This window comes from Yoonia tamlensis (genome assembly GCF_900115105.1).
GTDB lineage: Bacteria > Pseudomonadota > Alphaproteobacteria > Rhodobacterales > Rhodobacteraceae > Yoonia > Yoonia tamlensis.
The window spans coordinates 515,293-571,379 of sequence record NZ_FOYP01000002.1; the positions used below are offsets into that span (position 1 = coordinate 515,293).

The 56,087-nt window shown below is 57.5% G+C and carries 60 protein-coding genes (2 of these 60 only partly in view); 36 read left to right on the forward strand and 24 right to left on the reverse strand.

Annotation, left to right across the window (positions count from 1 at the left end):
• The 4 genes from BM320_RS14365 to BM320_RS14380 all read right to left on the reverse strand — a co-directional run.
• Positions 1–100, reverse strand: partial view of a bifunctional riboflavin kinase/FAD synthetase gene (locus tag BM320_RS14365; protein ID WP_090201410.1) — the beginning only. It extends 842 nt beyond the left edge of the window; only the first 100 of its 942 coding nucleotides appear in the window; it begins with the start codon at positions 98–100; its stop codon lies beyond the left edge, outside the window.
• A gap of 36 nt (positions 101–136) precedes the next feature.
• Entirely contained in the window at positions 137–580 is a 444-nt protein-coding gene (locus BM320_RS14370) for a MaoC family dehydratase (protein WP_090201585.1), read from the reverse strand.
• An 86-nt stretch (positions 581–666) separates the two neighbouring features.
• A complete protein-coding gene (locus tag BM320_RS14375; protein WP_090201412.1) occupies positions 667–1,542 on the reverse strand; it encodes a TIGR01459 family HAD-type hydrolase in 876 nt (291 codons plus the stop codon).
• A 24-nt stretch (positions 1,543–1,566) separates the two neighbouring features.
• The gene (locus BM320_RS14380; protein WP_090201415.1) at positions 1,567–2,484 is read right to left on the reverse strand and encodes a manganese-dependent inorganic pyrophosphatase; all 918 of its coding nucleotides are present in this window, start codon (positions 2,482–2,484) and stop codon (positions 1,567–1,569) included.
• Between the two features lie 117 nt (positions 2,485–2,601).
• Here BM320_RS14380 and BM320_RS14385 point away from each other — a divergent pair, with 117 nt between their 5' ends.
• Positions 2,602–3,249 (forward strand): DUF2161 domain-containing phosphodiesterase, encoded by a 648-nt coding sequence (locus BM320_RS14385; RefSeq protein ID WP_090201417.1) that lies wholly within the window; start codon positions 2,602–2,604, stop codon positions 3,247–3,249.
• Here the strand turns inward: BM320_RS14385 and BM320_RS14390 are convergent.
• From BM320_RS14390 to BM320_RS14400, 3 genes are all read right to left on the reverse strand, one after another.
• The gene (locus tag BM320_RS14390) at positions 3,246–4,238 is read right to left on the reverse strand and encodes a TraB/GumN family protein (RefSeq protein ID WP_090201586.1); all 993 of its coding nucleotides are present in this window, start codon (positions 4,236–4,238) and stop codon (positions 3,246–3,248) included. The two genes, BM320_RS14385 and BM320_RS14390, sit on opposite strands and share 4 nt — an antisense overlap.
• 229 nt (positions 4,239–4,467) lie before the next feature.
• Positions 4,468–5,148 (reverse strand): Crp/Fnr family transcriptional regulator, encoded by a 681-nt coding sequence (locus BM320_RS14395; protein ID WP_090201418.1) that lies wholly within the window; start codon positions 5,146–5,148, stop codon positions 4,468–4,470.
• A gap of 234 nt (positions 5,149–5,382) precedes the next feature.
• The gene (locus tag BM320_RS14400; RefSeq protein WP_131802429.1) at positions 5,383–6,264 is read right to left on the reverse strand and encodes a hypothetical protein; all 882 of its coding nucleotides are present in this window, start codon (positions 6,262–6,264) and stop codon (positions 5,383–5,385) included.
• 495 nt (positions 6,265–6,759) lie between these two features.
• On the opposite strand from BM320_RS14400, the gene BM320_RS14405 reads away from it, so the two are divergent.
• Positions 6,760–6,939 carry a hypothetical protein gene (locus BM320_RS14405; protein ID WP_090201421.1) on the forward strand — a complete coding sequence of 60 codons (180 nt, stop codon included), beginning with the start codon at positions 6,760–6,762 and terminating at the stop codon, positions 6,937–6,939.
• Between the two features lie 62 nt (positions 6,940–7,001).
• Positions 7,002–7,994, forward strand: a complete 993-nt coding sequence (locus tag BM320_RS14410) for a DUF2125 domain-containing protein (RefSeq protein ID WP_090201423.1) — start codon at positions 7,002–7,004, stop codon at positions 7,992–7,994.
• A gap of 1 nt (position 7,995) precedes the next feature.
• On the opposite strand, the gene BM320_RS14415 is transcribed toward BM320_RS14410, so the two are convergent.
• The 3 genes from BM320_RS14415 to BM320_RS14425 are packed head-to-tail and all read right to left on the reverse strand — an operon-like array spanning position 7,996 to position 10,825.
• The gene (locus BM320_RS14415; protein ID WP_090201424.1) at positions 7,996–8,985 is read right to left on the reverse strand and encodes a YcjF family protein; all 990 of its coding nucleotides are present in this window, start codon (positions 8,983–8,985) and stop codon (positions 7,996–7,998) included.
• On the reverse strand, positions 8,982–9,416 hold the full coding sequence (locus BM320_RS14420; protein WP_090201425.1) for a GNAT family N-acetyltransferase: 435 nt from the start codon (positions 9,414–9,416) through the stop codon (positions 8,982–8,984). Before BM320_RS14420 ends, BM320_RS14415 begins: the two co-directional genes overlap by 4 nt.
• Complete coding sequence (locus BM320_RS14425) at positions 9,413–10,825, reverse strand: YcjX family GTP-binding protein (RefSeq protein WP_375342077.1); 1,413 nt, start codon at positions 10,823–10,825, stop codon at positions 9,413–9,415. The genes BM320_RS14420 and BM320_RS14425 overlap by 4 nt, the downstream gene beginning before the upstream one ends.
• A gap of 94 nt (positions 10,826–10,919) precedes the next feature.
• On the opposite strand from BM320_RS14425, the gene truA reads away from it, so the two are divergent.
• The 3 genes from truA (at position 10,920) to BM320_RS14440 (ending at position 17,793) form a co-directional block, all read left to right on the forward strand.
• Entirely contained in the window at positions 10,920–11,687 is a 768-nt protein-coding gene (gene truA, locus BM320_RS14430; RefSeq protein ID WP_090201428.1) for a tRNA pseudouridine(38-40) synthase TruA, read from the forward strand.
• Positions 11,688–11,767: 80 nt separating this feature from the next.
• Complete coding sequence (locus tag BM320_RS14435) at positions 11,768–13,543, forward strand: autotransporter assembly complex protein TamA (RefSeq protein ID WP_242651066.1); 1,776 nt, start codon at positions 11,768–11,770, stop codon at positions 13,541–13,543.
• The gene (locus BM320_RS14440) at positions 13,540–17,793 is read left to right on the forward strand and encodes a translocation/assembly module TamB domain-containing protein (RefSeq protein ID WP_242651067.1); all 4,254 of its coding nucleotides are present in this window, start codon (positions 13,540–13,542) and stop codon (positions 17,791–17,793) included. Before BM320_RS14435 ends, BM320_RS14440 begins: the two co-directional genes overlap by 4 nt.
• Positions 17,794–17,848: 55 nt before the next feature.
• Here BM320_RS14440 and BM320_RS14445 read toward each other — a convergent pair whose 3' ends face one another.
• Together BM320_RS14445 and BM320_RS14450 are read right to left on the reverse strand one after the other, a co-directional pair.
• Positions 17,849–19,039, reverse strand: a complete 1,191-nt coding sequence (locus BM320_RS14445; RefSeq protein WP_090201430.1) for a leucine-rich repeat domain-containing protein — start codon at positions 19,037–19,039, stop codon at positions 17,849–17,851.
• A gap of 447 nt (positions 19,040–19,486) precedes the next feature.
• Entirely contained in the window at positions 19,487–20,572 is a 1,086-nt protein-coding gene (locus BM320_RS14450) for an NAD(P)/FAD-dependent oxidoreductase (RefSeq protein ID WP_090201432.1), read from the reverse strand.
• Between the two features lie 106 nt (positions 20,573–20,678).
• Here BM320_RS14450 and BM320_RS14455 point away from each other — a divergent pair, with 106 nt between their 5' ends.
• A complete protein-coding gene (locus BM320_RS14455; protein ID WP_090201434.1) occupies positions 20,679–21,041 on the forward strand; it encodes a MerR family transcriptional regulator in 363 nt (120 codons plus the stop codon).
• A 94-nt stretch (positions 21,042–21,135) separates the two neighbouring features.
• Here BM320_RS14455 and dapB read toward each other — a convergent pair whose 3' ends face one another.
• Positions 21,136–21,945 carry a 4-hydroxy-tetrahydrodipicolinate reductase gene (gene dapB, locus BM320_RS14460; protein WP_090201436.1) on the reverse strand — a complete coding sequence of 270 codons (810 nt, stop codon included), beginning with the start codon at positions 21,943–21,945 and terminating at the stop codon, positions 21,136–21,138.
• Positions 21,946–22,041: 96 nt separating this feature from the next.
• Between dapB and rbfA the strand changes: the two genes are divergently transcribed.
• Both rbfA and BM320_RS14470 read left to right on the forward strand, forming a co-directional pair.
• Positions 22,042–22,437, forward strand: coding sequence for a 30S ribosome-binding factor RbfA (gene rbfA / locus BM320_RS14465; RefSeq protein WP_090201590.1), 396 nt, complete (start codon positions 22,042–22,044; stop codon positions 22,435–22,437).
• Positions 22,437–23,153 (forward strand): phosphodiester glycosidase family protein, encoded by a 717-nt coding sequence (locus BM320_RS14470; protein ID WP_090201438.1) that lies wholly within the window; start codon positions 22,437–22,439, stop codon positions 23,151–23,153. Before rbfA ends, BM320_RS14470 begins: the two co-directional genes overlap by 1 nt.
• Here BM320_RS14470 and BM320_RS14475 read toward each other — a convergent pair.
• Both BM320_RS14475 and BM320_RS14480 read right to left on the reverse strand, forming a co-directional pair.
• Positions 23,120–23,554, reverse strand: coding sequence for an NUDIX hydrolase (locus tag BM320_RS14475; protein WP_090201440.1), 435 nt, complete (start codon positions 23,552–23,554; stop codon positions 23,120–23,122). The genes BM320_RS14470 and BM320_RS14475 overlap by 34 nt on opposite strands.
• A complete protein-coding gene (locus BM320_RS14480) occupies positions 23,551–24,180 on the reverse strand; it encodes a GDSL-type esterase/lipase family protein (RefSeq protein ID WP_090201441.1) in 630 nt (209 codons plus the stop codon). The genes BM320_RS14475 and BM320_RS14480 overlap by 4 nt, the downstream gene beginning before the upstream one ends.
• A gap of 106 nt (positions 24,181–24,286) precedes the next feature.
• On the opposite strand from BM320_RS14480, the gene BM320_RS14485 reads away from it, so the two are divergent.
• Genes BM320_RS14485 through BM320_RS14495 form a run of 3 tightly spaced genes read left to right on the forward strand, consistent with a single transcriptional unit; the run spans position 24,287 to position 26,043 of the window.
• Positions 24,287–25,198 carry a thioredoxin family protein gene (locus BM320_RS14485; RefSeq protein ID WP_090201443.1) on the forward strand — a complete coding sequence of 304 codons (912 nt, stop codon included), beginning with the start codon at positions 24,287–24,289 and terminating at the stop codon, positions 25,196–25,198.
• Positions 25,199–25,225: 27 nt separating this feature from the next.
• Complete coding sequence (locus BM320_RS14490; protein ID WP_090201444.1) at positions 25,226–25,867, forward strand: LON peptidase substrate-binding domain-containing protein; 642 nt, start codon at positions 25,226–25,228, stop codon at positions 25,865–25,867.
• Positions 25,864–26,043, forward strand: a complete 180-nt coding sequence (locus BM320_RS14495) for a Trm112 family protein (RefSeq protein ID WP_090201446.1) — start codon at positions 25,864–25,866, stop codon at positions 26,041–26,043. Before BM320_RS14490 ends, BM320_RS14495 begins: the two co-directional genes overlap by 4 nt.
• A gap of 8 nt (positions 26,044–26,051) precedes the next feature.
• On the opposite strand, the gene map is transcribed toward BM320_RS14495, so the two are convergent.
• The gene (gene map / locus BM320_RS14500; protein WP_090201448.1) at positions 26,052–26,801 is read right to left on the reverse strand and encodes a type I methionyl aminopeptidase; all 750 of its coding nucleotides are present in this window, start codon (positions 26,799–26,801) and stop codon (positions 26,052–26,054) included.
• Positions 26,802–26,804: 3 nt separating this feature from the next.
• Positions 26,805–28,055, reverse strand: coding sequence for a UbiH/UbiF/VisC/COQ6 family ubiquinone biosynthesis hydroxylase (locus tag BM320_RS14505; protein ID WP_090201591.1), 1,251 nt, complete (start codon positions 28,053–28,055; stop codon positions 26,805–26,807).
• A gap of 330 nt (positions 28,056–28,385) precedes the next feature.
• Between BM320_RS14505 and BM320_RS14515 the strand changes: the two genes are divergently transcribed.
• From BM320_RS14515 to BM320_RS14560, 10 genes are all read left to right on the forward strand, one after another.
• Positions 28,386–29,714, forward strand: coding sequence for an amidase (locus BM320_RS14515; protein ID WP_090201451.1), 1,329 nt, complete (start codon positions 28,386–28,388; stop codon positions 29,712–29,714).
• Positions 29,715–29,779: 65 nt separating this feature from the next.
• Positions 29,780–29,983, forward strand: a complete 204-nt coding sequence (locus BM320_RS14520) for a hypothetical protein (RefSeq protein ID WP_090201453.1) — start codon at positions 29,780–29,782, stop codon at positions 29,981–29,983.
• Between the two features lie 370 nt (positions 29,984–30,353).
• Positions 30,354–31,445, forward strand: a complete 1,092-nt coding sequence (locus BM320_RS14525; RefSeq protein ID WP_090201454.1) for a LacI family DNA-binding transcriptional regulator — start codon at positions 30,354–30,356, stop codon at positions 31,443–31,445.
• On the forward strand, positions 31,442–32,701 hold the full coding sequence (locus tag BM320_RS14530) for an extracellular solute-binding protein (protein ID WP_090201456.1): 1,260 nt from the start codon (positions 31,442–31,444) through the stop codon (positions 32,699–32,701). Before BM320_RS14525 ends, BM320_RS14530 begins: the two co-directional genes overlap by 4 nt.
• Positions 32,702–32,763: 62 nt before the next feature.
• Positions 32,764–33,834 carry a carbohydrate ABC transporter permease gene (locus tag BM320_RS14535; RefSeq protein ID WP_090201458.1) on the forward strand — a complete coding sequence of 357 codons (1,071 nt, stop codon included), beginning with the start codon at positions 32,764–32,766 and terminating at the stop codon, positions 33,832–33,834.
• Between the two features lies 1 nt (position 33,835).
• Positions 33,836–34,714: a carbohydrate ABC transporter permease gene (locus BM320_RS14540; protein WP_090201460.1), complete on the forward strand. Its 879-nt coding sequence runs from the start codon at positions 33,836–33,838 to the stop codon at positions 34,712–34,714.
• 3 nt (positions 34,715–34,717) lie between these two features.
• Positions 34,718–35,704, forward strand: coding sequence for a glycoside hydrolase family protein (locus BM320_RS14545; protein ID WP_090201461.1), 987 nt, complete (start codon positions 34,718–34,720; stop codon positions 35,702–35,704).
• Positions 35,704–36,774 (forward strand): ABC transporter ATP-binding protein, encoded by a 1,071-nt coding sequence (locus BM320_RS14550; RefSeq protein ID WP_090201463.1) that lies wholly within the window; start codon positions 35,704–35,706, stop codon positions 36,772–36,774. The genes BM320_RS14545 and BM320_RS14550 overlap by 1 nt, the downstream gene beginning before the upstream one ends.
• Positions 36,775–37,139: 365 nt before the next feature.
• Positions 37,140–38,315 (forward strand): aminotransferase class I/II-fold pyridoxal phosphate-dependent enzyme, encoded by a 1,176-nt coding sequence (locus BM320_RS14555; protein WP_090201466.1) that lies wholly within the window; start codon positions 37,140–37,142, stop codon positions 38,313–38,315.
• An 11-nt stretch (positions 38,316–38,326) separates the two neighbouring features.
• Positions 38,327–41,332, forward strand: coding sequence for a DNA translocase FtsK (locus tag BM320_RS14560; protein WP_090201467.1), 3,006 nt, complete (start codon positions 38,327–38,329; stop codon positions 41,330–41,332).
• 138 nt (positions 41,333–41,470) lie between these two features.
• Here the strand turns inward: BM320_RS14560 and rpsU are convergent, their stop codons facing one another.
• The gene (gene rpsU / locus BM320_RS14565) at positions 41,471–41,677 is read right to left on the reverse strand and encodes a 30S ribosomal protein S21 (RefSeq protein ID WP_090201469.1); all 207 of its coding nucleotides are present in this window, start codon (positions 41,675–41,677) and stop codon (positions 41,471–41,473) included.
• A 108-nt stretch (positions 41,678–41,785) separates the two neighbouring features.
• Between rpsU and BM320_RS14570 the strand changes: the two genes are divergently transcribed.
• Positions 41,786–42,478 (forward strand): COQ9 family protein, encoded by a 693-nt coding sequence (locus BM320_RS14570; protein ID WP_090201470.1) that lies wholly within the window; start codon positions 41,786–41,788, stop codon positions 42,476–42,478.
• Positions 42,475–43,449, forward strand: a complete 975-nt coding sequence (locus tag BM320_RS14575; RefSeq protein WP_090201472.1) for an NAD(P)H-quinone oxidoreductase — start codon at positions 42,475–42,477, stop codon at positions 43,447–43,449. The genes BM320_RS14570 and BM320_RS14575 overlap by 4 nt, the downstream gene beginning before the upstream one ends.
• Here the strand turns inward: BM320_RS14575 and BM320_RS14580 are convergent.
• The 6 genes from BM320_RS14580 to BM320_RS14605 all read right to left on the reverse strand — a co-directional run bounded on the left by BM320_RS14580 (position 43,446) and on the right by BM320_RS14605 (position 47,339).
• The gene (locus tag BM320_RS14580) at positions 43,446–44,072 is read right to left on the reverse strand and encodes a trimeric intracellular cation channel family protein (protein ID WP_090201474.1); all 627 of its coding nucleotides are present in this window, start codon (positions 44,070–44,072) and stop codon (positions 43,446–43,448) included. The genes BM320_RS14575 and BM320_RS14580 overlap by 4 nt on opposite strands.
• Positions 44,069–44,518 carry a ribonuclease HI gene (gene rnhA / locus BM320_RS14585; RefSeq protein ID WP_090201476.1) on the reverse strand — a complete coding sequence of 150 codons (450 nt, stop codon included), beginning with the start codon at positions 44,516–44,518 and terminating at the stop codon, positions 44,069–44,071. The genes BM320_RS14580 and rnhA overlap by 4 nt, the downstream gene beginning before the upstream one ends.
• Positions 44,518–45,114, reverse strand: a complete 597-nt coding sequence (locus BM320_RS14590; RefSeq protein ID WP_090201477.1) for a class I SAM-dependent DNA methyltransferase — start codon at positions 45,112–45,114, stop codon at positions 44,518–44,520. Before BM320_RS14590 ends, rnhA begins: the two co-directional genes overlap by 1 nt.
• Positions 45,111–45,722 carry a LysE family translocator gene (locus BM320_RS14595; RefSeq protein WP_090201479.1) on the reverse strand — a complete coding sequence of 204 codons (612 nt, stop codon included), beginning with the start codon at positions 45,720–45,722 and terminating at the stop codon, positions 45,111–45,113. Before BM320_RS14595 ends, BM320_RS14590 begins: the two co-directional genes overlap by 4 nt.
• The gene (gene ispH, locus BM320_RS14600) at positions 45,722–46,672 is read right to left on the reverse strand and encodes a 4-hydroxy-3-methylbut-2-enyl diphosphate reductase (RefSeq protein WP_090201481.1); all 951 of its coding nucleotides are present in this window, start codon (positions 46,670–46,672) and stop codon (positions 45,722–45,724) included. Before ispH ends, BM320_RS14595 begins: the two co-directional genes overlap by 1 nt.
• 91 nt (positions 46,673–46,763) lie before the next feature.
• Positions 46,764–47,339: a LabA-like NYN domain-containing protein gene (locus BM320_RS14605; protein ID WP_090201483.1), complete on the reverse strand. Its 576-nt coding sequence runs from the start codon at positions 47,337–47,339 to the stop codon at positions 46,764–46,766.
• 127 nt (positions 47,340–47,466) lie between these two features.
• Here BM320_RS14605 and folK point away from each other — a divergent pair, with 127 nt between their 5' ends.
• From folK to recO, 12 genes are all read left to right on the forward strand, one after another.
• Entirely contained in the window at positions 47,467–48,030 is a 564-nt protein-coding gene (gene folK / locus BM320_RS14610) for a 2-amino-4-hydroxy-6-hydroxymethyldihydropteridine diphosphokinase (RefSeq protein WP_311135506.1), read from the forward strand.
• Between the two features lie 96 nt (positions 48,031–48,126).
• Positions 48,127–48,480, forward strand: a complete 354-nt coding sequence (rpoZ, locus tag BM320_RS14615) for a DNA-directed RNA polymerase subunit omega (protein ID WP_090201487.1) — start codon at positions 48,127–48,129, stop codon at positions 48,478–48,480.
• A gap of 39 nt (positions 48,481–48,519) precedes the next feature.
• Positions 48,520–50,652, forward strand: coding sequence for a RelA/SpoT family protein (locus BM320_RS14620; protein WP_090201489.1), 2,133 nt, complete (start codon positions 48,520–48,522; stop codon positions 50,650–50,652).
• A gap of 24 nt (positions 50,653–50,676) precedes the next feature.
• Positions 50,677–51,354, forward strand: coding sequence for a DUF2062 domain-containing protein (locus tag BM320_RS14625; RefSeq protein ID WP_090201491.1), 678 nt, complete (start codon positions 50,677–50,679; stop codon positions 51,352–51,354).
• A gap of 29 nt (positions 51,355–51,383) precedes the next feature.
• Entirely contained in the window at positions 51,384–52,136 is a 753-nt protein-coding gene (locus BM320_RS14630) for a pyridoxine 5'-phosphate synthase (RefSeq protein ID WP_207496948.1), read from the forward strand.
• Between the two features lies 1 nt (position 52,137).
• Positions 52,138–52,575: an ABZJ_00895 family protein gene (locus BM320_RS14635; RefSeq protein WP_090201493.1), complete on the forward strand. Its 438-nt coding sequence runs from the start codon at positions 52,138–52,140 to the stop codon at positions 52,573–52,575.
• Between the two features lie 13 nt (positions 52,576–52,588).
• Positions 52,589–52,990 carry a holo-ACP synthase gene (gene acpS / locus BM320_RS14640; protein ID WP_090201495.1) on the forward strand — a complete coding sequence of 134 codons (402 nt, stop codon included), beginning with the start codon at positions 52,589–52,591 and terminating at the stop codon, positions 52,988–52,990.
• Positions 52,991–53,042: 52 nt separating this feature from the next.
• Positions 53,043–53,876, forward strand: coding sequence for a signal peptidase I (lepB, locus tag BM320_RS14645; RefSeq protein ID WP_090201496.1), 834 nt, complete (start codon positions 53,043–53,045; stop codon positions 53,874–53,876).
• On the forward strand, positions 53,873–54,553 hold the full coding sequence (gene rnc, locus BM320_RS14650) for a ribonuclease III (protein WP_090201498.1): 681 nt from the start codon (positions 53,873–53,875) through the stop codon (positions 54,551–54,553). The genes lepB and rnc overlap by 4 nt, the downstream gene beginning before the upstream one ends.
• Positions 54,550–55,467 (forward strand): GTPase Era, encoded by a 918-nt coding sequence (gene era, locus BM320_RS14655; RefSeq protein WP_090201500.1) that lies wholly within the window; start codon positions 54,550–54,552, stop codon positions 55,465–55,467. Before rnc ends, era begins: the two co-directional genes overlap by 4 nt.
• 12 nt (positions 55,468–55,479) lie before the next feature.
• The gene (locus BM320_RS14660) at positions 55,480–55,806 is read left to right on the forward strand and encodes a DUF1491 family protein (RefSeq protein WP_090201502.1); all 327 of its coding nucleotides are present in this window, start codon (positions 55,480–55,482) and stop codon (positions 55,804–55,806) included.
• A 269-nt stretch (positions 55,807–56,075) separates the two neighbouring features.
• Positions 56,076–56,087 carry the 5' end (the start) of a DNA repair protein RecO gene (gene recO, locus BM320_RS14665; protein ID WP_090201593.1) on the forward strand. 714 nt of this gene lie beyond the right edge of the window, so 12 of the gene's 726 nt are visible here — the first part of the coding sequence; it begins with the start codon at positions 56,076–56,078; the stop codon falls past the right edge of the window.

Sequence of the window (56,087 nt, forward strand, 5' to 3'; positions counted from 1 at the left end):
CCGATTGATGCCCGATATGAACCCCGTCAAAATTCCCTATCGCCGCGGCGGCGCCGCGGTCGTTGGGGTCGATAAAAAGTGTGTCACGAATGATGCGCATAGCCTTGCGTAGCGCGGCCTGCGGGGCGCTGCAACCCTAGTCGAATTTGCGCGAGGGCGCCAAAACCGTGGCGTCGCCGACCAGCACCTTTTTGTCGTTCACCAGACAGCGGGTATTCATGGTGACCCGCCGTTTGGCGTGATCGATCTCGGTCACTTCAACCTCGGCCAGAACCATATCGCCGGGGCGCACGGGGGCCAGAAATTTCAGGCTTTGCCCCAGATAGACGGTGCCATGCCCGGGCAGCTGTTCGCCGATTACGGCGCTGATCAAACCGGCGGTCAGCATCCCATGCGCAATGCGCCCGCCAAAAATGGTTTCTTGCGCATAGTCTTCGTCAAGATGCACGGGGTTCCGGTCGGTGGATACTTCGGAAAACATTTCGATATCGCGGTCGGTCACGACCTTGCGCAAGGACCGCATCATGCCGATTTCGATATCTTCAATGCAGATGGTTCCACGAGGGGCATTATCAAGCATAGCGCGATCCATTAGGTAACAAAAATCCAATACGCCTTTCGGCTGCGAAACTTTATTACTTTGCGGATGCAGAAAAATCAAGCCCTTTAGCGTAAATGTCCAATCGCGTAAGTGGCGCTGGTTTGCTGAGCATCCAGATAATCGCGCAATGCGTCCGGATCGGGCTGGGTCACTGTTCTTGTCTCGGCGGCGGCAAGCCCGCCAGAAATGAACAGCACGTCCAGATCTTCCTGAACCGCGCCCAGCACATCGGTGTGCGGGCCGTCGCCAATGGCAATAATGGACGCGTCCGAAGGCACCTTGTTGAGCGCAGCCAGACGACGGCGGGCAAGGTCATAGATCGGCGGATGGGGTTTGCCGAAATACAGGCTTTCGCCGCCCATATCGGTGTAAAGCTGGGCCAAAGCCCCCGCACACCATTCGCGCACCTCGCCGCGATCCACGACAATATCAGGGTTCGCGCAAAGCAGTTTCAGCCCCTTTTGTTTCGCAAAAAGAAAATCCGCGCGGTTAACGTCAAGGTCCGCCATCGGATCAAACGGGCCACAGCAAACGATGCCATCGGCCTGATCAAGCGGCACGCGCTGGATATTGACGGGGTTTTCAAGCACGGCCAGCGGTTTGAAAAAATCGTCGTCGCGCGGGCTTTCGCCCATGAAATAGACCTTTTCACCGACAATCCCGCGATACATTGCCGACCGCGCGCTATCGCCTGACGTGGCAATCGCATCCCACGCATCATCCGGAATGCCGAAATCAAGGATCTGATGCGCGACCGATTCCCAAGGGCGCGGCGAATTGGTGACAAGCACCACAACCCCGCCATTTGCGCGGTAGGTCTGCATCGCTGCAACGGCATCAGGCAGCGCCTTGATTCCGTCGTGCATGCAACCCCAAAGGTCAACAAAGGCCGCGTCATACTGGCCCGAGATGTCTGCGAAATTTTCGATAATCCGGGTCATGGCGCGGCCTTTATATAGGGTGATTTATGCTTTGAGGTTCGGAATGATCTGCTTTTTGCGGCTCATAATGCCGGGCAGAACAACGCTGTCACCGTCGACCTTGGCGTCGAAGGATTTTTCAGCGACCGTTTTGACCACATCGTTGGGGATAAACATCGTCGCTTCTTCGTTCAGGATATCGACCACGAACAAAAGAACCTCGTCAACGCCGTCTTCTTTGGCGACTTTTGGCATGGTTTCCATGATGGACGCCTTGCGGTCCAGAATGATTTTTGGTGCGGTGGTCTCAAGGACAGAGACGCGGAATTTCTTGCCGTCGACGCCGTATTCCTTGCTGTCCATGCGCAAAAGTTCCGCGTCTGAGAATGCGGAAACGTCTGATTTTGCCTCGAACATCTCGGATGCGTAGGCCTCGAGGTCGATTTTCAGGTCTTTGGCCAATGCTTCGGCCAGATCTTTATCCATCGACGTGGTTGTGGGCGACCGGAAGGCCAAAGTGTCGGACAGGATGCAAGACAGCATCAGGCCTTTGATGCCTTCGGGCATGTCGGCGGCTTTGTCGCCCATCATCTGGTGCATGATGGTCGCGGTGCAGGCCAGCGGGCGGATGGTGATATTGATCGGGTTTTTGGTTTCCAGACCGCCTGCCAGTTTATGGTGGTCGATGATCGCCAGAACATCGGCGTTATTGATGTTCGCGGGCAGTTCGGCAGGGTTGTTGGTGTCAACGATCACGCAAGACTGGTCGTTTTCCACGTCGCTGATGATTTCGGGTAGATCAAAGCCCCAACGTTTGGCGACAAACGCAGCTTCGGTGTTGGGTGTGCCAAGAAGTGCGGCTTTGGCGTCGATCCCTGTGTGGTTCAGGAACCATTCCCAGATCAGGGGCGAACCGGTGCTGTCGGTGTCGGGGGCTTTGTGGCCAAAAACAAGAGTTGTCATGTGCGATGCTTTCCAAGGGAGAATTTGACCGCCTTATAAAACCCCACCAAGCGACTGTCACCCCATCGTCTTACTGGTGTAGGGTGGATCAAGATCCACCCTACGCGAAAGAAGCAATTGCGCGAATCCGACCTATACCCCCCCATAAAGGCGCATCTGCAACGCCAAGGCTATGACGTCAAAGGCGAGGTCGGTGCCGCTGATGTGGTTGGCCGGCGCGGCGATGATCTGATCGTGGTCGAGCTCAAGCGCGGGTTTTCGCTTGCGCTGTTTCACCAGGGGATCGAACGGCTGGCGCTGACGGATGATGTCTATATCGCCGTCCCCGCCGGTGGACGCGCTAAGGCATTGAAAGCAAACGTAAACCTTGCGCGGCGTGCGGGGCTTGGTGTGATGACGGTGCGCGCCCGCGACGGGTTTGTCGAGGTGCTCGCGGATCCCGGCCCCTATGCCGCGCGCAAGTCCAAGAAAAAGAAAACGCGGCTTTTGCGGGCGTTTGACCGGTTACAGGGCGACCCGAATGCGGGCGGGGCCACGCGCCACGGAATTGTGACGGGCTACCGCCAGGACGCCGTCCGTTGTGCGCGGTTTCTGGCGATTCACGGGCCGTCCAAGGGCGCGAAGGTCAAAGACTGGGCCGAAGTGCCGCAGGCAACCAAAATCATGGCCGATGACCACTATGGCTGGTTTGAACGAGTCGCACGCGGTGTCTACGGGCTGACGGAGGCGGGCAGACAAGGGCTGGCCGACTACGGCGAGGATTAATCCGCGCGCGTTACCGTCCAGCCTTCGTTTTGAAGCAAATTCAGGATGCCGTTTTCACCAATCAGATGGGCCGCACCCGCAGCAACGATCACGTTGTCATGTGTTTCGCTTGCCTGTGTGATAACCGGAATCCAGTTGCGATTGCGTTCGTCTAGAATGGCTTCTTGGGTTTGCGCAAACAGTTCATTGGCAGTTTGCACGTCCATTCCGGGCAAATCATTGAGCGTCAACCGCGACATTTCCCACAGGCCGGCGATGTCTTTGGTGAAATACTGGTCCAGCATTGCCACAAATATCGGGCGCTGCATGTCGGCACTAAGTAGCCCCATGCGCAAATAAGCGATCTGATCTTCAAGCGTTTCGCTCTGAAAGGCGGCAAAAAGCGTGGTGAATGCCTCGAGCGATTGCATCGGCACGCCTGCCTCATCCGCGACATTCATGATCATGTGATCCAGCCCAAGCCTGCCCGCAACGACATCAGCCATCGCGCAAGGCGGCATGGACAGCATCAGGGACGCATACCATGGCTGCATTTTTGCCATCATGAACCCAGGAATGCTGCGATCGGCGGCGGCCTGTGCAAGCAGATCCCATGTTTCTTCGTCAAGCAGATCGGGCAGGCCCGGTCCGGAGGTCAAAAACAACTGGCTCGGGTCCGTGATCATCAATTGTTGCAGGGCCGTTTGATCGTCCGGTGTGGCTTCGACAAGCAGCAAATCGGCAGAGGCGATGCTGGAAGTAAGGGTAATCATCAGCGCGTTCAGCCGATCATCGTAGATGTGCATCGTGCCGATAATCAGCAGGCTTTGATTGCCTTTTTGCGCGTCCCAGACCAACCCCTGCCCAAAGGGTACAGCAGCGGTTGCGGTCGCCAGTTGCTGCTGTTCAGACGGAGTGAGCTGGTCAAGATAGCTTTCGCCGTCACAGGCCGCAGCGGCGGGCAAGCTGAGGGTCGCAAATAAAGCAGTGAGGGTGGCGCGCAAAAACATCGGCATTCCTTTGGGTTGGCTAAGCACCAAGGTAGGGCCGATTTTCGGCGGGTCAATTGCACCAGCGCATTAACTTATCAGGTGCCGACACAAAAACCAGCTTGCACCAATAAACCCAACAATGCCTTCAGGACCCAATAAACTAAATAACCGCACAGAATTCATTCCCCTTTTGTGTGCTTTCAAACCGCGCACGGGCAAGGGATATCGGGCCATGGTTAAAACAGCGTTAAGATAGATCTTCGGAAAGCGCGGCGGGATCCAGAAATTCGATGCGTTGGCGGGCGGATTTGATCACCCCGCGTTTGGCCAGCTTGCTGATCGACCGGCTGACCATTTCACGGTTCGCCCCGATAGTCCCCGCAATTTCCGCATGGGTGGGTGCGTTTTCAATGACTGCGCCTACGCATAGCTTACCGTGTTCGGCGGCCAGTCGCAGCAGATAGGTATTAACCCTTTGTTCGACCGATAGGGTCGTCATTTCCATATTGCGTTCGGTCAGGGTGCGGATGCGCGCAACCAGTTGCCGTGTGATCCTGTCGCGGATCGGCGGCACCTCGTTAAACAGCCGCAAGAAACAATCCCGTTTCAGGATCAGCACTTTGGTTTCGGTTTTCGCAACGGCGGCCAATGACCGCGGGGTACCGTCCAATGCAGCAAGTTCGCCAAAATGCGCCCCGATCGCAAAGCGTGAAAACACGATCTCGCGCCCTTCGCTTGTCCAGTAAACAGCCAGCAACGACCCGTAGAGCAAGAAATACAGGTCATGGGAATCGTCATCCTGGTCAAATATCGTTTGCCACGCGCTGAATGTTTTCTCGGATACCGCGAGCGGAATGCCAGCCAGATCATCGGCGGTTACCCCCGCAAACAACGGCAGATTGAAATCCAGTAATTCTTGCGGGGTCATTTGAAAACCCGCCTGCGCGCGATGCGTGTTTTTCCCAATTGTGGCATGTTTCTCCCTTCGTCCCCGCAGGCGACTATAGGGGCGCAAGCCGCGTCTCCTAGTCTGAAATTGACTTTACCTGCCGTTTTCGGTTGCGACCCAAGGGTCGCGGTCTAAAAAATGTGCAGATATGGCGCCATTATGTTGCGTTATCGGGTCATGGTGCCCGCAAAACCGGCTTGGGCTCTGTGGCCCTTACACAACAAGCGCGACAGGATGGTCGGCCCCGATCCAAGGTGCGGCAAGATCAAAAGACACGACCTTATTGTCCGGCCCGTTGCCAGTAACCCAGATATTCCCGACGACGGCTGTTTCTGGAAATTCAGTTAGCTGGTGGTCAACAAGGCAGGGGTGCCGGCGAAAAACGATTTGCTTAAAGCTGTTTACCTGTCTGGCAAGCCGTGACTGCCCTGACAATACCGTAGCGGGGTCAATGGCAAAGGCGCGGTTGTGCGGGGCACCCATTTCATTGCGTGTCGATACCGGTTGCGCGCCCCCCAAAACGGCGGGCAGCGGTGTCGTGCTGTCGGGTTTGCAATAATATGTGATGCGCCTGCCCCGCGTGTCATAGGCAAGCATATAGGCCCCCTGACATGCACCCGGATCAATCTGGGAAAGCAAGGCGGACAGGTCGTGCGCCTCTGCCGGAAGCTCTGCATAAAGCGTAAATTGCAGTTGCTTGCCATCGTGGCGCAGGCCCAAACACGCGCCCCATGTCAGGGCAGATGCCCCTTGCGCGGCGCTGATAACCTCGCGGAATGCCTGATCAGGGGCTATGCCCCCTAGCGCCGTAATGATGTTGCACGCTGTTGCTAGTTTCGTCGCGGGATCGTGCGCGGGGTTTGCGACCTCGGTGATGATCGACAAGGCGCGTTCGCAGGTGGCGAACCTGACCACAACAGGTGCGCCCGTGGCCGTTAAGCTGCTATGCTGCCATGTTGCCCAGCCGCTGTGATCCATCACGCCGATAGCATAAAGCGCGCGTTCGATTACGTCGCCTGACTTGCCAAATCCACGCAAGAACCAGCACCATTCGCGGTCGCTGCTGGTGGCAATTGGCGGGGCAAGACTGAACATGACAGGGCCTTTCTTGATGCGCATCGGAACACAAAGTGTTGCATTTGCGCTAAACTAACGTCCGGTCTTGAGGTTGAGTGTGCGTTTGGACACATAACGCGCGAAATCTACGGTGGTGCGTCATAAATCGAACCCGGGCATGCCAAACCGCCGCAAATTCCAACAAAATGGAAATCCGAATCGAAACTTGAAAATCATGCGTCGCACGTATAGGGTGATTATGTGTTTTCGATTGCCGTAAGGCGGGTAAGGCGCTGTTGTAAAACTATCGCATCATTGTGGCTGGCCGTGGAAAATGTGATTCACTAACGTACTGTATTTGTGATGAAATTCACGGGCTTCGGTGCAATCTTTAGCAAATCGCGTTCACCATAAGGCGCAGAATAATTTTCGGGGCAGATTGTTTCGCGGCTTAGGTTTGCGCAAACATTGCGGCATTACCAACGTGTAATACATGTGCGAAACCGCAAAGGGCTTTCGTTAGGGAGCAACCAAATGGCACAGGACAAAAAGCCGGATATGAATCCGGATTTTCCAGAAAACGGTATGGCCGGACTGCGATCGACCGGCGCGCATGGTTTCGCTTCAAACACCACCAGCGAAGATCGTTTTCCACAAGTCGATGACATTCTTGACCGGCTGACGACGAACACCCGAGCCGTCGAAAAGAAGTAGTACTCGCACCTTTGAAGCCCAACCGCTAAGTTGCCCGCAAATCCCGAGCCAGAGGCAGCATCATGCGGCGACTAACCTTTTTTGTCCTATTCCTTGCAGCGCTTTACAGCGGCTATTGGTTTGTTGGCGCGCGTGCTGTTGCCCATGGCGCGCAGGTGGCAATCGCGCAGGCCCGTGCAGAAGGTTGGGATCTGACCTATTCTGACATGAACACGCTGGGTTTTCCGTCAAGATTCGACACAACCTTGTCTGATATTTCCATTGCACCGCGCGGCGCGGATTGGCAGTGGGCAGCGCCGTTCTTGCAGGTGTTTGCGCTGAGCTATCAACCCAATCGCGTGATTGCGGCATTTGCCGACGACCAAACCCTGCGGATCGGCGGCCAGACCTTGCAGATAACTGCCGAAGGGCTGCGCGCAAGCGCGGGTGTCGCGGCAAATACCGCGCTTTCGTTTGATGATGCGGCGGTCGCGGTGGGTGGCGTAGCTGTTGCTTCTGATTTTGGCTGGCAGCTTGGCTTGGATCGCGCGCTTGTGGCGCTGCGTGCGGCGCCTGCGGCTGAGAACCGCTATGACGCCTATTTTGACGCGGACCGGATTACGCTGCCTATGCCGGTCGCGCAGCAAATTGACCCGACGGGCGTCTTGGGTGCTGTCTTGACCCGCGCTGTGTTTGATAGCGCGCTGACATTTGACCGGCCGCTTGACCGCCACGCGGTTGACGGGCGCGGCCCCGCCCCAAAAGCCACGCGGTTCACGCTGCGCAATCTGACATTGATCTGGGGGCCTGTTGAAATCCGCGCCCAAGGCGCGTTTGATATTGATCCTTTGGGCAATCCGGACGGGCGCATCACATTTCGGTCGGATCAATGGCGCGAAATTATTGATCTGATGGTTGCCGCAGGGGCGATCGACGCTGGGCTTGCGCCAACCTATGTGACCTTTGCGAACGCACTGGCTGTGGATGGCGGCGCGCCCGAATTTCCGCTGCAATTTCGTGACGGGCGTATGTCGCTTGGCCCTTTACCCATCGGGCCAGCGCCCCGTTTCTGGTAGATTATGTCTTGCCAAACAGTCCGGTCAGCGCGCGGCGTACCAAACCCGTGACCGACGGGCGTGCGCGGCTGTGAAACGGCAAGGGGCGGCAGACCTCGATTGCGGCGACACCGACCCGCGCGGTCAAGGCCCCGTTGATCACGCCCTCGCCAAAGCGGCGCGACACCTTGGACAAGACCCCGCCGCCCGCGATTGACCCGATCAGATCATCGCCAACCGCCACAGCACCCGTCGCAACCAGATGCGCCAGCACCGCGCGGGTTAACCGCCAGCTTCCCAAGGTGCCCGCGCGCCCGCCATAAATTTCGGCAATGCGCCGGATCATCCGCAGGTTCGCGGTCAGTGCCGTGAAAAGATCGGCAAGTGCCAGCGGCACAATCGCTGTGACGGTCGCGACCTGACGCGCGGCGGCTTCAACTTCGCGCTCGGCACTGGCATCAAGCGTGGCCAGCACCGTGTTTTCCGCAAGCCCAAGCAATCCGTCAGCGTCCAGCATATCCGCCCCGCGCGTTTGCAGCTCTGCGCGGCCCCATGCGGTGTCTTCCCTTGCGGCATAAAGCCGGTCAAGCGCGGCTGTCACCGCGCGCGCCGATTTCAGATCACCTGTGGCAAGCGCATCATTGGCTTGGCGTTGGACCCTGTCGATTTTCTTAAGCCGTCCGAACGCGGCAATTTCGCGCAGCGCCAGAACGCCAAGGACCAGCAGTAACCCCGCGATTAACGCGGTCGCGATACCACCCAGAACGGGGGACCGCGCCAGCAATCCGGTTACGTAATCCCAAGCGGCCAAGGATACGATGAACCCGATCAGTGAAACCGCCACGGACCAGAAAAGCCGCGCCAGTCGCGATGGTTTGCGCGCGGCGATTGCGGCGACCTTTTGCATGGCCGCACCTTGGGGCGGGTTCAAAAGGTCAGGCACAGGCGGCGCCGTGTCGGGCTGCGCCGACTGGTCGTCGTCAAGGTCGATCAGAACAGGGCCTTTTTTCATGCGTCTGCCCTCCACAAATACCGAATATCAGGCAGCTTTTCTTGATTGCTTGCGCCGTCGGTCATCCGCCCGGCGCTAAACCCCTGTCGTTCATAAAATCGCCGCGCGCCGGTGTTGGCCTGAAAGCACCACAGCTCTAGCCTATCACTGCGCGCTTTCATGGCCGCGAGCAAAGCACTGCCAATCCCGCGCCCACGCGCGCCTGCTGCGACATAAAGCTGTTCGATGTCTTCGCCATCGCGCGCGATAAACCCTTGCACGCCGTTGTGATCAGCGACCAGCACGTCTTGGGTTGCGACGACCTTGGTGATGAAATTGCGGTCTTGATCGCGGGTATGCAGCGCGGGGATATAGGGGGTATCAGCGCACCAATCACCCATGATCTGCGCGATTTTTGGAATGTCCGCCGCAGTGGCTGCCCGTAGTTTCATAACTTGTCTCCGATCAGGAATTGCAGCGCCTTATCCATGCGGATATGCGGCGGCCCGTCACCCGGGCGCAAGGTTAGCGGCGCAGGCGCAAACCGCATCACCGAATAATCGGCATCAAGCCATTTGTCGGCCCCCGCGCGGGCGGGCGATAGCAAATGCGCCGGATCATCAGGTAGATCGCCGGGATAAAATGCGGCCTGTTTGCCGGTCTCAAGCAGCCGCCCGCGCACCACATCAAGCGGCTTGCCTGCGTGATCGACGGTGTCTTCGACGGTGGTGCGCAGGGCGGCGATGGACATTGCGCCGGTTTTGGCACCTGCAAAACCGGCACGGTCGCTTGCCTGGCGCAGCATGGCTTGGGTGATGGCAGTCAGCTGTGGGTGCTGGCTGTGGTGCAGATGGTCCGCTTTGGTCGCAGCAAACAGGATTTTTTCTACCCGCCGCCCTTGGAAAATACGGGTCAGAAAGGCATTGCGGCCGGGGCGGAACGCGCCCAGAATTCCCGCCATTGTGCCACGCAGATCATCAAGCGCTGCAGGCCCCGCGTGGATCGCGCCCAAGACATCAACCAGCACAATCTGGCGGTCGATCTTGGCAAAATGATCGCGAAAGAACGGACGCACGATATTGCGTTTATAGCTTTCAAAGCGGCGTTCAAATTCGTGACCCAGCGAATTGCGGGCAAATTTTTCACCCTGCAGCGGCGCGAAGGTCAACACCGGCGATCCGGCCAGTTCGCCAGGCAGCATGAACCGCCCTGGCGTGCAGTCCGAAAACCCTGCCGCGCGGCTTGCGTTCAGATGCGCGGTAAACGCAGCGGCCAAGGATTGCGCTGTGCCTTCATCCAACGATGCGTTCGGGTCAGTGGCCTGTGCCTGCGTGATATAGGCGTCTCCGGCGGGGCGTCCTTTGGCGCGGGCTAGCGCGGCGGCAGACCATTGCGCAAATGTCTGATCCATCAGCGCAAGATCAAGCAGCCATTCGCCCGGATAGTCGACGATATCGATATGCACCGTGCGTGGGCCGGAAAGCCCTGCCAGCAATCCGGTGGGTTGAACCCGCAGCGACAGGCGTAACTGGCTGATCCGGTCGGTGCTTTCGGGCCATTGCGGCGCTGGCGCGGTCAGGCACCCGAGATGGGTTTCATAGGCAAAGCGCGGAACCGTATCATCGGGCTGTGGCTGCAGATATGCGGCGGTAATCGCGCCGCTGGCGGCGGCGGTCAGCTGTGGCATGCGCCCGCGGTCCATCAGGTTTGCGACCAAGGATGTGATAAACACCGTCTTGCCTGCGCGCGACAGACCGGTCACGCCCAACCGGATCACCGGTTCTGCAAAAGGGTGGGTCAATGTGTCGGCCATCTCGGCTGCGGCCCATGACACCTGATTTGTGATCGCTCTGAAAACCAATGCGGGGCCCTTTCGCTGCCTTGGTTCAAGATAGGGACGCGCGGCGCAGATGTGTAGGGATTGATTTTACTGCGCCACGCGCCTAATCGGGGGCATGCCCCGTTTTGCCCTTCTTATCGAATATCATGGCGCACCCTTTGCAGGGTGGCAGCGCCAGAACGACCAGCCATCCGTGCAGGGCGCAATCGAGGCCGCGCTTGCAAAAATCGAGCCGGGTGAACACACAATCGGGGCCGCAGGGCGCACGGATGCGGGGGTTCATGCGACGGGGCAGGTCGCGCATTGTGACCTGAGCCGTGACTGGGATCCGTTCCGGCTGTCCGAGGCGCTGAATTACCATCTTAAACCGAATCCTGTGGCGATCTTGAAATGCGCGCGCGTGGATGATGACTGGCACGCGCGTTTCGGCGCGCTTGAGAGGCGGTATTTGTTCCGGCTTCTTGCACGTCGTGCGCCTTTGACGTCAGAGGCGGGGCAAATGTGGCGGGTGAACCATCCGCTAGATGCCGCCGCGATGCAGGCGGGCGCGGACCGGCTGATTGGCCTGCATGATTTCACAACCTTCCGGTCATCGATCTGCCAATCAAAAAGCCCTGTCAAAACGCTCGATTCGTTGCAAGTCGTTGAAATTCCGCGCGATGTTGGCACCGAATATCAGTTCCATATCCGCGCGCGGTCGTTTTTGCATAACCAGGTGCGTAGCTTTGTCGGCACCTTGGAACGGGTCGGATCGGGGCGCTGGACGCCTGATGATGTGACGGCGGCGCTCAAGGCGCGCGATCGTGCGGCATGTGGGCCGGTTTGCCCGCCGCAGGGGCTTTATCTGGCGCATGTGACCTATCCAAAAGATCCTTTCGCCTAAGCGCTAAAGTGGCGTTTATGTGAATGGCCAAGCCCTGCGCGCTTGGTTACTATTGTTTCAAAATCGGAATAGGTGCGCGCGTGATCAGATCAAAATGGCTCATTATGGGTTTTATGTGCGCGACATCAGGCGCGACCGCCCAAGAGGTGCAGTTGAACAGCGACCACGCGCGCGGGGCTTTGCATGATGCGTCCTTGCTGCGTGCGCTTGATGATACAGCCGCCCCCCAAGATTATATCGCCGCCGCCCGCGCGGATTACCGCAGGCTTTTGACCGCGCTCTATGCCCAAGGCTATTACGGGGGGCAGATTTCAATCACGGTGGACGGGGTCGAGGCCGCAAATATCGCGCCGCTTGCAGCGCCCGCACAGATTTCGCAGGTCGTGATCAACGTTGTGCCTGGTCCAAGATTTACCTTTGGCGATGTGGCAATTGCGCCTTTGCCTGCGGGCGCGGAATTGCCGCAGGATTTGGGCCCGCGCCAACCTGCGCGTTCGGGTGAAATTGCGGCGGCCGTGGCCGGCGGGATCGACAGCTGGCGCGATCAGGGCCATGCGATGGCCGCCGTCACATCGCAGCGGATAACCGCGCGCCACGCCGACGAGAAACTCGATGTTGCAATCGCGCTGGATGCCGGGCCGCTGGTGCGCTTTGGCGATCTGGCGGTGACGGGCAACCAAGACGTGCGGCAGGCGCGTATCGTGCAAATTGCAGGGCTGCCAACGGGCGATACTTATGCGCCCGCCGAAATTGCAGCGGCTGAACGCAGGTTGCGCCGCACAGGCGCGTTCGACAGCGTTGCGATGACCCAAGCCGACGATCTGATTGCCGGAAACATCCTGCCGATGACGGTGCAGCTCGACGAATCCAAACCGCGCCGCTTCGGCTTCGGGCTCGAGGTATCTTCCATCGAAGGGCTGACGGTGTCGTCTTTCTGGCTGCACCGCAACCTGCTTGGCGGTGCCGAACGGCTGCGCGTCGACGGCGAAGTTGCTGGCATCAACGGCGAAACGGGGGGCACGGATTACAGTTTGCGCGCCAGTTTCAACAGACCTGCAAGTTATGGACCGGATACGGATTTCTTTATCACCTCGGAACTATCGCGCGAGGACGAGCCGGATTACCTGACCGATAAGTTTGCGATTGAAACCGGCTTTTCGCGGATGCTGAGCGACGATCTGACCGTACGTGCGGGGGTTGGCCTTTTGACCGCGCGCGAAGAGACGGAATTCGGCACGCGCGACTATACGCTTTTTACCCTGCCGCTTGATGCGACCTATGACAGGCGTGACAGCGACACGAACGCAAAATCCGGCTTTTATATTGATGTTTCTGCGACCCCGTTCATCAGCCTTGGCGATGATCTGAACGGCGCGCGCATTTATGGTGATGCGCGTGGATATCTTAGCTTTGGCGAGGATCAGGATCTGACGCTTGCCGCGCGGTTGCAGTTGGGCAGCGTTGCGGGAGCCGACGTAACCCAAGCCCCTGCCGACTATCTTTTCTATTCGGGCGGCGGTGGCACGGTACGCGGCCAGCCTTATAAATCACTGGGCATCGAGACATGGAATGGCAGTGAATTTGTGACGTCAGGGGGCACGTCATTTGCCGGCGCACAGCTTGAGGCGCGTTATAACATTCGCGAAAAAATCGCCTTGGTCGGGTTCTATGACATCGGTCAGGTCGGCGATACCGCGCTGCCGTTCGAAACAGGTGACTGGCATGCAGGTGCGGGCGTGGGCCTGCGCTATGACACGGGGATCGGGCCGATCCGGCTTGACATCGCGACACAGGCCAGCGGCGATGACGCAGGCCAGGATGTGCAGGTCTATATCGGGATTGGACAAGCGTTTTGAGACATATTTTTGCGCTTTTTTGCCTTTTTGCGCCGCTGTGTGCCTATGCGCAGACCCAAGCGGACGAGGACAAAGGTTACCTTACCAATCTGATCGAGGAAAATCTTTCAGGCGTCAGCCGTGATGTGAATATCATAGGGTTCGCAGGCGCGCTAAGTTCGAACGCGACAATTGATGTGCTGACGGTGGCCGATGCCCAAGGGGTTTGGCTGACGCTCGAAGATATCGTCCTGATCTGGAGCCGCAGTGCCCTGTTGCGCGGCGCGATCGAGGTGCAGGAATTAAGCGCGGCGCGCATTATCGTCGCGCGTCCGCCCCTGTCCGAAGATGCCGCCGGCCCCAGCGCCGAGGCAACCCCCTTTGCCCTGCCGGAACTGCCTGTTTCGATCACGCTTGGCCAGTTGGATATCGACGAAATCATCCTTGGCGATGCGTTTTTGGGCGAAGAAATCTCGGTCAGCCTCACGGGCGAGGCCGCATTGGGCGGCGGTGAAGGTACAGCCAAGATTGTCGCGACGCGGCTGGGCGCAAAATCCGGCGTGTTTGAAATCAACGGCGGTTATTCCAATGAAACGCAGGTGCTTGACCTGCTATTGAACCTAGAAGAGGGCGCCGACGGGATTGCCGCGCGCATGCTTGATCTGCCGGGCCGTCCGGCGATCAAACTGGGGGTCACAGGGACCGCCCCGATCGACGATTTCGCGGCCTCAATTGCGATTGCCACCGACGGTCAGGACAGGCTGAACGGCGGGTTCGCGCTGCGCAATGCGGCGGGCGAACGCCGGATTTCATTGGATGTGGGCGGGGATATTTCGCCGCTGTTCAACCCCGAATACCAAGGATTTTTTGGCACTGACGCGCAGCTTTCTGCGGCGGCAGTTCTGTCGGACACGGGCCGGATTGATATTCCGGCCATCACAATTGACGCAGGCCGCGTATCGCTGACCGGGGCGATGCAGATCGGTGCACAGGGCTGGCCGGAAATGATCGACCTGACAGGCGCGATAACCCCTGTCGGCGATGCGCCGGTACTGTTGCCGCTTACGGGGCCCAAGACCTTTGTGAATGGCGCGCAAATTGTGGTCAGCTATGATGCGCAGCTTGCCGATGACTGGCGGGCCGATATCACGACCACCGGATTTGACCGCCCCGGACTGCGGATCGAAACGCTGCACTTGCGTGGCGGCGGTATCCTCAAATCCGGCGAAGGCGATCAGATCGGGCAGTTCACTGCCAATCTTGCCTATGGCGCAACGGGGCTGTCGCTTGACGATGCGGGGGCAGCGCGCGCGCTTGGTGATAGTATTGCGGGCGTATTCACTGCAAACCGGACGGAAGAAGAACCGACCGAAATCACCCAGCTAACGCTGCACGGCGCGGGGATCGATATTGATGCAAATGCAATCATAGACGGGCCGCGCACAGGGTTTGAAACACAAGCGAACGCGCGGGTTGCGGTGACGGGTCTTGACCGGTTTTCGACCCTGACCGGTCAGGCGCTGGGCGGCGATACCGCGCTTGATTTGCAAGCCGCGATGACACCTTTGGACGGGCTGTTTGACATCACGCTTGCGGGGCAAACCAACGGGCTATCGATTGGTAATGCGCAGGCAGATGCCGTGCTGGCCGGTGTTGGCACAATAGCGGCCCGTGTTCTGCGCGACACGACAGGCACGCGGCTTGAAAATCTGCAAATCGAGACAAGCGCCGCAGCCGTAACGGCAAGTGCCGATTTGACCAACGCGGGGGCCAAGGCGCAGTTCACCGCGCTGTTGCCAGACGTCGCGGTGATCCTGCCCGATCTGACCGGACCTGTGTCCTTGCGCGGGGATATCGCCCGCACGCACAGCGGCACGACAGAAATATCGGTGAATGGCACTGGCCCTGCGGCAAGTTTTCAGGCCGATGCAACGCTGAACCCCGCATCCCAAGGTCAGACGATCAACGCCGCGATCACCGCGGTGGTGACCGATTTGTCGCGCTATGCGGATTTGGCCGGACAACCCGTTGCAGGGCGTGCCGAAGTCACGGCGCATGGTGTGTTGCTGGGCGACGGCAGCCGCTTTGACGTTGATATTGCGGCTGAGACGACCGACCTGCAAATCGGGAATGCGCGAATTGATCCGCTTTTGGCAGGGGCGGGACAGGTTGCGGTTTCTGTTGCGCGCCCTGCTGACGGACAGCTTTCGCTGTCGGATATCGCTGTCACAACGCCCGCGCTGGCACTGCGCGGTGCCGCGACAATCGACAATGGCGGCGCAACTCAGGCGGATATCGATCTGCGGGTCTTTGACGCGGGCCTGCTGGACCCGAGCCTGTCCGGCCCGATTGCGGCCAGTGTGACCGCGACTCCGGGTCCGGATGCGACAACGCAAACCCAGGTGCGGCTATCGGGGCCAGGCGCAACGCTTGGCCTTGATGCGGCGATTGGCACGGCTGCGCAGGGCTACCCGATTGCGGGCGAACTGACGGGCGAACTGACAGATATCGCCGCCTATGCCGGACTGGTGGGCCGGTCTGTTTCGGGGCAGGTCGCGTTTACCGCATCCGGTGACATCCTGCCGGATCTGAGCCGCTTTGACCTGCAAATCTCTGCGCGCAGTCAGGACCTGCAGCTTTCAAATCCGAGCCTTGATCCGTTGATTGCAGGCGTCGGCCGTGTGAATGCAACGATCGGCTTGGCGGATGGTATCTTGGGCGTGCGCACGTTGGAATTATCGACCCCGCAGTTGTCTATCGTTGGCGCGTTGAACGGCGCGGCGGGGCACGGGCAGGGGCGCTTTAACGCCAGTTTGCGTGATGTTGGCGTTTTGACCGACCAGATCAGCGGGCCAGTGCGCGCAACCGGATCGGCCTCGCTTGATGAGGCGGGCAACTGGGGCATTGATGCCACAGGCACAGGCCCAGGTGGATTGCAGGCAAACATCAGCGGAACGGTCAACCAGTCGTTGCAAATGGCCCTGCGTATCGACGGGGCCGCGCCGCTTGCGCTTGCCAATGCGGCGATCGAGCCACGGCGGCTTAGCGGCACTGCGAATTTTGATATCGACGTGAACGGACCGCCAGCGCTGACATCGGTCAGCGGCCGCGTGACCTTTGCCGACGGGCGGCTGACGGCACCGACATTCAAACAGGCGCTGTCGGATATTGGCGGGCAAATCAACCTGACAGGTACAGGCGCGCAAATCGACCTGCGCGCAGGCGTCGAAGGCGGCGGCAGTCTGGCGATCCGCGGACCGGTTGCCTTAACGGGTGCAAGGCAGGCCGATCTGACGCTTTTGTTCAATGACGTTGTGCAGCAAGACCCTGAATTGTATGCGACAATTGTGAACGGGCAAATCACGATGAACGGCCCGCTTGGCGGTGGCGCGCGGATTGACGGACGGCTGACGCTTGGGCAGACCGATATTCAGGTGCCGTCGTCCAGCATTTCGTCGCTCGGCGATCTGCCCGATGTGGTGCATCTGAATGCGGGCGCTGCGGTGCGCCAGACGATGCAGCGTGCGGGTGTCGGACAGGCCGATGAAACCAGTGGCGGCAGCGGGTCAAAACGCGCCTATCCGCTCAATATCGTGATTGATGCGCCTTCACGGATATTTATCCGCGGGCGCGGGCTTGATGCGGAACTGGGCGGGCAGCTGACGATTGGCGGCACCACCGCAAATGTCGTGCCAGTCGGGCGGTTTGAACTGGTGCGCGGGCGGATTGATATTTTGCAGCAGCGGTTTGATCTGACCGAAGGCAGCGCGACAATGCAGGGGGATTTTTCCCCGTTCCTGCGGCTGGTCGCAACCACGCAAACCGCCAGCGGCACCACAATCAACATCATCGTCGAAGGGCCCGCTGGTGCACCCGAGGTCACGTTTGAATCGATCCCCGAACTGCCCCAAGACGAGGTCCTGTCGCAGCTCATTTTCGGCCGCGATCTGCAAAGCATCAGCCCGTTGCAAGCCGTGCAGCTTGCGGCAGCGGTCAGCACGCTTGCGGGCAAGGGCGGTGGGGCCGTGGACCGGTTGCGGCAAAACATTGGGCTTGATGATTTTGATGTGACGACCGACGACGAAGGCAATGCCGCTGTGCGCGCGGGCAAATACCTGAGCGATAACGTCTATACAGATGTCACCATCACCAGCGACGGCAGCACGGAAATTAACCTGAACCTTGATATCACCAATGAAATAACGGCCAAAGGTAGCGTTGACCAAGACGGTGAAACCAGTGTGGGTGTGTTCTTTGAGCGGGATTATTAAGAGGCAAACATTGTCGGCCAGATATGTGATCGTGCCTCAGCATACGCGTAAAACTCTATCTTGTTTCCATGTATGCGGGCAGATTTTCTTTCGTGACGAACTGCTGATCATCAACAATGAACCCTTCAAGCGCAGGCATATTCAGTAAGGGCGATAGATCATCCGCCGGAGTGTCGTTTAGCCACAGAGCTTCTACGCTGGCCATTCCGGCAAGAGGGGTCAGGTCTGTTGCTGGAATACGGGATAAGGAAAGTCTCTCAACACTGGTAAGATTGTGCAAAGGTGACAAATCAAAGACTAGCGTATCGCTGAGGTCGAGTATTGTGAGGTTTGGAAATGCCCCAATCCCAAACGCCGACAGATCGGAAACCGGGTTCTTCCGAAGGTCCACTTGTTGGAGATGCGATTTCCCAGCGAGGGACATAACGTCGGTGATGTTCGCATTTTCAAATAGGGCGCGTTCGACATTCGTTGCGGTTTGCATTGCTGAAATGTCGCTCAGTTCACTTTCGGAACCGTCAATATGAACGAGGGATGGGCCAAGTGAAAGGCCGTCGAGCGAAGTGATGCCCGAGCCTTTGATGACAAGATGCGTGATTTCAGTACTGTTCCCGAGCGGAGATAGATCCTCGATTTTATCGCTCGCTAAGGTCACATGGGTTAGGTTTAGACCGCTAAGTGGCGCAAGATCAGAAACGGCCGTGTTTGTGATGGCCAACCTATTCAGGTTTTCAAGCCGCTCAATGCCCGCAATAGATGCTATTTCCGAGTTAATAATTGCAAGTCCGGTTAGGCTGTTCAGTCCATCCAATGGAAGGGATGCAAGCCTGTCCAGTGCGTTGTTGAGGTGCAGATTTTGCAAATTTTCGAGTGCGGCAACAAACACGTAGTCGTTGGGTTGGCTATTCGTCAGGTTCAGCGATGACAATGAGTTGCTTTGAATTGCCTGCGCGTCGATAGGCCCAAGTTCATCTAAACTCAAGCTTTCTAATTCGGGAAGGTGCGCAACAAAGCTGAGATCGATTTCGCCAGCATAATCTTCGTGCCCTGAAATGCTAACGACAGTAAGCCAAGGTGCATTTGCGATGTCGTTCAATGCCGCAAGATCCACCGCATTTCTGATGAATAGGCTTTGGCGTGAACGTTCTTGGCACTGAGAGCCAATTTGTACGCAGCTTTCGGTTTCGGCTGCAGCCTGCTGGGCGAGGCAAAAAGTTGCAAACAATATCGATTTCAAGTTGGTCAATTTTATACCCGTTGGTGTTGTTAGGGTGGCAGTTGCAGATCAAGTCGAAGTTTGAACCAGATGTCGAGGATAAACCTATCCTAGGTTGCAGAAAATGACGCTCCGAATGTTCAGACAGGCCAAATCCACAAATTGGTAATTCAACAACATATGGTCGGGTTGACCCGCATAGCGGGTCTTTGCATATGACGCGCGCTATTTTTGGCTAGGGGCTGTGTCGCATGGTTTGGCCATTTTATGAGCCCAGCACTACAGCCCCAGAACATCCATCATGTCATAGGCGCCCGCTGTCGCGCTCGTCGCCTAATTCCACGCCCTTTGACGGCGGCTGCGTCCAGCAAATTGGGGGGCAAGCAGGGTGGCCAGCGACCATTAAGCCAAAACGATCCGGTCTCTGACCTAGGCGATCAAAGACCGGATCGTTTTCAACGCCATTGATGACCTAGATCACGCGTCGCGACCCAAGAGTTTGTTGTATTTGGAAAGGAACAAATCCGTGCCTTTCAATTTCCGTGTTAGAAAATCGCCTGCGGTGAAGGCCCCAAGAAAGGAATTCCCGATTTTTGGTCCCAGTGGTACAAGGAACGGCGCCTTGGGGCCCCATGGGGTATAGGGTTTGAGGTCTTCGAGGTTTTTGCCCGCGATCACGGCCTTTAGTGTCTTTTTGAGCCAAGAAATCTGACGGCTCGCGCTGACGATTGTCATTGCATCGCCCGCCTCTGCCACGTCGCCTGCGGCAAAGACATTGCGCAGCTGTGAAGGGCGCATCCAAGCGTCTGTTTTGATCCGTTCGGCCTGGCCCAACTGCGCGCCTGGCAGCGATTGCAACAATGACGACGATGCTTTGCTGCCGATGACGGGAAAAACCAGATCGGACGCAATTTCGGTGCCATTGGAAAGCGACAAGGTCCCTGCAAAGGGTTCTGTCAGGCTTTGCAGGTTTTGCGCGCGCACGCCAAATGTCAGCGAAACGCCGGATGCCTGCAACTTTGCGGTCAATGCGCGCCCCAGCTTGGCCGGATGTTGTGGGAAAAGATCGGATTCGCTTGAAACCAGATGAACGGATTTTTCGGGGAAGGCATGGGCAATTTCACCTGCCAGCTCTGTGCCCACGGCGCCTGCGCCAACAATGGCCACGGTCTTTGCCGCAACAAGTTGGTCGTGAACCCGTGCATTTGCCGCCCGCAACCTTTCGATGTCCCCGCCATTGGATTTGAACGGCACCGCATTATGTGACCCCGTCGCGACAATAATATGGTCGGCAGCGATTTCTTCGCCGGATGCAAGCGTCACACCGGTTTCAGAGACGGATTGCGCAACCGCGCGCACGATACGGCCACGTTGCAACAGCGTGTCATAAGGGATGAGCGCGCGCGCAAGGATCGAGGGATCAACGACGGCGCGCACCATCGCGGGCGCATGCACAAAGTGGCTGTTTTGTTCGATCAATGTGACTTCGGCAATGTTTTCGAGTGACTTGGCAAGTTCGATGCCAACGTAGCCGCCCCCAATAATCGCAATTCTATGTGGCATGTGCTGTCCTGTCCGGTGTCTTTGGTTGCAATTCGATTCGGGATATTACATAAGTGAACTTGAAACAAAAAACAATAGACCACGGTCCACGGTTTTGGAGTGAGTGATGAAAATAGGAGAGCTTTCCGAAAAATCCGGCCTTAGCCGCGACACTATTCGGCTGTACGAGAAAAACGGGTTAATTACGTCAACGGCGAGTCAAAGCGAGACCAATAACTATCGCGAATATGGCGATGATGTTTTGTTGCAGTTGCAGTTTGTCACCGGCGCCAGATCGGCTGGCATTTCAATCGCCGACCTGCGCGAATTGATGAATGCGTTTTTTGACAGTTGCGATCCTTCGCAGGCTGAAAATGTTCTGGTTGCCAAAATTGACGAACTTAAAGAACGGACATTGCAGATCGAAAATGTGATTACGTTTCTTGATGCCGCACTCGAAAGGGTGCGTAAGGGGATGAATGAAACCTAAGACATATAAAATCAGTAGACGAACAGAAGAATAGTCCCGCGAGATTGCCAAATCGTTAAGCAATCGCATTGCACGCGCTAGACCAACGCCTGCGCTACAGCCCCAGAACATCCATCATGTCATAGGCGCCGGGTGTCTTGCCTTGCCCCCACAGCGCGGCCTTCAATGCGCCGCGTGCGAATATCGCACGGTCGGTTGCAATGTGGCGCAGCACGATCCGTTCGCCGGGGGCTGCGAACATCACATCATGTTCGCCCACAATATCGCCGCCACGGATGGCGCTGAACCCGATGTCGCCACGTTTGCGCGCCCCTGTGATCCCGTCGCGCCCGCTGTCGCGCACGTCATTGAGCACGACACCACGCCCTTCGGCGGCGGCTTCGCCCAGCATCAGCGCGGTGCCTGACGGGGCATCGACCTTGCGGTGGTGGTGGGCCTCGATAATCTCGATATCAAAATCTTCGTCGAGCGCTGCGGCAACTTTCTGGGTCAGTTTGACCAGCAGGTTCACGCCAAGCGACATATTGCCCGCCCGCACAACGACTGTATCGCGCGCGGCGGCGTTGATCGCGGTGATGTCTTCATCGGCCAGTCCGGTCGTGCCGACCACATGCACAATTCCGGCTTTGGCAGCGAGGGCGGCAAAGGCAACACTTGCCACAGGCGCCGAAAAATCGATCACGGCCTGCGCACCTGCAAACGCTTCCGCTGCGTTATCTGTCACAGTCACGCCAACCGCAGCACCACCCATTGCGGTGCCGATATCGCGCCCGATCCAGTCATGCCCCGCACGGTCAACAACCCCTGCCAGATGGCATTTGTCTGATTCCAATACGGTTTTGATCAACATCTGGCCCATTGCGCCTGATCCGCCTGTAATGACGATGCCGGGTGTCTGTGTCATGGTCTGTTCCTTCGCGATTACCCTCTCTTAGCGGGGGAATGCCGCCGGTGCAAAGCCTTGCTTGGCATTGGCGTCAAACGCGCCTAAATGTGGGGCATGGCTAAGAAATCAAATCGCGACGGCAAGGCACCCACACAACGTATGTTGCGCGTGGGCGAACAGTTTCGCCGAATCCTTTCCGAGGTCCTGCAGCGCGGCGACGTGCATGATCCTGAACTCAACCGCATGTCCATCACCGTGGGCGAAGTCCGGATGTCTCCGGACCTAAGCATTGCGACCGCGTTTATCCTGCCGTTGGGAGGCGACGGCAAGGAAGAGGCGCTCGCTGCGATGCGGCGCAACCGCTATGAAATCCGCCATTTGGTGGTCAAAGGCGGCACGATGAAATTCGCGCCCGAATTGCGGTTTGAAATCGACGGCACTTTTGACCAGATGGACGCGACCCGCGCGCTTTTGGCGGAAGATCATGTGCGTCAGGACATCGACGACTAATGCGCGCGCTTGCGGTTGCTATGCTATGCTATGCGGTGCCTGCGGGCGCGGTGACCTGCGCGGATGTCGAACATGCCGGAAACAGCTATACCACTTGCGAAGTCGACGTGACCGCCGAAGACCTGCGCTTGTTCTTGCGCGATGATAATGGCGCGATCTTGGGCAGCTTTGCCGCTGTCGACGATTTTGTTGCAGACAAGACCCTTGTCTTTGCGATGAACGCAGGCATGTATCATGATGATCGCGCACCTGTCGGACATTATGTCGAAAACGGTATCGCCGAAATGCGTGTGGTCCCGAATGCCGGTCCGGGTAATTTCGGGCTACTGCCCAATGGCGTGTTTTGCATCAATGACGGGTCTGCGCAGGTTTACGAGACGCTTCGCTTTCTTGAACTTTCCCCAAGCTGCCGCGACGCGACCCAATCCGGCCCGATGCTTGTGATTGCGGGGGCGTTACACCCCCGTTTCCTGATCGACAGCACATCGCGCTATATCCGCAACGGGGTCGGCACGAGCGCAGACGGCGCGCGGGCCATTTTTGCAATTTCGAATAATGCTGTGACGTTTCATGAATTCGGCAGCTTTTTCCGTGACGTGCTAAAAACCCCCAATGCGCTATATTTTGACGGTAAAATATCGCGGCTTTATGCGACAGACCTGCGCCGGTCCGATTTCGGGTTTCAGCTTGGCCCGATTGTCGGCGTTGTCGAATAGGCGGCCTGTGCCAGCGCGATCACGTCAGTAACATTTGCGCTGGTGTTCAGGGTCGCGATGTCTTGGATTGAAAACCAGCGCGCATCGCTGACATCGTCAGACGCGACCGGCGCGCCCGAAACATAGTGACAAAGCACCGCCGCCAATAAAAAATGGTGCGCGATTTCCCCGTCAACGTCACGCACAATGATATCGAGGTTTGTCAGATAGCGATCAGGCGTTGCGACCACCCCTGTTTCCTCAAGCAATTCGCGCGCGGCGGCTTCCATCGCCGTTTCACCCAAATTCACATGACCGCCCGCAAATCCCCACAGCCCTGCGTCGGGCGGGTTCTTGCGTTGTGCCAGCAGCACCTTGCCTTCGTGCAATACAACCGCAATCGCTGCCAAACGAGGGGTCATATCGCCGCCGCGACAGCGCGCCCAAGCGTGACATGCGCGTCAGGCTCAAAATGCACACCGTCTGTCTGGCTGGGGCTGATGTGCTGGCCAGCGTCCAGAAACTTTGCGCGCCAATGCCGTGCAAGCCCTGCATAGAGCGGGGCAAGCGCGGCTGATTTCGCAGCGGCTCCGTAATACACATCTGAAAGCGGCCCTTGCTCCAAGGCCAATGGCGGGCAAATCAACATGACCTCAAACCCGCCGTGCCGTGTCTGGTATTCGTCACAATGGGCAATGGCCAGCAATCCGGCCACCCCTGCGGTGATCCCTTCAGGGGTCAGTCCGAAATGCGCCTTAAGGTCATTGGTGCCCAGCATAATGGTCAGCAGATCAATCGGCCCGTGGCTTTGCAATGCGATGCGCAAGCCCAATTGCCCGTCCATATGTGGGCCCATCAGCGGGTCGGCATGGGCCGTTGTGCGGCCGGGCAGGCCTTCTTCGACCATGTCCCAGCCGGCCCCCAATGCCGCATAAGTCACGGTCGGCCAGCGAACGCCAACGCCATAACGCGCATAGGTCCCGCGTTTTTCGATTGGCGGGGTGCCGTGGGTGTTGCTATCGCCGAATGTCATCAATGTTTTTGTCATGCCGCCACGCTAGTTGGGCATTGCACTGCGGTAAAGTGTCATTGCCTCTTGGACTTGCGCGCCAGAACGCACATATATGCGGGGAATTTGAACAAGGAGACAGGCCATGCTGGAATTGAACGCTGCCCCGCAAGCCCCCGCTGATCTGATCAAGGACGCCACAGATGCGTCATTTGCCGCAGATGTGATCGAGGCATCACAAACCGTTCCCGTGATCGTGGATTTCTGGGCGCCATGGTGCGGCCCGTGCAAAACGCTTGGCCCCGCAATCGAGGCGGCCGTGACAAAGGCCGGCGGGCGGGTCAAACTGGTGAAAATCGACGTTGACGCCAATCAGGCCTATGCTGGTCAATTGCAGGTGCAGTCGATCCCGACCGTATATGCATTCTATCAGGGCCGCCCCGTTGACGGGTTCCAAGGCGCGCTGCCGCCGTCAGAGATCAACGCCTTTGTCGAAAAAATCGCAGCGCTCGCTGGCGACCCTGAGGCCGAAGGGCTATCGGCCGCAATTGAAGCCGCCGAGCAGATGCTGGCCGAAGGTGCGGTTGCGGATGCGGCTGAAACCTTTGCCGCCATTTTGCAAGAGGAACCCAACAGCGCGCCTGCCTATGCGGGGCTGACGCGGTCATATCTTGCGCTCGATGACATTGATCAAGCCGAAGCGATCCTGAACGGCGCGCCTGCCGAAATCTCGACCGATCCGCTGCTCGAAGCTGTGCACGCGCAGATCACCCTTGCCCGCGAGGCCGCAAATGCGGGGCCTGTGGCAGAACTGCAGGCGGTGGTTGAAGCAGACCCTGCAAACCATCAGGCACGGTTGGATCTGGCGATTGCGCTCCATGCCAATGGCGATGTTGAAGGCGCAGTTGATCAGCTGCTGGAATTGTTCCGCCGCGACCGCGAATGGAATGATGGGGCCGCCAAGGCGCAATTATTCAAGATTTTTGATGCCCGCGAGGCAAAAGATCCGATTGTCTTGAACGGACGGCGCAAATTGTCGTCATTGATATTTGCATAATCGCGGGTTCGGCCTAGGCTGGCGGGCATGAAAGTGATTGCTGATCTGCCCGCTGTTGTGCCGGTGTTCCCGCTGCCGGGTGCGCTGCTATTGCCGCGCGCACGGCTGCCGTTGCAAGTGTTTGAACCACGTTATTTGGCAATGCTCGAAGACGTGCTGAAAACACCGCACCGGTTGATCGGGATGGTGCAACCTTTTGCGCGCGCTGATGACAGCAGCCGCCTGCACGCGATTGGCTGCGCAGGAAGGGTCACGGCGTTTTCGGAAACGGATGACGGGCGCTATATGATCACGCTGACGGGCGTGTCGCGGTTCCGGATCACGCAAGAGGTCGAAGGCTTTACCCCTTACCGCCGCTGCGATGTGAACTGGGCGGGGTTTGACAGCGACTTTGGTGCGGCCGAAAAAGACCCCGCATTTGACCGCGCCCCGTTCCTGAAAATGCTGGGCCGGTTTCTGGACGACAAAGGCCTGTCTACCGATTGGGACAGTCTGGGCGAGGCCGAAGATGAGCTGCTGATCAATTCGCTTGCCATGCTTTGCCCGTTTGCCCCCGAAGACAAACAAGCCCTGCTCGAGGCGCCGTCACTACGCGCCCGCCGCGAGACACTAACAACCTTAATCCAATTCGCCCTAAGCGGCGGATCAGGCGATGAGATCTTACAATGAACGACACAGAATTTGACCCTAAAATGCTTGAAGCATTGGTCTGCCCTTTGACCCAAGCCACGCTCGAATACGATGCTGAGAAACAAGAGCTTGTTTCAAAAAACGCGCATCTTGCCTTTCCCATCCGCAACGGCATCCCGGTGATGCTGGTCGATGAGGCGCGCAAGCTGGATTAGGTGTTCGGCTAGCCGGGCCGCGTGACGACAATCGCGCCATGATCAGTGGCTACGACAGTGTGTTCATACTGAACGACAGGCGCCTGTGGGGTGCTATATAGCGTCCAGCCGTCGTCGCCATCTTCTGCCCATAGCCCGCCTTTGGACAAAAACGGTTCTACCGTGAGAACCAAGCCTTTGTTGATGCGTCGGCGGTCACTGCGAGTCGGCCATGTTGCGATTTCGGTGGGGTATTCGTGCAACGATCTGCCAACACCGTGGCTCGCAAGATTCCGGATGAGCGTATAGTTGTGATCTACTGCAAAGCGCCCAATGGCATTGCCGATATTTGCAATTGGCTTGTTGCTCCGCACTTCTTTAATGCCGATTTCCATCGCGCGTTTACCATCTTGGCAGAGCGTTTTTAGCGACGGTCGTACGTTACCAACGCGGAACGTCGCCCCCGTATCGGCAAAAAAACCGTTTTTAGATGCCGAAACATCAATATTCACCAGATCGCCCGATGCAATCACGCGTTCACCTGGAATTCCGTGCGCAATTTCTTCGTTGATGCTGATGCATGTGGCACCAGGAAAGTCGTAAGCGGATTCCGGCGCTGATACAGCGCCTTGCCGTTCAAGAAGTGCGCGGCCGATGCCGTCTAATTCTGCTGTTGTCATACCGGGTTCGATTGATTTTGCCATCGTAAGCATCGTGTTCGCAACGATGCGACCAATGACCTTTAGCCCATCCAGCTCGTCTTCTTTGGTGACCGTCATGCCTTATGATCCCTGCATCAATTTTGGCAAATCACCTGATAGCCCTGCTGCCTCGCGGATGAAGCTGCGCCGCAGGCCGGGCAGTCCGTTTACCACACCCATGCCGATATCGCGCAGGCTGCGCAGGACGGGGTTGTCGTTTGAAAACAGCCGGTTGAACGTGTCTGTCGCCAGCGCAAGTGTCGCCGTATCGAACCGCCGCCATTGCTGATAACGCTGCAAAACCAAGGGGCTAGCGATGTCTTCGCCGCGTGCGCGGGCGTCGGATAGGACTTCGGCAAGTGCGGCCACATCGCGCAGACCTGCGTTCAGACCTTGCCCTGCAATCGGGTGCATTCCGTGGGCTGCGTCGCCGATCAGCGCCATGCGGTCACCGATAAAACTATTGGCGAGCGTGAGCCCCAACGGATAATTGAACCGCGCGCCGGTCAGGCTGATTTGCCCCAGAAAACTGCCAAAGGCAGGGCGCAGCGCATCCAGAAAATCCGCGTCATTCATCGCGGCCAGTTCTGCGGCGCGCGCGTCTGTTTCGCTCCAGACAATGGAGCTGCGGTTTTCGGTTAGCGGCAGGATGGCCAGCGGTCCGGCGGGCATGAAAAACTGGTGCGCGATCCCGCCGTGTGGTTTGTCATGGGTGACGGCGCAAACCACGGCGGTCTGGCCGTAGCCCCAGCCCGTGCGTTTGATCCCTGCGCGTTCCGCCGTGCCACTGCGGCGCCCGTCGGAACCGATCAGAATTGATCCGGTAATACCCTTGCCAGAGGCGAGCGTGACACTGACCGCAGCAGGTTCAACAGATTGGGAAACAACGGTTTCTTCGGACAATTGCGTGATCAGCGGGCTTGCCGCCATTGCATCCAGAAACGCGCGGCGTAGGTGGCGGTCTTCGACCATAAAACCCATCGGGCCTTCTTCGATTTCGGCGTGGTCAAAGTGCATCATCCACGGGCTGGCACCCTTGCCAGCGATCCCGTCGGTGACCTTGATTTCCAGCATCGGCTGCGCGTGATCACTGACCGCACCCCAGACCCCGATCCCCTGCAAAAGCCGTTTTGACGAGAGCGCCAAAGCATAGCTGCGCCCGTCAAAATCAGGCTGTTTGCGCTGATCAACGGGCAGACTGTCGATGATGGTCACGGCAAAGCCCGCCTGCGCTGCCGCCAGAGCCAAAGCAGGCCCGTTCAGCCCGCCACCCACGATGATAATATCCGTATCCATAGGGCGTAATATGACCGCGCGCGCGGGATTGTCCATGCGGTGCATGGCCCCACCGTACGGTGGTTTTTGCGCAAGGGAGCGAATCGCGGGTTAATGCGTTATTTTGTTGGGGAATGCGTGGTCGGCGAAACGTCGGACTTGCGTCGGCAAAGCGTCGGGCAATTCGGCACGATTGGCGGCGTTAACGGTGCGTGCAAATCTGACTGTTTTTCAGTGCGGGATACGGACGCGTTGACGGCATGTTTTACCATCGCGGATCGTGATGATGCGCAAAGGGCATTGGTCGCATTGCAGCCAGCCTTGCGTTTCCCCGATTGTTCCCGCGCTTGCCCCCCGCTAGTGTCACGCTAAGACAGGAGACATCACATGCAAGACTGGCGATGGATGACGGCGGCTGATTTGGGGCGTGCGATCGGGGCGGGGGATATTGACCCTGTGGCCCTGACGGAGGTCTATCTGGATGCCATTGATGCCCATGAATTTCGTGACCGGATTTATGCGCGTGTGACGCATGACCGCGCGCGGGCTGAGGCTGCGGCGGCGTCCGCGCGGGCCAAGTCAGGTTTCCGCCGCGGGCCGCTGGATGGTGTGCCTGTGTCTTGGAAAGACCTGTTTGATACGGCTGGTGTCGCGACCGAAGCGGGCACCGCGTTGATGGAAGGTCGTGTGCCGGACACAGATGCGCTGGTGCTGCAAAATGCGGGTGCTGCGGGGCTGGTTTGTTTGGGCAAAACCCATATGTCGGAAATTGCGTTTTCGGGGTTGGGATTGAACCCGATCACTGCGACGCCGCCTTGTGTGAATGATCATGCGGCGGTTGCGGGCGGATCGTCTTCGGGGGCTGCGACATCGGTTGCGTTCGGGTTGGCTGCGGCTGGAATCGGGTCTGATACAGGCGGATCGGTGCGTATTCCGTCGGCGTGGAATGATCTGGTGGGGTTGAAAACCACACATGGCCGGCTGTCGCTCGACGGTGTTGTACCGCTGTGCCTGACCTTTGATACTGTCGGCCCGCTTTGCCGTTCGGTTGAAGATGCGGCGCTGTTATTCGCGGCCTTGGGTGGCGATAAGCCCGTTGATTTGGGCGATGAAACCCTAAAGGGCAAACGGCTGATGGTGCTGGATACGATTGCGCCTGACGATGTGCGCGATGCGCCACGCGCCGCATTCCAAAGCGCGGTTGAACGTCTGCAAAACGCAGGGGCGATTGTGGAACATGTCCGCTTTGCCCCTTTGCACGAAGCCTTTGACGTGGCGGGCTATCTGTACGGCGCGGATAGCTATGGTTGGTGGCGCGATCTGGTCGAGGCGCACCCCGAAAAGATGTTCCCGCAAATTCTGGAACGTGTGCGCGGCGGAAAGCTGGTAAGCGGCGCGGATTTCGTGGCGGGGTGGAACCTGCTGCGCGCTATTCGCAAGCAATATGCGGCGGTGGCGGGGCAATGTGATGCGGTGATTTTGCCCACTGCGCCGATCCTGCCCCCGAATGCAGACCGTCTGCTGGCGGATGATGCATATTACAAGGTCGAAAACCTGCTGGCGCTGCGCAACACCCGTATCGCGAACCTGCTTGATCTGGCGTCAGTGACATTGCCGACGGGGGTGCCGTCTTGCGGGATCATGCTGAACGGGCAAAACGGGGGTGAGGCGGCGTTGCTGCGGCTGGCGGCGGCGGCGGAACGGGCGCTGAGCTGAGCACGACGGATTTTTGCCGTTGCGCCGTTGTAAGGGTTCATACGTTGCTGAACCCGGAGAACAACATGTTTCGCTTTCCACTAACCGCCTTGGTGACCGCCGCTGTGCTTTCGATCCCCGTTACTACAAGCGCCCAGCCCATGCCGATGCCCGCGCCAACACATGAACCAAAGGCGGCCACCAACACGCGTGGCCCCGCAATAAACGTTGTCGTTGCTGTCGCTGCGCTTGGGCTGGTTGCAGGGGTGGTCGCGCACCACCGTCGTTGAGCGAACTGCGACCAGATCGCTGGCGCAAATGAGGAACGTCACTAGCCTTTGAAGAAATCCGCCCGTTTTTCTGAGGCCGGCCACGAGTAACGTCACGCATCTTTGACCCATACCGGACATTTAACGCGTCCGGCCTTGATGTTTGGTATGCGGGACAGAGTTGCTGTCAGCTTCGCGCTGCGCAACGTCCGCTTTTCCTTGATGGGACTCGTTGAAGGGGGCTCTTCAAATCAAGCAATCATGCCTGAAAAGACAAATGGCCATGGAAAAAATTGTTGACAGGTAAATGACATCGGTGTCATGACATCGGTGTCATTTACGTGTTGAGCGATTCTAGATCCATCAACACAGCGGTTTGGGAGGACTTGACTTGGCGACAATTTACGATGTTGCACGTGTTGCTGGCGTATCGCCCAAGACCGTAAGCCGCGTTCTAAACGGGGATGCTCCGGTTAAGAAACACACCAAAGACGCGGTCAACAAAGCCATCGCAGAGTTGGGTTATGTGCCATCGACTGCGGCACGGGCGATGCGGTCCAACAAATCTGGTCTGGTCGGGCTTATCACAGGGGCGATCTCGCTTTCGTCAAACCGCTCCGATAATTCTGGTCTGCCCGATCTACATATCGTTCAGGGCATCCAGCGGGCGATGGAGGCCAGCGGGAAGACGCTTCTAATTGCAGATACCGGCGGCCAGATGGACCGCGTACCGCAATTGATCCGCACATTTGAAGAACACCGCGTCGAAGGTTTGCTCTATGTTGCTGATCACCACAGTCAGGTGTCTTTGCCACAAGTGTCCAATTCGACCAAAATGGTTTTGGCCAATTGTTTTGATGACAGGGGCACTCCCTCGGTATTGCCTAACGATTATCAGGGGCAGTTCAATCTGGTGAAGAGCCTGATCGCGAAGGGGCACCAGCGGATTGCGTATCTTTCACTCAGCACTCATTTGCCAGCAACAGCACTTCGCGTTGACGGGTATAAAGATGCTCTGGCTGAGGCAGATATCGGTTTCGATCCCGCGCTTCTTGTGCCTGCTGAAGTTGATGTCGGGGACGGCGATGCTGGTGTTCAGTTGTTGTGGGATGCGATTGATCGCGTCTTGTCCTTGCCCCTGCCACCGACCGTCATTTGTTTTGGTAATGACCGGATGGCTATGCGGGCCTACGGCATCCTGCGCAGCAGGGGCATCGCATTGCCTGATGAGCTGTCAGTTGCTGGGTACGACGGCCACCGCATGATCACTGACACACTTTATCCGACATTGACCTCAGCAGAGTTGCCTTATGCCGCGATTGGTATTCGCGCCACGCAACTTTTGCTTGGCATGATCAATGGCAACGCAGACGCGCCCACTCAGCCAATATTGGTTGGTGGCCCCGTAAACCCCGGCAATTCCGTGAAGGATTTGCCAACGCCCGTCACAAAACTATCGTCAATAGGGAGGACGACACTATGAAACTCGGAAAGACTCTGGGTGCAGCGTTTGTTGCATCTGTGAGCTGGGCCTGCATGGCCGCAGCACAAACTGAACTGACCATGTGGTACCACGGCGCAGGTAACGAAGCGGAATCCGCAGCGTTGCAGTTGATCATCGATGATTTCAACGCAAGCCAGTCTGATTACACAGTCATGGTCGAAAGCTTCCCACAGGAATCCTACAACGATTCCGTTGTGGCAGCGGCCCTTGCTGGCAACTTGCCGGATATTCTGGACGTTGATGGTCCGGTCATGCCGAACTGGGCATGGGCTGGTTACCTTCAGCCACTGAATATCGACGAAGCTGTCATCGAAAACTTTCTTGATGGTCCACAGGGCTATTGGGATGGTCAGCTCTATTCCATCGGTTTCTGGGACGCAGCGGTTGCGATGGTTTCACGCCAATCCACACTCGACGCGCTCGGCCTTCGCACACCTGACGTAGACAACCCATGGACAGGCGAAGAATTTGCAGCAGCCCTTGAAGCCGCAAAAGCATCTGGCAATTTTGAATACGCTCTCGACCTTGGCATGCCTTGGACTGGCGAATGGTATCCATATGCCTTCAGCCCGTTCTTGCAGTCATTCGGCGGCGACATCGTTGATCGCTCAACATATGCAACTGCCGAAGGCGCATTGAACGGCCCGGAAGCACTGGCATTCGGCAACTGGTGGCAGTCTTTGTTCGTGGACGGCTATGCACCGGGTACATCACAAGACCCTGCTGACCGTGACACGGGTTTCATCGACGGCAAATACGCCTTCTCATGGAATGGCAACTGGGCTGCTTTGGGTGCACTTGAAGCACACGACGACGTTGTGTTCCTGCCAGCACCAGACTTCGGTGCCGGTTCCAAAATCGGTGCTGCATCTTGGCAGTTCGGTGTGTCTGCAACGTCCGAGAACGCTGACGGCGCATCTGCATTCATCGAGTTTGCCTTGCAGGACAAGTACCTTGCTAACTTCTCGAACGTCACAGGTCTGATCCCGGCAACATCTACTGCGGCTGCGATGACAGACAACTACGCGAGTGGCGGTGCTTTGGAAGTGTTCTTTGGTCTGTCCGAAGGTCAGGCCATGGTGCGCCCAGTAACACCTGGCTACGTCGTGTCCGCAAAAGTGTTTGAGAAAGCACTGGCAGACATCGCCAACGGCGCAGACGTGGCTGACACGCTGGACGCAGCTGTCGACGAAATCAACGCCGACATCGAGCGCAACGGCGGCTACGGCCACTAACGTGACTGCGCAGGGCGGCTATTCTGGCCGTCCTGCATTTCCCAACAGGAAAGCAATGAAAAATGGCATCGAAACTGACAACATCTAACCGCGCTGGCTGGGGCTTTGCCTTGCCGGGCTTCGGGTTGATCATGTTGTTCATCGTGATCCCGTTTTTCTTTGCTTTCTATCTGTCGCTGACCAATCAGCGGCTGATCTCGCCCAACCCGACGGAATTTGTGGGGCTGAGCAACTATGACCGCCTGCTGAGCATTTCGGTGCTGTCAATCGAACCGGAAACCGATGATGCAGGGCAGGTCGTGCGTGATGATGCAGGCGAGGCGCAGTATCCACGTGTCCGCACATTCACCCGCAACAATCCCGATTATCCGCAATATGCAGGCATGCGCGAATGGTTCCGCTGGCATTGGGGCGAGACAGCGAAGGTTGTCGTGGCTACCGATGTGGTCTTCTGGAAATCCCTGCGCAACACATTGATGTTTGTGCTGGTTGTGGCACCGGTACAGGGGGGGCTGGCCTTGGGTCTGGCTTTGCTCATCAATCAACGATTACGCGGCATCAACTTTTACCGTGCAATCTATTTTATGCCTGTTGTCGTTTCCATCGTGGTCGTCTCGTTGTTGTTTCGCTTTATCTATGATGGCAATGACGGCCTGCTCAACAATATCCTTGGCTTCCTGAGCTTTGGCTTTTTCGAAGGCCGAGATTGGCTTGGTTCTGAAAACACTGCACTTGGTGCGATCATGGGCATGTCAATCTGGCAGGCTGTCGGGTTCCATATGGTGATCTGGTTATCGGGGCTGCAAACGATTAGCCCCACGTTGTACGAGGCATCCTCAATAGAAGGGGCCAGTAAATGGCAAACATTCCGCTATGTGACATGGCCCGGATTGCGCAACACAGCCGTATTGGTGCTGATCGTCATTACCATGCAAGCTTTCGCACTGTTCGCACAGATTGATGTCATGACCCGTGGTGGCCCGTTAGACAGCACAACGACCATTGTGTTTCAGGCGGTTGAGCGGGGCTATGGCAAACAAGATATTTCGGGTGGTTCTGCGATTTCGGTCATCCTGTTCGTCCTGGTCCTGACCATCAGCCTGATCCAACGATTTTTGACGAGGGAACGATAGTATGGCCTCCATCAATGCAGACAATCGCGGGCTGCGTCTGGCTGTCCGTTATTTGGTCCTCACACTCATCGCGATCATCTTCATTTTCCCGCTGGTGTTCATGGTCATGTCGAGCCTAAAGCCCGACCTGCAATTGCTGCGGGACACGTCCAGCATTCGTGCGTTTCTGCCTGTGGGCGATATCAGCTTTGATAATTACGCCAGCGCATTCGACCGTGTTCCTGTGGCCAAATTTATGTTCAATTCATTGGTTGTGACCGGCACAACTGTCATCATGTCGTTGTTGCTGTGTTCACTCGCTGCGTTTTCGTTTGTGTTTCTGAATTGGTCCGGTCGCAACGTCGCGCTTAGCATCATTATTGCGACCTTGATTATCCCGTTCGAAACCATCGCCATTCCGCTGCTTTTGTTCGTGTCCAAACTGCCATGGATCGGGATGGAAGGTTTGACGTTCGGCTGGCTTGACACCTATCGCGTTCAAATCATTCCACTTATTGCGGACGGCCTGACGATATTCCTTTTCGTGCAGTATTTCCGCGATCTTCCTCGGGAATTGATCGAGGCAAGCCGTGTCGAAGGTGCAAGTTGGTGGCAAATTTACACACGTGTTGTGATGCCTTTGGCAGGTCCGGTGCTGGCGACCGCCGCGATCCTCAAGTTCCTCGCGATGTATAACCAATACCTCTGGCCGTTGATGGTTGTTCAACAGGAAACCTACCGGCCTGTTATGGTCGGGTTGCAGTATTTCTTCCAACTGAACACCGCTTGGGGTGAAATCATGGCCTATCTGACGATCATCACCGTTCCAGTTCTGGCCTTCTATCTTGTTCTGCAACGCGCGTTCATCGCGTCGATTGCCTCTACCGGCGTGAAAGGCTGATCTATGGTTCTTGCTCTCAAAGATCATTTTGTTTGGGATAGTTGGTATGTCCATGATGGTGAGAAATACCATGGGTATTTCCTGAAAGCCCCGCGTTCGATTGGGGATCCAGATTTGCGCCATTTCAACGTGTCTTACGGTCATGCGACCAGTACGGACCTTGTGAACTGGGATCACCTTGGCGAGTGTTTCCGCCCGTCTGTCGACGGTTGGGATAACTACACCACATGGACCGGTTCGGTGGTGCGCGGCGATGATGACCTGTGGCACCTTTATTACACAGGCACCCGTAAGAACGATCCGCAGTTGGCGCAGCAAATAGGCCACGCCACTTCGACTGATTTGCACAATTGGGAGCGGGTTGGCGACGGGCTGATCCTTGATCTGGTGGGACCGAATGCGCACCACTACGAGACGGATGTATCGAATGCCGAATGGCATGACCGTGCCATGCGTGACCCCTGGGTGATGCGTGATCCGGACGGGGAGGGGTGGTTGATGTACTTTACCGCTCGTGTGCCCGGCGTGGCAGAGGCAAATGATGCAGGCTGCATTGGCTTTGCCACGTCATTGGACGGCTACGAATGGACGCTTGAGCCTCCGGTCTATGCTGGTGGGTTCGGGCAACTAGAAGTCCCACAGGTCTTTGAGAAAAACGGCACGTGGTATTGCTTGTTTTGCACCGCGAACAACCATTATTCAAAAGAGCAGACCACGCTGCGCCCCGTAGTAACGGGCAGTCACTACCTGATTGGTGACAGCCCTCGTGGCCCATGGCGCATTGCACCTGGGTTCTTGGACGGAACTCAGCCGTGTACCCGATACGCCGCCCGTATCGTGGATACCGAAGACAGCATGGTCATCCTTGGCTTCGCGGATCGCCCAAACAATGCGACAGAGTTTGTCGGCCACATCATGGATCCCGATCCCGTCGAAATTACCGCGGAGGGGCTTTTGTCCATCCCGCCCAAATTGAAGGCAGCAGAATAATGGCAACAGTCAAACTCCGCGATATTCGCAAAAGCTACGGCAAGACCGAAGTGATCAAAGGAGTCGATATCGACATCGACGATGGCGAATTTGTGGTCTTTGTCGGCCCCTCTGGCTGCGGCAAGTCCACGCTGTTGCGGATGATTGCGGGGCTGGAGGACATTAGCGACGGGACGCTGGAAATCGACGGACAGCGTGTGAACGATCTGGAACCCTCCAAACGCGGCATTGCGATGGTGTTTCAATCCTATGCGATCTTCCCACACATGACCGTGCGGGAAAACGTTGCCTTTGGTCTGACGATCAACAAGATGAAGAAGGCCGAAAAAGACGCCAAGGTTGATGATGCGGCCCGTATTTTGCAGATGGAACACTTGATGGATCGGCGACCGTCCGAACTGTCAGGCGGCCAACGCCAGCGTGTCGCTATTGGCCGTGCCATTGTGCGTGATCCCAAGGTGTTTTTGTTTGATGAACCCCTCTCGAACCTAGACGCGGCCTTGCGCATGGATATGCGGATGGAGATCGGTAAATTGCACCAAGACCTCGGTGCATCAATGATTTACGTGACCCACGATCAGGTCGAAGCCATGACATTGGCGGACAAGATTGTTGTGCTGAAGGACGGGTTGGTCATGCAAGCCGGCGCCCCGATGGAATTGTATCACGAACCTGCCAACCTGTTTGTCGCAGGGTTTTTAGGTGCGCCGTCGATGAATTTCTTGCAGGTGATCGTTGAAGATACAGGTGAAGACTGGGTTCAGGTATCAAGCAAGGCGTTGGTATCCGTTAAGGTCCCCAGCAAAGGCCGGACTTTCACCAAAGGACATAACGCCACCCTTGGGGTTCGTCCGCAGTACCTTATTGCTGCTTCAGATGGGCAGGGCATGCTTAACGGAAAAGTAATTCTGACCGAACGATTGGGAAGTGAAACCGTCGTAAATTTGGCTGCTGGCGACGGCAGTAAGCTCATTGCTGCCATTGCCGAGGATGCCGTTCTGGTGCCGGGGACTGAAATGGCATGGACATTCGATCCAGCACTGGCGCATGCATTTCCTGAAGAAGTCTGAGCATAAGTTCAAATCTGAATTCTAACACATGCGAGCTCAGAGGTGCTTTCGCACACGGCATCCACTCGAATTTTGGATTATTGAACTTCTTTCCTTGAAAAACAGCCCGCTCTTGAAAGCAGTCGTTAATGTTTAGCGCCGCATCCGTTACTTTGGGCTCGTTCCTGCCATTCGCTGCATCCAAATCCAAGGTCCGTTTTGTTTATCTGGGGCAATGTTGTGGCGTAAAAGTCAAACATCTTGGGTGTGTCATACCAAAAAACCACAAATCCATACTGATTCACGGCTTGTTCTGGACAGGACGGGTTGCAACACGCTAGTTTGGTAAAAAACGGGGCGAAATGATCCCGTGAATTGAGGCAGTTATGGTATTCCCCGCGCGGTTTTCGAACCTACCGGTTGCGATGTGGCCCCGTTTGCGCAGTCTTTTGGACGTGCCGACGCAGGCGGCAGATGTGATCAATATGACGATTGGCGAACCGCGCCACGCGTTCCCTGATTTCGTGGGTGATATCCTTGCGGCCAATGTGCAGGGTTTTGCGAAATACCCCAATAATAATGGCACCGATGATCTGCTGGACGCTATTGCGGGGTTTTTGAACCGCCGTTACGGGCTTGATTTGGGGCATGACCAGATATTGGCGCTCAATGGCACCCGCGAGGGGCTGTATAATGCCGCAATTGCCCTGTCACCCGAAGACAAAAACGGCACGCCGGCTATTTTGATGCCTAGCCCGTTTTATCCGGTCTATGCGGTTGCCGCGCTTTCGGTGGATGCTGAACCGGTCTATGTGCCTGCGACGGCGGCCACCGGTTATTTGCCCGATTTCCATGCCTTGCCCAAGGATCTGCTGGACCGCACGACAATTGCCTATATCTGTTCGCCTGCAAACCCCCAAGGGGCCGTGGCGGATGCGGATTACTGGCGCGCCTTGATCACGTTGGCCGAAAAGCATGATTTCATTATTTTTGCCGATGAATGCTATTCCGAGATCTACCGCGACACGCCACCCGTTGGGGCGTTGCAGGTGGCGGTCGAGATGGGCGCAGACCCCGACCGCGTGGTGATTTTCCATTCCTTGTCGAAACGGTCGAACCTGCCCGGATTGCGGTCAGGGTTCTGTGCGGGCGGCGTGAAATCCATTGCGCAAATCCGGCAGCTGCGGGCCTATGCGGGCGCGCCTTTGCCCGAGCCGCTGCAGGCGGTGGCAGCAGCCGTTTGGGCGGATGAGGCGCATGTGGTTGAAAACCGCGCGCTTTACCTGCGCAAATACGCAATCGCGGACCGGATTTTTGGCGATCTTGCCGGTTATCTTTCACCGCAGGCGGGGTTTTTCCTTTGGTTGCCTGTCGCGGATGGCGAGGCTGCAGCGTTGAAGCTGTGGCAGGAAACGGGCGTGCGGGTTTTGCCCGGTGCCTATCTAAGCCGCGATGTGGCGGGTGAAAATCCGGGCGCGGGCTATATCCGGGTTGCGATGGTGGCCCATGAAGACGAATTGCAGCGGGGATTATCGCTAATCCGCGCCTGTTTGTACGGTTGAGGACAGTTAAGATGGCATCATATCAAACACGACAGCGCGATCCGCTTTTGGACAGTGCAACGCAGGCGGCGCTTGAAAAACGCAGCAAGGAACTGGTGGGTCTTGGGCTTGGGCTGGTCGGGCTGGTGATTGCCCTGATCGTGGGCAGCTATTCGCCCGATGATCCCAGCTGGATTTCCGCGACCGATGCGCCTGTGCAAAACCTGTTTGGGCATTTCGGGGCTTCGATTGCGGCGCCGTTGATGATGGTTGTCGGGATGGGTATCTGGGTTGTGCCTGTGTTGTTGATCGCTTGGGGCGCACGGTTTGTGATGCACCGCGGTCAGGAACGTGCGATTGGCCGGATCGTTTTTGCGCCGGTCGCGATTGTCGTGGCCGCTGTCTATGCGGCAACCCTGACGCCGGGTGTGGATTGGCCTGCGAATTTTGGTCTTGGCGGGTTGTTTGGCGATACCGTTTTGGGTGTTATTTTGACAATTGTGCCCTTTGGGCCGGTGTTCGGTGTTAAGTTATTGTCGCTCATCACCGGTCTGGCCTTGGTTGCGCTGATGGCTTTTGCCTTGGGATTCACCCGTCCTGAACTGCGTGTCGCGGGGCGATTTTTGCTCCTTGGCACGGTCATGCTTTATGCGGGGCTGTTGAAACTTCTGGGGCGCGGCGCATCAATGTCAGCCAAAGCGGCACAGGGCATGAACACAAATATACAAGCCTACCGCGCCAGTGTCGCCGAACGCAGGGCGGTTGATTTTGACGCGGATGCGCTGATTGACGATGTCGAAGAAGAACCGGCGCCCGCCCCCGATTTTCGCGCACGTGCGGCGGCTGTTGTCCGTGCGCGGCCTGCGCTGCACGCGGCAGAACCGCCGATGACAGGTACAGCACCCAAGATGCCGCCTGCGCCGCCACTGACGGCAACGCGCAATACGGCCGCAGCAGCACCTGCACAATCCGCACCACAGCAGGGCGGCGCGAGCTTTCTTTCAGGCCTGTTGAAACGCAACGACCCGATGCCCGAACCGGAACTGGTAGAGCCAAGCGCCATCGCACCGATTGCGCCGCTTGCCACGGATTCGGACCGCGTCAGCAGCCGGATTGCCAGCGCGATCAAGGCCCGTGAAGTGCCGCCTTCGCCTACAGGCGTGCGGATCGAGCCTTCTTTGACGGCGGGGCGCGGCCCGCGTCCGTTGGTGTTTAGCGCGCGCCCTGAACCTGCCGTGCTAAAAGCGCCTGTTGCGGCCCCCGATGCGCATGCGCTTTCGCCTGCGCCGATTGCCGATCTGGAACCGATGCCGGATTTTGACGATGAGGACATCCTGAACGATGTGGTCGATGCGGCCCCTTATGTGCCTGCGCCGCATATGCCGGTTTCCGCGCCGCACGTGCCAGTCGCCCCCACGCCAGAACCGCGCGCCGTTGTGCAGCATCCGCCCAAACGTGCGCCGCAGCCATCGCGCCAAGCCAAAGCCGAGGCCCAGCCCGCATTGGCATTCGACGATAAATATGCCGATTACGAACACCCGCCGCTGAACCTGTTGATGAACCCCGTCGACATCCAGCGCCACCACCTGAGCGATGACGCGCTGGAACAGAACGCCCGTATGCTGGAAAGCGTGCTGGATGATTACGGTATCAAAGGCGAAATCACATCGGTACGCCCCGGTCCCGTTGTCACGATGTACGAACTCGAACCTGCACCGGGTCTAAAGGCATCACGTGTCATCGGGCTTGCCGATGATATCGCACGGTCCATGTCGGCGCTGGCCGCACGTGTGTCGACCGTGCCAGGCCGGACCGTGATCGGGATCGAATTGCCCAACGAAAACCGCGAAAAAGTTGTGTTGCGCGAAATCCTTTCGCACCGCGACTTTGGTGATGGCAATCAAAAGCTACCGCTTGCACTGGGCAAGGATATCGGCGGCGAACCAATTGTCGCCAACCTTGCCAAGATGCCCCACCTTTTGATCGCGGGGACCACGGGGTCGGGTAAATCGGTGGCGATCAACACGATGATCCTGTCGCTGCTTTATAAACTTACCCCCGAAGAATGCCGGATGATCATGATTGATCCGAAAATGCTGGAACTGTCTGTCTATGACGGCATCCCGCATTTGCTATCGCCCGTTGTGACCGACCCGAAAAAGGCGGTTGTCGCCCTGAAATGGGTCGTGGGCGAAATGGAAGAACGTTACCGCAAGATGTCCAAAATGGGCGTCCGGAACATCGATGGCTATAATGGCCGCGTCAAAGATGCGCTGTCCCGAGACGAGATGTTCAGCCGCACCGTGCAAACCGGATTTGACGATGAAACCGGCGATCCGATTTTCGAGACCGAAGAAACCAAGCCCGAACTGCTGCCCTATATCGTTGTGATCGTCGACGAGATGGCCGATCTGATGATGGTGGCCGGCAAGGAAATTGAGGCCTGTATCCAGCGGCTTGCGCAGATGGCGCGTGCGTCGGGTATCCACCTGATCATGGCAACACAGCGCCCGTCGGTAGATGTGATCACCGGTACGATCAAGGCGAACTTCCCAACGCGGATTTCATTCCAAGTGACGTCGAAAATCGACAGCCGCACCATCCTTGGTGAAATGGGCGCTGAACAACTGCTGGGCATGGGTGACATGCTATATATGGCGGGGGGATCCAAGATCACCCGCGTCCATGGCCCGTTCGTCAGCGACGAAGAAGTCGAAGAAATCGTGAACCATCTCAAAGGGTTCGGCCCGCCAGAATATATGTCCGGCGTTGTCGAAGGCCCGCCTGACGATCAAGAAAGCAGCATTGATTTGGTGCTTGGGCTAGGTGACGGGTCAGACAGCGAAAACGCGCTTTATGATACGGCCGTGGCGATTGTGATCAAGGACCGCAAATGTTCGACGTCCTACATCCAGCGCAAACTGGCGATCGGCTATAACAAGGCCGCGCGACTGGTCGAGCAGATGGAAGACGAGGGCGTTGTCAGTTCCGCCAACCATGTGGGCAAACGCGAAATTCTGGTGCCTGAACAGCATTAGGTCTGCGGTTCATGCCGGATTAGGTTCGACCGGGCGCGCATGCAAACTGCGCGTCAGAATCTAAACCGCGCTGCGGGCTTAAAACAAAAAACCCCGCCTGATTGCTCAAGCGGGGTTAAATTGGTCACGTCGGGTTGCTTAAAGCAAACCTTCGCGCTGGAGCTTCTTCCGTGCCAGCTTGCGCTGACGGCGGATAGCTTCTGCTTTTTCACGCGCCTTACGGATGGACGGTTTTTCGAAATGTTGCTTAAGCTTCATTTCACGAAAAACGCCTTCACGCTGAAGTTTCTTTTTCAGAGCACGCAACGCCTGATCGACGTTGTTATCACGAACACTAACCTGCATGTGGTTTTCACCACCTCTCTAAGTTGGATTTGCAAAAATTGCAGGAAATGGGCACATAGCAATGACGGGGTAGTTTGTCTAGTACCCGTCACCGCGAGGAGAGCGCAGATGTCACACAACGCCATTGATCCGACCAAAGCCGCGCTGCTGGACGCGATCCTGCCGCATGTTGCCTTTGATGGCTGGTCGCCAAAGGCCTTTCAACTGGCTGTTCAAGAGGTCGGGGCGGATAATCCGGCGGCGGTCTGTCCGCGTGGTGCGGTTGATCTGGCGATTGCGTTTCACAGGCGCGGCGATGCGGCGATGGTCGCGGCGCTGGCGGCGTCAGACCTGTCGGACATGCGGTTTCGCAACAAGGTGGCAACCGCGATTCGCCTGCGTCTGGCGGCGGTGCCGGATAAAGAAGCCGTGCGCCGCGGCACCACGCTGTTTGCGGTGCCGCATATGGCGGCGGATGGCACAAAATTGATCTGGGGCACCGCCGATGCGATCTGGACCGCGCTGGGCGATACATCGCAGGACGCGAACTGGTACAGCAAACGCATGACGCTATCGGCGGTCTATGCATCGGTTGTGCTGTATTGGCTGGGCGACGATAGTCTGGACGGGCAAGCCACCGACGCGTTTATCGACCGCCGGATTGATGATGTGATGCAGTTTGAAAAGGTCAAAGCGCAGGTTAAGGCGAACCCTTTGTTTAAACCGCTGACCGGCCCGCTGGGGCGCATTCTGGCAGGCGTTAAGGCGCCGTCACATGCTGTGCGCGATGACCTGCCTGGAATTTGGAATGATCCGCAATGATGAAAGCTGTTGAAATTTCGGCCGCTGGCGGGCCAGAGGTATTAACCCTGACTGACCGCGAAGTCCCCGTGCCCGCCCATGATCAGGTGCTGATCAAGGTGGCCTATGCCGGTGTGAACCGCCCCGATGCGTTGCAGCGCGCGGGGCTGTATAACCCGCCTGCAAACGCCAGCGATCTTCCGGGGCTTGAGGCATCAGGCACCGTCGCAGCGATTGGCGTGGGCGTGACATCCGTTGCGGTCGGTGATCAGGTTTGCGCGCTTTTGCCGGGGGGCGGTTACGCGGAGTATGTGACCACACCTGCCGCGCATTGTCTGCCTGTGCCGGATGGGCTGTCGCTGGCCCAAGCTGCCTGCTTGCCCGAGACATTCTTTACGGTCTGGTCGAATGTGTTCGTGCGCGGTGGCCTGCAAGCGGGTGAGAGGTTTTTGGTCCATGGTGGCGGATCAGGGATCGGGACAACGGCGATCCAGCTTGGCAAGATTTTTGGCGCGCGCGTGTTCACAACGGCGGGCAGTGACGCAAAATGCGCGGCCTGTGTGGGGTTGGGGGCCGAAGCCGCCTTTAACTATCACGACGTCGATTTTGTTGAAAAAATGCAAGCGCTTGGCGGGGCTGATCTGATCCTTGATATGGTCGGTGGCCCGTATATCCAGCGCAATATCAAATCCTTGGCGGATGACGGAAGGCTCGTGCAAATCGCATTTCTGCAAGGGCCAAAGGTGGATATTAACCTGATGCAGGTGATGATGCGGCGGCTGACGCTGACCGGATCAACCCTGCGCCCGCAATCTGATATGGCCAAGGCGCGGATCGCGGATCAGCTGCGTATGCATGTTTGGCCACGCATCGCAGCGGGTGATATTGCTCCTGTGATGGACCAAGAATTTGCGCTTGCCGATGCCGCCGCGGCCCATGCACGTATGGAAAGCAATGCGCATATTGGGAAGATAGTGCTGCGGGTGGCCTAGCTGTTCCGCGGTGGAAAACCTTTGTAGACAGGTAGGTGCCAGCCAAAGGCAATACTGCCTGCCCGTAGCGCAAATGCGCTGCCCGCGCAGATCAGCAGGGCGATAGGTTGTGCGAGCCCGAAGTAGAGCGCTGCGCTGGCCGCGACCCCGCCGAGCAGGGCGCAGGTCACGTATAGTTCGCCTTGTTTGAGGACCAGCGGGACTTCGTTGCAGACGACATCGCGCATCAGCCCGCCAAAACATCCCGTGATGATCCCCATGATCACAACAATGCTGGGTGGCTTCCCCAACGCGAGCGCCACAGCGACCCCTGCGGGCACGGCGACAGCCAGCGCACAGGCATCCAGCCAGACAATCGTGCGATAGCGGCTTTCAAGCAAATGCGCGGTGAAGAAAACCAGCAGTGCAGCCAGACAGGCGACCCCGATATAGGCGGGCTGCGCGACCCAGAACACCAGATCACGGTTGAGGATGATATCGCGCAACGTGCCGCCGCCTACCGCCGTGAGGCTGGCAATGAACACGAACCCGATAAGATCAAGCTGCGCACGGCTGGCGACCAAAGCCCCTGTGAGTGCGAACACAAAGACGGACGCGTAATCAAGGAATGCCAGAATAGTCATGGTTTGAACGGGGCCATGCCCGCGCGCGCCAGTTCATCAGCGCGTTCATTTTCGGGGTGTCCTGCGTGGCCTTTGACCCATTCCCATGTGACGTCATGGCGGGCGCGGGCCGCGTCAAGCCGTTGCCACAGATCAATATTCTTGATTTCGCCGCCTTTTTTCTTCCAACCTTTGGATTTCCAGCCGTAAATCCATTTGGTGATCCCGTCCTTGACGTAGGAGCTGTCGGTGACCAGCGTGAGTTTGGAGGCGGTTTTCAGGGTTTCCAGCGCGTTGATCGCGGCAAGAAGTTCCATCCGGTTGTTGGTGGTGTGGGCTTCGCCACCTTTGAGGTCACGTTCCTTCACAACTGTATCGCCGTCGCGCGCGATCAGCACGACCCCCCAGCCGCCCGGCCCGGGATTTCCGGAGCAAGCCCCGTCGGTATAAGCAAATAATTCAGGCATCAGTTTTTCCGCGCGCGCATGATCACAAACGGATCGTTAGTGCCGGCCATGCCGACCTCTTGGCCCGTTTCGGTGGCAATCACATCAAAACCCGCGTCGGTCAACAGCCCGCGCAGCCCGTCGACCGTGACATAGGTATAAAGCCGGTCGATATGGTCGCGTTTTGCGCCGGTGCCGACCTTCATCCCGATGTGGAAAATGCCGCCATTGCGCAGAGCGGTTGCGATGGCGTGGATATGGCGCGGCAGATCGGCGGGCGCTGCGTGCAGCAGCGCAAAATTCGCCCAGACGCCGTCATAGGCGGCAATGGCATTCAGATCGTCAAATGTCATCAGCCGCGCGCCAATGTCATGGGCCTGATTGGCCAGATCAATCATCCCTTGCGAGGCATCCACCGGATCGGGCCGAAAGCCGGCCGCGCGCATATGCACCGATGCTCGCGCTGGCCCGCAGCCAAGGTCAAGCACCTGCGCCCTTGCGGGCAAAAGCGCCATAAACGCGCGCAGGCTGTCGCTGGCTTCGCCCGTTTGGAACAGGTTGTCATAGCGTTCGGCGGCGCTGTCATAAAAGGCAATGGTTTTGGGGTCGGGTTTCATCGTTCAAACGCCAGCTTGGCGCCAAGCAGCGCAAAAACTGCGGCGAAAGACCGGTTCAGCCAGCGCATAATTGCCGCGTTTTGCAGCACCTTGTCCCGCGCCAATGCAGCAAAGACGCCGTAGAAAACAAAGGTGGCAAAGGTGATTGCCATAAACACACTGCCCAGCAGGATCATTTCGCCCGTCACCTTGCTTGCGTTACCCGATAGGAACGGTGGCATGAGCGCCAGAAAGAAGATCGACAGTTTCGGGTTGAGGATGTTGATCAGCGCGCCGCGCCGGATGATTGCAATTGCGGGTTGGGTGGGGGCATCGCCACGCATCGCAAGCAGCCCGTCAGATTTGAGCGCCTGCCATGCAAGATAAGCCAGATAGGCAACGCCTGCATATTTCACGCATTGATAAAGCAGCGCGCTGGTATGCAGCACCGCCGCCAGCCCAAGCGTGGCCGCCAGCAGATGTGGCACCACCCCGAGCGTGCAGCCGAACGCGGCGGCAATCGCAGGGCTGCGCCCCTGCCCAAGCGCGATGGCCAGCGTGTAGATCACGCCGGTGCCAGGGATGATGCAGACGATCAGCGCGGTAATGAGAAAGGGAATACTGATCATCAGGCGGGTTCGCGCAACACGCGCGGCACTTTGAATTCGATGTTTTCTTGGGCGGTTTCAACCAGTTCGACGGTCACGTCATAGCGGTCGCGGAAGGCGTCGATGATTTCGTTGATCAACACCTCGGGGGCGGATGCCCCTGCGGTGATCCCGACCGATTTGATCCCGTCTAGTGCGCGCCAGTCGATATCGGGCGCGCGCTGCACCAGTTGTGCATAGGCGCAGCCCGCGCGCGCGCCGACCTCGACCAATCGTTTGGAGTTTGACGAATTGGGCGCCCCCACAACCAATATCGCGTCGCATTTGGGGGCTATCGCCTTAACCGCTTCCTGTCGGTTTGTGGTGGCGTAGCAGATGTCTTCTTTGTGGGGGCCGACGATTTTGGGAAAGCGCGCATTCAACGCGGCGACAATATCAATCGTGTCGTCAACCGACAGGGTGGTTTGGGTAACAAAGGCAAGGTGATCAGGGTCGCGCACCTGCACGGTTGCCACATCTGCGACGGTTTCGACCAAGAGCACTTCGCCTTCGGGCAATTGCCCCATGGTTCCGACGGTTTCGGGGTGGCCTTCGTGGCCGATCATGATCATCTGCAGCCCGTTGTCGGCGTGGCGCTGTGCCTCGATATGGACCTTGGATACGAGTGGGCAGGTGGCATCAACATAGATCATTTCACGCTTGGCGGCGGCGGCGGGAACGGCCTTTGGCACGCCATGCGCGGAAAAGATCACGGGGCGGTCATCGGGGCATTCGTCAAGTTCCTCGACAAATACCGCGCCAAGATCGCGCAGGCTGTCGACGACAAATTTATTGTGCACGATCTCGTGGCGCACATAGACAGGCGCGCCCCATTTTTCGATCGCCATTTCCACGATCTTGATCGCGCGGTCCACGCCTGCGCAAAATCCGCGCGGGGCGGCAAGGTATAATGTCAAAGGAGATTTGGTCATCTGGGTCCTCGGGCTGTTGCCCCAGAGGTAAGACCAATGCGCCGCCACGTCCAGTAGAGGAGGCCAGACAGTTTCCTGTCTGGCGCATGATTTATTCGTGATCGTCGGCGACTTCGCCAACAAATTCGGGGCGCGGCTCACGTGTGGGGCGTCCCACCACATCACGTAGTTCATCCAATTCGATGAAGTTATCTGCCTGGCGGCGCAATTCATCTGCAATCATTGGCGGCTGGCTGCGGATTGTTGAAACCACGGACACGCGCACGCCTTGGCGTTGCAGGCTTTCGACCAGCGGGCGGAAATCGCCGTCGCCCGAGAAAATAACAACGTGATCGACATGCGGCGCCAGTTCCATCGCGTCGACGGCCAGTTCGATATCCATGTTGCCCTTGACCTTACGGCGACCCATGCTGTCGGTGTATTCCTTGGCGGGTTTGGTCACCATGGTAAAGCCGTTGTAGTTTAGCCAGTCAACCAGAGGGCGAATGGGCGAATATTCGTCGTTTTCCAGCAGGGCGGTATAATAGAACGCGCGCAGCATTTTGCCACGGCGCATGAATTCCTGCCGCAAAAGTTTGTAATCGATATCAAAGCCAAGCGATTTAGCGGCCGCGTAAAGATTTGATCCGTCAATAAAAAGAGCAAGACGCTCGTCCCGATAAAACATCTAATTTCCTTTCAAAAAATATACGTATTGCCAGCTATGTGTGAGTGGTGCGTGTTGCGCTGGAACCCTGCTATAGTAGTGTCTCCGGAACCTCTGGCAAGTGGCGAGAATGATGCAAAACTTAACAATGGCGCTTATCGCCTTTGGTAGTAACGATAATTCAGTTTTTGGTGACCAAAGGGAAACTGTACTAAAGTCTATGAAATTGGTGGCTGCGCTTTCGCAAGAGCCACCGCGCCAAAGCCGATTGTTCAAAACTCCGGCATTTCCGGCGGGTGCAGGCCCCGATTTTGTAAATGCCGCGATGCGGATTACCACCAATGCTGCGCCCGCGGCGATTCTGGCGCGGCTGCATGCCATTGAAACGCAGGCCAAGCGCACGCGGGACGTGCGTTGGGGGCCGCGCACATTGGATCTTGATCTGATTGCCGTTGGCGATGCGGTCCTGCCGGACGCGCGGGTGCATGAAAGATGGCGCAACCTGTCCTTGGCACAGCAGCAAACCGACACGCCCGACCAGTTGATTCTGCCGCATCCGCGGGTGCAGGATCGCGGTTTTGTCTTGGTGCCTTTATGTGATGTTGCGCCCGATTGGGTGCATCCGGTTTTGCAAAAAACCGCGGCGCAATTGCGTGATGCCTTACCTGCCAATGGATTAGCGGATGTTGTGCCGCTTGAAACGCCGCAATAATTATCCCCACGATACGGGCCGCACCCCTTGTCAATCGATTTGTTTCGCAATACACAGCGCTCTTGCTATGTTCCCTTGTCCGAATGGAGTACGCCAATGGCCCGCGTCACCGTAGAAGATTGCGTCGATAAAGTACCGAACCGTTTTGATCTTGTGATGCTTGCGGCCCATCGTGCCCGTGAAATCGCCGCAGGTGCGCCGATTACTGTCGCCCGTGACAACGATAAGAACCCCGTTGTGTCGCTGCGTGAAATCGCAGAAGAAACACAGCAGGCCGATGATCTGCGTGAACGCATGATCGAGGCAAACCAGACACAAATCGAAGTCGACGAGCCGGAAGAGGACAGCATGTCCTTGCTGATGGGCGCAGAGGCTGACAAACCTGTCGAGGACGATATGTCCGAAGAAAAACTGCTGCGTGCGCTGATGGAAGCGCAAGGGCAGCGCTAAGAGGCCTTTACCGGCCTGCAAAGATAGGTGCAGGACCAGATGACGACTGCGAACGAACTGATCGATCTGGTCCACACTTATAACCCCAATTCGAATTCGGAACTTTTGCGCGCGGCCTATGCATTTGGCGAGGCCATGCACGAGGGCCAATATCGCCATTCGGGCGAACCCTATTTCACCCATCCTGTTGCTGTCGCCTGCATTCTGGCCGAACAGCAGATGGATGATGCCACGCTGATCACCGCCCTGCTGCACGACACAATCGAGGACACCAAAGCGTCCTTTGTCGAGGTCGAAAAGCGGTTTGGTCGTGAAATCGCGGATCTGGTGGATGGCGTTACCAAGCTGACCAATCTCCAGCTTTCTTCGACCCAGACCAAACAGGCTGAAAACTTTCGCAAGCTGTTCATGGCGACCTCGCGGGATTTGCGGGTGACTTTGGTCAAGCTGGCGGACCGTTTGCACAATATGCGCACGATCAAGGCCATGCGCGACGAAAAGCAGGCGCAAAAGGCCCGCGAAACCATGGATATCTATGCGCCGCTTGCGGGCCGCATGGGGATGCAATGGATGCGCGAAGAGCTTGAGGATCTGTCGTTTCGCGTCCTGAACCCTGATGCGCGCAGTTCCATCATCCGCCGTTTTATCACCTTGCAACGCGAGGCGGGTGATGTCGTCCAGAAAATTACCGCCGATATGCGGGTCGAACTGGAAAAAGTGAATATCGTTGCCGAAGTATCAGGTCGCGCCAAGAAACCCTATTCGGTCTGGCGCAAGATGCAGGAAAAAGAGAAAAGCTTTAGCCGGCTTTCGGATATTTACGGGTTCCGTATCATCGTTGCGACCGAGGCTGACTGCTACCGCGTTTTGGGCGCGATCCATCAGCGTTGGCGCGCGGTTCCGGGCCGGTTCAAAGACTATATCAGCCAGCCCAAAACCAACGGTTACCGGTCCATCCATACGACAGTTTCGGGTCGTGACGGCAAACAGGTCGAAGTCCAGATTCGCACCCGCGAAATGCACGAGGTCGCTGAAACGGGTGTCGCGGCGCATTGGTCCTATAAGAACGGTGAACGCGTCGAAAACCGCTTTGCGGTTGATCCGGTGCGCTGGATTGCGTCGCTGACCGAACGGTTGGACGATGATCAGGACCACGATGAATTTCTCGAGGCGGTCAAGCTCGAGATGTATACCGATCAGGTGTTTTGTTTCACCCCCAAGGGCGATGTGATCAAGCTGCCGCGCGGCGCGACCCCGATTGATTTCGCCTATGCGATCCACACAAGGATCGGTGCGGCCTGTGTCGGCGCCAAGGTGGACGGCATTCGCGTGCCGCTTTGGACCCGTCTGAAAAACGGCCAGTCGGTTGAGGTCATCACCGCCGAAGGCCAGACACCGCAAGCGACATGGATCGAAATTGCTGTCACCGGCCGCGCGAAAACCGCCATTCGCCGCAGCCTGCGCGAAGAGGACCGCGGGCGGTTTGTCCGACTTGGGCGCGAACTTGCGCGGGTGGCGTTTGAAAACGTCGGCAAGAAAGCGACCGAAAAGGCGCTGACCACCGCTGCTAAGGCGCTTGCGATTGCGGATGCGGATGAATTGCTGGCGCAGCTGGGCAGCGCGGAAATCACCGGCCGCGCGGTTGTGCGCGCGATTTATCCCGCACTTGAAGCCCGCAACGGCGACGAGGTGGATGAAAACCGCGCGGTTGTGGGGCTTGAAGTGGGCCAAGAACAGCAACGCGGCGCTTGTTGCCAGCCTGTGCCAGGTGAACGTATTCTGGGGATTACGTTCCGCGGGCAGGGTGTTGTGGTGCATGCCATCGATTGCGAAGCATTGGCCGATTACGAAGACCAGCCCGAACGCTGGGTTGATCTGCACTGGCACGAAGGCACGCATGCCCCCGTCAATACGGTCACGTTTGATGTGGCGATCACCAATGATTCCGGCGTGTTGGGCCGTATTTGCACGTTGATCGGTGAGCAGAACGCAAATATTTCCGACCTGAAATTCATCGACCGGAAACCTGATTACTTCAGGCTGCTGATTGATGTCGATCTGCGCGATACAGAACATCTGCACCGCGTCATGACCGCGCTCGAGGCGGAAAGCAACGTATCGTCGATTGTCCGGCATCGCGATCCGGCGCTTGCAAATGTGCGGCGCAGCTAAGGCGCCAGTAAAGGAAGAAACGGTTTGGTCTTTAAGCGCAGGGATAGGCGACCGGTCTGGCAGATCGTGCTGGATTTCGTCTATCCGCGTGGCGGTTGGGGGCGGGCGTTCGAATATGTCAAACACCGCGTGCGCCGCCTGCCTGATACGCCTGAAAAGATCTCGCGCGGGATTGCGGCGGGCGTGTTTGCCGCCTTTACCCCGTTCTACGGCATTCACTTTGTGATTGCGGCCCTGCTGGCGCGGATGATGCGCGGGAATATTCTGGCCGCACTTTTGGGGACGTTTTTTGGCAATCCGCTGACCTATATCCCGATCGGGGTTTCGGCCCTGACAATGGGTCATTGGCTGTTGGGGCGTCCGTTTAACGCGGCCCTGTTCGGTTTTGGCCACCGCGACCCCGAATTTTGCGGGCTTGGCTGCCGTTTTGGCAGCGCGTTTTCGGATATTTCGCATAATTTCATGGCGATGTTCACCAGCGCGCGCGCCGATTGGCACGGGCTGGCCGAATTCTATCACGAGGTTTTCCTGCCCTATCTGGTTGGCGGCATCATGCCGGGCATTATTTGTGGTGCGGGCGCATACTATATCTGCGTGCCTTTGATCTCGGCCTATCAAAAGCGCCGCCGCAAGGCCTTGCGCAATAAGCTGAGCCAGCTACGCAAAAAGGCGGAAAATACGGGTGACGACAGCCACGGATAACCCTAATGTCCCACAAAAAGGGGGTCGTGATGGCTGTAAACAAACTGCGTCTTGGCGTGAATATTGATCATGTGGCAACTGTGCGCAACGCGCGTGGCGGCGATGTGCCTAACCCCGTGCGCGCGGCCTTGATCGCCCAAGAGGCGGGCGCCGATGGCATCACTGCCCATCTGCGCGAGGACCGTCGCCATATTATCGATAGTGATATTGACCGGCTGGTGGATCAGTTGTCTGTCCCGCTGAATTTCGAAATGGCCGCGACAGATGAAATGCAGGCGATTGCACTGCGTCACAAGCCGCATGCCGTCTGTCTGGTTCCCGAAAAACGTGAAGAAAAGACCACCGAAGGCGGGCTTGAGGTTGCGCAGCAGGACAATAAACTTGCGCATTATATTAAACCCTTTGTGGATGCGGGTTCACGCGTGTCCCTGTTTATTGCGGCTGACAAGCGTCAGGTCGAAGCCGCCGCGCGCATCGGTGCCCCTGTGATCGAATTGCACGCCGGCGCCTATGCCGATGCATGGGCCGAAGGGCGCTGGGACGTGCGCGACAGCGAATTGGCCAAGATCACCGATATGACCGCCTATGCGCATGAACTGGGGCTAGAGGTCCATGTCGGTCACGGGTTGACCTATGACAGCGTGACCCCGATTGCGGCGTTGCCGCAGGTGCGCGAATTGAATATCGGGCATTTTATTATAGGAGAGGCGATTTTTCGCGGGCTTGGTCCGGCGATTGCAGAAATGCGCCGCCTGATGGATGCCGCGCGGCAAGGAGATTAAGATGAATTATATGCGTTATGCAGGTGTTGTGATTGCGTTGACGATCGGCGTTCCGGTCGTGCTTGGCGTTCTTCGTCAGGTGACAGGGATCAACCTATCAAGTTCTGCTGCGATGATCATACCTGCAATCTGTGCCGCGATGATCGAAGGCCAAAAGTTCGCCAGCCGTTTTTTACGCGTGCCGACACGGGCAGAAACGATGTCGTTTGTTGTGGTCGCAACACTTATTGCTGCCAGTTTTCAGGCGTTGTTTACGGCAACTGTGATAACAAATCATCCGCAATATGATCGCCTTTTGCTTACGCCCCCGTCGATGATGCTGATAATTGGCACAGCGGTATTTGTCGTGATTGTGATTGCGATTTGCAATCTGGTGTTTCTGCGGATGAGCTGTAAAAATCAGCTTAAAGCGCTAAATGCGACGGACAAAACGAAATGAAAGTTGACCGCAATTGATCCTTGGTATCGGCACAGACCTTGCGAACATCGACCGCATCCAAGGCACGCTTGACCGGTTCGGCGACCGGTTTCGCAACCGTGTTTTTACCGACATAGAACAGGCCAAGGCCGAACGCCGCAAAGATGTCGCTGGCACCTATGCCAAACGCTGGGCCGCCAAAGAGGCCTGTTCCAAGGCGCTGGGCACCGGATTGGCCATGGGGATTTCGTGGAAAGACATGGCGGTGAGCAATATGCGCAGCGGCCAGCCCACAATGCAGGTCACCGGCTGGGCTAAAGACCGGCTGGATGCGATGACCCCGCCGGGGCATCGGGCGGTTATTCATGTCACTTTGACGGATGATCACCCTTGGGCGCAGGCCTTTGTCGTGATCGAAGCCCTGCCCGCGCCTTGACAGGGCGGGCGTGCCGCCTCATGTAGCCACAAACACCTAAAAGGAATTGGTCATGGCCGAACAAGCCGAAAAATCCGGACCCGTCGCCGCCGTCGTCGAGACGTTTAAAACCGTCTTTTGGGCGCTGATCATCGCAGGGCTTTTTCGCACGATCCTGTTCCAGCCGTTCTGGATCCCGTCAGGGTCAATGAAAGACACGCTTTTGATCGGGGATTTCTTGTTCGTGAACAAGATGGCTTACGGCTATTCCTATGCATCCTGCCCGTCACTGCCGTTCATAAATATCGGTGCTGACAAATTTTGCGGCTTTGCCGAAGATTATGACGACCGCCTGTTCGGCTCCGACCCTGAGCGCGGTGACATTGTTGTATTTCGCCATCCGGTGACGGGGCAAGATTTTGTCAAACGTCTGATCGGGCTGCCCGGTGACCGGATCCAGATGAAAGACGGGTTGCTTTATATCAATGATGTCGCCGTTGTTGTCGAAAACGCCGAGCCGTTTATTGAAACAATGGAGCCCCAAGGCCCACAAGGCGGGATTCCGAGCTGTATCAACGGCGCGGTTGGACCAGGTGCGGATTGCATCAAAGAACGGCAGTTTGAAACGCTGCCCAACGGGGTCCGCCACAGCATCCTGAATACAGGCGACCGCCAGCAAGATGATACCCAGGTCTTTGTTGTGCCCCAAGATGAGTTCTTTTTCATGGGTGACAACCGCGACAATTCAACCGACAGCCGTTTCCCGCAGGCAACCGGTGGCGTCGGGTTTGTCGAACGCAAAGATCTGATCGGGCGCGCGGATCGCGTGATTTTCTCTTCTGCGGGGCGGTCGATGCTGTATTTCTGGACATGGCGCAGTGACCGTTTCCTAAAGGCGCTCGATTGAAGATTTCAGCTGAACTCACCGCGTTTTCAAAACGGCTTGGCTATCAATTTGCCAAGCCGGAGCACCTGCTGCGCGCGGTGACCCATGCGTCGATGATGAGCCCGCACCGCGACGATAACCAGCGGCTTGAATTTCTGGGTGATCGCGTGCTGGGACTTGTGATTGCCGATGCTTTGCTTGCGGCTGATCAATCCGCCCCCGAAGGTCTGCTTGCGCCGCGCTATAACGCGCTCGTGCGCCGCGAAACCTGTGCCGAGGTCGCGCGCCAGATCGATTTGGGTGCCGTGCTGAAACTGGGCCGCTCGGAGATGAAATCAGGCGGGCGTCGCAAAGAAGCCCTGCTGGCCGATGCGATGGAAGCGGTGATTGCGGCGATCTATCAGGATGGCGGTTTTGCCGCGGCACAAGAGGCCGTGTTGCGTCTTTGGGGCGCGCGGGTGCAAAACGTGGCGGTTGACGCGCGCGATGCCAAGACCGCGTTGCAAGAATGGGCGCAGGCGCGTGGCGAAACCCCGCCACAATACGTCGAAGTCGCGCGCACTGGACCTGACCATGCGCCCGTGTTTACAATCGAGGTGCGCCTTGCCTCTGGTCCGTCCGAGCAAGCAACGGCCGGATCAAAGCGCAACGCCGAACAGGCTGCCGCGACCGCCCTTTTGAAGAAAGTGAAATCATGACCGATGCCCCCACCAAAGCGGGATTCGTCGCGCTGATCGGCGAACCGAACGCCGGCAAGTCGACCCTGCTGAACCTGATGGTTGGCGCGAAAGTGTCGATTGTGACCCATAAGGTGCAAACCACCCGCGCCCGCATTCGCGGCGTCGCGATGGAAGGCAATGCGCAGCTGGTTTTTGTCGACACGCCCGGCCTGTTCAAACCGCGCCGCCGGCTTGACCGCGCGATGGTTGCTGCCGCTTGGGGCGGGGCTGCGGATGCGGATGTTGTGGTTTTGTTGATCGAAGCCCACCGCGGCATGACGGATGGCGTTAAGGCCATTCTGGAAACCTTGGCCGAACGTGGCGGCAAGGCCAAGATCGCGCTGGCGATCAACAAGATCGACAAGGTGAAATCCGAAGTGCTGCTGGCGCTGACCAAGGACATGAACGAAGCCTACCCGTTTGCAGAAACATTCATGATTTCCGCCGAACGTGGCCATGGTTGCGATACTTTGCGCAAGTGGCTGGTCGAACAGGTGCCGGAAAGCCCGTTCCTTTACCCCGAGGACCAGATCGCGGACCTGCCCATGCGCATGATCGCCGCCGAGATGACCCGCGAAAAGCTGACCCTGCGCTTGCATCAGGAATTGCCCTATGAGTTGACGGTCGAAACCGAAAACTGGGAAGAACGCCCCGACGGGTCCGCCCGCATCGACCAGCTGATCTATGTGGCGCGCGATGGCCATAAGGGCATTGTTCTGGGCAAAGGCGGCGAAACCGTGAAATCGGTCAGTCAGGCCTCGCGGCTTGAGCTCGAAGAATTTCTTGGCCGCCGCGTGCATCTATTTGTAAAGGTGAAAGTGCGGCCCAACTGGCTCGAGGAATCAGAGCGCTATTCCGAAATGGGTCTGGATTTCAAAGACGGCAATGCGTAGCACGGTGGCCCGATGCGGCTGACGGCGGATATCTGGGTTTCGGCCTATCTGACGCGGCTGCGGCTGCAAGATATTCCTGCATTTGTTGTCGCGCGCGGTGATGGCACCGCGGGGGCTGTGCTGGTGAAGCTCAATACGCTTGATGGCAACGCCTGCTGCTATACCCGCAGTTTCGATCTGATGAGCGGGGACCGCAAATGGGTGGTGCTGACCGACGGAGATGAACCGTCGGTCGATGCCTCTATCGCCAAACAGCGCAGTTTTGATCCGGACCTGTGGGTGATCGAGGTCGAAGACCGTCAGGGCCGGCACTTGCTGGATGAACCGGGGCTTTCATAACTTTGATGCTTCCGGCGGGAGTATTTAGGGCAAGATGATATGCAAAGAGTTCGGGCAGTAACGGGTTGTTAAGCAAGTTTTGACAAACTGGTCTTGCGGTACAGGCTGGAGAGCCGATGGCCGTGCGAGGTGATGTGGCGCAAGCCGTTCACGTGGGGCAAGGTGGTATAGATATCATCTTGCCCTAAATACTCCCGCCGGAGGCGGCGCGGCCTTGCAATTTCATGCTGCGCCCGCTGATATGGCGCCATGATCAGGACATATCTGAAATGATTGAATGG

Bases quoted from the DNA above. Each gene is read 5' to 3' on its own strand.
- rnhA (WP_090201476.1), bottom strand. From the start codon at position 44,518: ATGCCTGAATTATTTGCTTATACCGACGGGGCTTGCTCCGGAAATCCC.
- ispH (WP_090201481.1), bottom strand. From the start codon at position 46,672: ATGACCAAATCTCCTTTGACATTATACCTTGCCGCCCCGCGCGGATTT.
- BM320_RS14450 (WP_090201432.1), bottom strand. From the start codon at position 20,572: ATGCCACATAGAATTGCGATTATTGGGGGCGGCTACGTTGGCATCGAA.
- BM320_RS14520 (WP_090201453.1), top strand. From the start codon at position 29,780: ATGTTTCGCTTTCCACTAACCGCCTTGGTGACCGCCGCTGTGCTTTCG.
- BM320_RS14470 (WP_090201438.1), top strand. From the start codon at position 22,437: ATGCGCGCGCTTGCGGTTGCTATGCTATGCTATGCGGTGCCTGCGGGC.
- BM320_RS14400 (WP_131802429.1), bottom strand. From the start codon at position 6,264: ATGTTCAGTCTTGCCCCGCCAATTGCCACCAGCAGCGACCGCGAATGG.
- BM320_RS14575 (WP_090201472.1), top strand. From the start codon at position 42,475: ATGATGAAAGCTGTTGAAATTTCGGCCGCTGGCGGGCCAGAGGTATTA.
- BM320_RS14375 (WP_090201412.1), bottom strand. From the start codon at position 1,542: ATGACCCGGATTATCGAAAATTTCGCAGACATCTCGGGCCAGTATGAC.
- BM320_RS14545 (WP_090201461.1), top strand. From the start codon at position 34,718: ATGGTTCTTGCTCTCAAAGATCATTTTGTTTGGGATAGTTGGTATGTC.
- BM320_RS14530 (WP_090201456.1), top strand. From the start codon at position 31,442: ATGAAACTCGGAAAGACTCTGGGTGCAGCGTTTGTTGCATCTGTGAGC.
- era (WP_090201500.1), top strand. From the start codon at position 54,550: ATGACCGATGCCCCCACCAAAGCGGGATTCGTCGCGCTGATCGGCGAA.
- BM320_RS14580 (WP_090201474.1), bottom strand. From the start codon at position 44,072: ATGACTATTCTGGCATTCCTTGATTACGCGTCCGTCTTTGTGTTCGCA.
- BM320_RS14370 (WP_090201585.1), bottom strand. From the start codon at position 580: ATGCTTGATAATGCCCCTCGTGGAACCATCTGCATTGAAGATATCGAA.
- BM320_RS14395 (WP_090201418.1), bottom strand. From the start codon at position 5,148: ATGACCCCGCAAGAATTACTGGATTTCAATCTGCCGTTGTTTGCGGGG.
- BM320_RS14410 (WP_090201423.1), top strand. From the start codon at position 7,002: ATGCGGCGACTAACCTTTTTTGTCCTATTCCTTGCAGCGCTTTACAGC.
- truA (WP_090201428.1), top strand. From the start codon at position 10,920: ATGCCCCGTTTTGCCCTTCTTATCGAATATCATGGCGCACCCTTTGCA.
- dapB (WP_090201436.1), bottom strand. From the start codon at position 21,945: ATGACACAGACACCCGGCATCGTCATTACAGGCGGATCAGGCGCAATG.
- BM320_RS14555 (WP_090201466.1), top strand. From the start codon at position 37,140: ATGGTATTCCCCGCGCGGTTTTCGAACCTACCGGTTGCGATGTGGCCC.
- rbfA (WP_090201590.1), top strand. From the start codon at position 22,042: ATGGCTAAGAAATCAAATCGCGACGGCAAGGCACCCACACAACGTATG.
- BM320_RS14495 (WP_090201446.1), top strand. From the start codon at position 25,864: ATGAACGACACAGAATTTGACCCTAAAATGCTTGAAGCATTGGTCTGC.
- BM320_RS14540 (WP_090201460.1), top strand. From the start codon at position 33,836: ATGGCCTCCATCAATGCAGACAATCGCGGGCTGCGTCTGGCTGTCCGT.
- BM320_RS14420 (WP_090201425.1), bottom strand. From the start codon at position 9,416: ATGAAACTACGGGCAGCCACTGCGGCGGACATTCCAAAAATCGCGCAG.
- BM320_RS14660 (WP_090201502.1), top strand. From the start codon at position 55,480: ATGCGGCTGACGGCGGATATCTGGGTTTCGGCCTATCTGACGCGGCTG.
- BM320_RS14560 (WP_090201467.1), top strand. From the start codon at position 38,327: ATGGCATCATATCAAACACGACAGCGCGATCCGCTTTTGGACAGTGCA.
- BM320_RS14390 (WP_090201586.1), bottom strand. From the start codon at position 4,238: ATGTTTTTGCGCGCCACCCTCACTGCTTTATTTGCGACCCTCAGCTTG.
- rpsU (WP_090201469.1), bottom strand. From the start codon at position 41,677: ATGCAGGTTAGTGTTCGTGATAACAACGTCGATCAGGCGTTGCGTGCT.
- BM320_RS14570 (WP_090201470.1), top strand. From the start codon at position 41,786: ATGTCACACAACGCCATTGATCCGACCAAAGCCGCGCTGCTGGACGCG.
- folK (WP_311135506.1), top strand. From the start codon at position 47,467: ATGGCGCTTATCGCCTTTGGTAGTAACGATAATTCAGTTTTTGGTGAC.
- BM320_RS14550 (WP_090201463.1), top strand. From the start codon at position 35,704: ATGGCAACAGTCAAACTCCGCGATATTCGCAAAAGCTACGGCAAGACC.
- BM320_RS14380 (WP_090201415.1), bottom strand. From the start codon at position 2,484: ATGACAACTCTTGTTTTTGGCCACAAAGCCCCCGACACCGACAGCACC.
- BM320_RS14485 (WP_090201443.1), top strand. From the start codon at position 24,287: ATGCTGGAATTGAACGCTGCCCCGCAAGCCCCCGCTGATCTGATCAAG.
- BM320_RS14595 (WP_090201479.1), bottom strand. From the start codon at position 45,722: ATGATCAGTATTCCCTTTCTCATTACCGCGCTGATCGTCTGCATCATC.
- rpoZ (WP_090201487.1), top strand. From the start codon at position 48,127: ATGGCCCGCGTCACCGTAGAAGATTGCGTCGATAAAGTACCGAACCGT.
- BM320_RS14590 (WP_090201477.1), bottom strand. From the start codon at position 45,114: ATGAAACCCGACCCCAAAACCATTGCCTTTTATGACAGCGCCGCCGAA.
- BM320_RS14405 (WP_090201421.1), top strand. From the start codon at position 6,760: ATGGCACAGGACAAAAAGCCGGATATGAATCCGGATTTTCCAGAAAAC.
- BM320_RS14605 (WP_090201483.1), bottom strand. From the start codon at position 47,339: ATGTTTTATCGGGACGAGCGTCTTGCTCTTTTTATTGACGGATCAAAT.
- BM320_RS14630 (WP_207496948.1), top strand. From the start codon at position 51,384: ATGGCTGTAAACAAACTGCGTCTTGGCGTGAATATTGATCATGTGGCA.
- BM320_RS14415 (WP_090201424.1), bottom strand. From the start codon at position 8,985: ATGAAAAAAGGCCCTGTTCTGATCGACCTTGACGACGACCAGTCGGCG.
- BM320_RS14505 (WP_090201591.1), bottom strand. From the start codon at position 28,055: ATGGACAATCCCGCGCGCGCGGTCATATTACGCCCTATGGATACGGAT.
- BM320_RS14535 (WP_090201458.1), top strand. From the start codon at position 32,764: ATGGCATCGAAACTGACAACATCTAACCGCGCTGGCTGGGGCTTTGCC.
- BM320_RS14620 (WP_090201489.1), top strand. From the start codon at position 48,520: ATGACGACTGCGAACGAACTGATCGATCTGGTCCACACTTATAACCCC.
- BM320_RS14635 (WP_090201493.1), top strand. From the start codon at position 52,138: ATGAATTATATGCGTTATGCAGGTGTTGTGATTGCGTTGACGATCGGC.
- BM320_RS14515 (WP_090201451.1), top strand. From the start codon at position 28,386: ATGCAAGACTGGCGATGGATGACGGCGGCTGATTTGGGGCGTGCGATC.
- BM320_RS14455 (WP_090201434.1), top strand. From the start codon at position 20,679: ATGAAAATAGGAGAGCTTTCCGAAAAATCCGGCCTTAGCCGCGACACT.
- lepB (WP_090201496.1), top strand. From the start codon at position 53,043: ATGGCCGAACAAGCCGAAAAATCCGGACCCGTCGCCGCCGTCGTCGAG.
- BM320_RS14475 (WP_090201440.1), bottom strand. From the start codon at position 23,554: ATGACCCCTCGTTTGGCAGCGATTGCGGTTGTATTGCACGAAGGCAAG.
- BM320_RS14490 (WP_090201444.1), top strand. From the start codon at position 25,226: ATGAAAGTGATTGCTGATCTGCCCGCTGTTGTGCCGGTGTTCCCGCTG.
- map (WP_090201448.1), bottom strand. From the start codon at position 26,801: ATGACGGTCACCAAAGAAGACGAGCTGGATGGGCTAAAGGTCATTGGT.
- BM320_RS14480 (WP_090201441.1), bottom strand. From the start codon at position 24,180: ATGACAAAAACATTGATGACATTCGGCGATAGCAACACCCACGGCACC.